Origin of the sequence: Methanolobus vulcani (assembly GCF_006546655.1) — an archaeon.
Taxonomy (GTDB): Archaea; Halobacteriota; Methanosarcinia; order Methanosarcinales; family Methanosarcinaceae; genus Methanolobus; species Methanolobus vulcani_A.
Genome location: NZ_VIAQ01000006.1, coordinates 172795 through 230465, shown reverse-complemented (window position 1 = coordinate 230465; position 57671 = coordinate 172795). Strand labels below are relative to the sequence as shown.

The 57671-nt window shown below is 41.9% G+C and carries 57 protein-coding genes and 3 pseudogenes (2 of these 60 only partly in view); 34 read left to right on the top strand and 26 right to left on the bottom strand.

Annotated features, from left to right (window positions below; translation table 11 throughout):
- From mttB to FKV42_RS01615, 9 genes and pseudogenes are all read left to right on the top strand, one after another.
- Nucleotides 1-1428, top strand: a pseudogene (mttB, locus tag FKV42_RS01650) ([trimethylamine--corrinoid protein] Co-methyltransferase) (it extends 63 nt beyond the left edge of the window).
- A 16-nt stretch (nt 1429-1444) separates the two neighbouring features.
- A complete protein-coding gene (locus FKV42_RS01645) occupies nt 1445-2092 on the top strand; it encodes a cobalamin B12-binding domain-containing protein (RefSeq protein ID WP_154808491.1) in 648 nt (215 codons plus the stop codon).
- A gap of 279 nt (nt 2093-2371) precedes the next feature.
- On the top strand, nt 2372-3418 hold the full coding sequence (locus tag FKV42_RS01640; RefSeq protein ID WP_154808490.1) for a DMT family transporter: 1047 nt from the start codon (nt 2372-2374) through the stop codon (nt 3416-3418).
- Between the two features lies 1 nt (nt 3419).
- Nucleotides 3420-3710, top strand: a complete 291-nt coding sequence (locus FKV42_RS01635; RefSeq protein ID WP_154808489.1) for a hypothetical protein — start codon at nt 3420-3422, stop codon at nt 3708-3710.
- Between the two features lie 14 nt (nt 3711-3724).
- Entirely contained in the window at nt 3725-3874 is a 150-nt protein-coding gene (locus FKV42_RS13960; RefSeq protein ID WP_023845250.1) for a hypothetical protein, read from the top strand.
- 324 nt (nt 3875-4198) lie between these two features.
- Complete coding sequence (mtbC, locus tag FKV42_RS01630) at nt 4199-4843, top strand: dimethylamine corrinoid protein MtbC (protein WP_154808488.1); 645 nt, start codon at nt 4199-4201, stop codon at nt 4841-4843.
- Nucleotides 4844-4856: 13 nt separating this feature from the next.
- A pseudogene (gene mtbB / locus FKV42_RS01625) lies at nt 4857-6260 on the top strand ([dimethylamine--corrinoid protein] Co-methyltransferase).
- 106 nt (nt 6261-6366) lie between these two features.
- A complete protein-coding gene (locus tag FKV42_RS01620) occupies nt 6367-7023 on the top strand; it encodes a methyltransferase cognate corrinoid protein (protein ID WP_154808487.1) in 657 nt (218 codons plus the stop codon).
- A 12-nt stretch (nt 7024-7035) separates the two neighbouring features.
- A pseudogene (locus FKV42_RS01615) lies at nt 7036-8412 on the top strand (monomethylamine:corrinoid methyltransferase).
- A 251-nt stretch (nt 8413-8663) separates the two neighbouring features.
- Here the strand turns inward: FKV42_RS01615 and FKV42_RS01610 are convergent.
- Nucleotides 8664-10037, bottom strand: a complete 1374-nt coding sequence (locus FKV42_RS01610) for a monomethylamine:corrinoid methyltransferase (RefSeq protein ID WP_154808486.1) — start codon at nt 10035-10037, stop codon at nt 8664-8666.
- 628 nt (nt 10038-10665) lie between these two features.
- Here FKV42_RS01610 and mtbA point away from each other — a divergent pair.
- From mtbA to argS, 4 genes are all read left to right on the top strand, one after another.
- A complete protein-coding gene (mtbA, locus tag FKV42_RS01605; protein WP_154808485.1) occupies nt 10666-11685 on the top strand; it encodes a methylcobamide:CoM methyltransferase MtbA in 1020 nt (339 codons plus the stop codon).
- A gap of 177 nt (nt 11686-11862) precedes the next feature.
- The gene (gene twy1, locus FKV42_RS01600) at nt 11863-12825 is read left to right on the top strand and encodes a 4-demethylwyosine synthase TYW1 (protein WP_154808484.1); all 963 of its coding nucleotides are present in this window, start codon (nt 11863-11865) and stop codon (nt 12823-12825) included.
- A gap of 189 nt (nt 12826-13014) precedes the next feature.
- A complete protein-coding gene (gene prf1, locus FKV42_RS01595) occupies nt 13015-14259 on the top strand; it encodes a peptide chain release factor aRF-1 (protein ID WP_154808483.1) in 1245 nt (414 codons plus the stop codon).
- A 26-nt stretch (nt 14260-14285) separates the two neighbouring features.
- The gene (argS, locus tag FKV42_RS01590) at nt 14286-15989 is read left to right on the top strand and encodes an arginine--tRNA ligase (protein WP_154808482.1); all 1704 of its coding nucleotides are present in this window, start codon (nt 14286-14288) and stop codon (nt 15987-15989) included.
- Nucleotides 15990-16034: 45 nt separating this feature from the next.
- Here the strand turns inward: argS and FKV42_RS01585 are convergent, their stop codons facing one another.
- The 7 genes from FKV42_RS01585 to FKV42_RS01555 all read right to left on the bottom strand — a co-directional run bounded on the left by FKV42_RS01585 (nt 16035) and on the right by FKV42_RS01555 (nt 23454).
- Nucleotides 16035-16829, bottom strand: a complete 795-nt coding sequence (locus FKV42_RS01585) for a class I SAM-dependent methyltransferase (RefSeq protein WP_154808481.1) — start codon at nt 16827-16829, stop codon at nt 16035-16037.
- Between the two features lie 59 nt (nt 16830-16888).
- Nucleotides 16889-17503 (bottom strand): ABC transporter permease, encoded by a 615-nt coding sequence (locus FKV42_RS01580; RefSeq protein WP_154808480.1) that lies wholly within the window; start codon nt 17501-17503, stop codon nt 16889-16891.
- Nucleotides 17497-18138: an ABC transporter permease gene (locus tag FKV42_RS01575; protein ID WP_230375394.1), complete on the bottom strand. Its 642-nt coding sequence runs from the start codon at nt 18136-18138 to the stop codon at nt 17497-17499. Before FKV42_RS01575 ends, FKV42_RS01580 begins: the two co-directional genes overlap by 7 nt.
- A 24-nt stretch (nt 18139-18162) precedes the next feature.
- Nucleotides 18163-19290, bottom strand: a complete 1128-nt coding sequence (locus tag FKV42_RS01570) for an ABC transporter ATP-binding protein (RefSeq protein WP_154808479.1) — start codon at nt 19288-19290, stop codon at nt 18163-18165.
- A gap of 44 nt (nt 19291-19334) precedes the next feature.
- Complete coding sequence (locus tag FKV42_RS01565; protein WP_196214008.1) at nt 19335-20285, bottom strand: glycine betaine ABC transporter substrate-binding protein; 951 nt, start codon at nt 20283-20285, stop codon at nt 19335-19337.
- 161 nt (nt 20286-20446) lie between these two features.
- Nucleotides 20447-22084 (bottom strand): acetolactate synthase large subunit, encoded by a 1638-nt coding sequence (locus FKV42_RS01560; RefSeq protein ID WP_154808478.1) that lies wholly within the window; start codon nt 22082-22084, stop codon nt 20447-20449.
- 2 nt (nt 22085-22086) lie between these two features.
- On the bottom strand, nt 22087-23454 hold the full coding sequence (locus tag FKV42_RS01555; protein ID WP_154808477.1) for an NAD-dependent succinate-semialdehyde dehydrogenase: 1368 nt from the start codon (nt 23452-23454) through the stop codon (nt 22087-22089).
- A 118-nt stretch (nt 23455-23572) separates the two neighbouring features.
- Here FKV42_RS01555 and FKV42_RS01550 point away from each other — a divergent pair, with 118 nt between their 5' ends.
- Nucleotides 23573-23707, top strand: a complete 135-nt coding sequence (locus FKV42_RS01550) for a YoaP domain-containing protein (protein WP_154808476.1) — start codon at nt 23573-23575, stop codon at nt 23705-23707.
- Nucleotides 23708-23736: 29 nt separating this feature from the next.
- Here FKV42_RS01550 and FKV42_RS01545 read toward each other — a convergent pair whose 3' ends face one another.
- Nucleotides 23737-25104, bottom strand: a complete 1368-nt coding sequence (locus FKV42_RS01545) for an NAD-dependent succinate-semialdehyde dehydrogenase (RefSeq protein WP_154808475.1) — start codon at nt 25102-25104, stop codon at nt 23737-23739.
- A 96-nt stretch (nt 25105-25200) separates the two neighbouring features.
- Nucleotides 25201-25632, bottom strand: a complete 432-nt coding sequence (locus FKV42_RS01540) for a DUF61 family protein (RefSeq protein WP_154808474.1) — start codon at nt 25630-25632, stop codon at nt 25201-25203.
- Between the two features lie 96 nt (nt 25633-25728).
- On the opposite strand from FKV42_RS01540, the gene FKV42_RS01535 reads away from it, so the two are divergent.
- The 4 genes from FKV42_RS01535 to FKV42_RS01520 are packed head-to-tail and all read left to right on the top strand — an operon-like array spanning nt 25729 to nt 27351.
- Entirely contained in the window at nt 25729-26304 is a 576-nt protein-coding gene (locus FKV42_RS01535) for a hypothetical protein (RefSeq protein WP_154808473.1), read from the top strand.
- Nucleotides 26305-26358: 54 nt separating this feature from the next.
- Nucleotides 26359-26643, top strand: a complete 285-nt coding sequence (locus tag FKV42_RS01530; RefSeq protein WP_154808472.1) for a nucleotidyltransferase family protein — start codon at nt 26359-26361, stop codon at nt 26641-26643.
- Entirely contained in the window at nt 26636-26977 is a 342-nt protein-coding gene (locus FKV42_RS01525; RefSeq protein ID WP_154808471.1) for a nucleotidyltransferase domain-containing protein, read from the top strand. Before FKV42_RS01530 ends, FKV42_RS01525 begins: the two co-directional genes overlap by 8 nt.
- Nucleotides 26944-27351, top strand: coding sequence for an HI0074 family nucleotidyltransferase substrate-binding subunit (locus FKV42_RS01520; protein WP_154808470.1), 408 nt, complete (start codon nt 26944-26946; stop codon nt 27349-27351). Before FKV42_RS01525 ends, FKV42_RS01520 begins: the two co-directional genes overlap by 34 nt.
- A 54-nt stretch (nt 27352-27405) precedes the next feature.
- Here the strand turns inward: FKV42_RS01520 and FKV42_RS01515 are convergent, their stop codons facing one another.
- Nucleotides 27406-28431 (bottom strand): Fic family protein, encoded by a 1026-nt coding sequence (locus tag FKV42_RS01515; protein WP_154808469.1) that lies wholly within the window; start codon nt 28429-28431, stop codon nt 27406-27408.
- A gap of 70 nt (nt 28432-28501) precedes the next feature.
- Between FKV42_RS01515 and FKV42_RS01510 the strand changes: the two genes are divergently transcribed.
- Nucleotides 28502-29431, top strand: a complete 930-nt coding sequence (locus tag FKV42_RS01510; protein ID WP_154808468.1) for a ribose 1,5-bisphosphate isomerase — start codon at nt 28502-28504, stop codon at nt 29429-29431.
- A gap of 39 nt (nt 29432-29470) precedes the next feature.
- Here the strand turns inward: FKV42_RS01510 and FKV42_RS01505 are convergent, their stop codons facing one another.
- The 3 genes from FKV42_RS01505 to FKV42_RS01495 are packed head-to-tail and all read right to left on the bottom strand — an operon-like array spanning nt 29471 to nt 31210.
- Nucleotides 29471-29788 carry a helix-hairpin-helix domain-containing protein gene (locus FKV42_RS01505; RefSeq protein ID WP_230375392.1) on the bottom strand — a complete coding sequence of 106 codons (318 nt, stop codon included), beginning with the start codon at nt 29786-29788 and terminating at the stop codon, nt 29471-29473.
- Nucleotides 29785-30519, bottom strand: coding sequence for a SagB/ThcOx family dehydrogenase (locus FKV42_RS01500; RefSeq protein ID WP_230375390.1), 735 nt, complete (start codon nt 30517-30519; stop codon nt 29785-29787). Before FKV42_RS01500 ends, FKV42_RS01505 begins: the two co-directional genes overlap by 4 nt.
- A gap of 34 nt (nt 30520-30553) precedes the next feature.
- On the bottom strand, nt 30554-31210 hold the full coding sequence (locus FKV42_RS01495) for a class I SAM-dependent methyltransferase (protein WP_154808466.1): 657 nt from the start codon (nt 31208-31210) through the stop codon (nt 30554-30556).
- Nucleotides 31211-31261: 51 nt separating this feature from the next.
- On the opposite strand from FKV42_RS01495, the gene FKV42_RS01490 reads away from it, so the two are divergent.
- Nucleotides 31262-31837: a DNA-3-methyladenine glycosylase I gene (locus tag FKV42_RS01490; protein WP_154808465.1), complete on the top strand. Its 576-nt coding sequence runs from the start codon at nt 31262-31264 to the stop codon at nt 31835-31837.
- A gap of 141 nt (nt 31838-31978) precedes the next feature.
- Here FKV42_RS01490 and FKV42_RS01485 read toward each other — a convergent pair whose 3' ends face one another.
- Nucleotides 31979-32341, bottom strand: a complete 363-nt coding sequence (locus tag FKV42_RS01485) for a hypothetical protein (protein ID WP_154808464.1) — start codon at nt 32339-32341, stop codon at nt 31979-31981.
- A gap of 5 nt (nt 32342-32346) precedes the next feature.
- Nucleotides 32347-33633 carry a signal peptide peptidase SppA gene (gene sppA / locus FKV42_RS01480; protein WP_154808463.1) on the bottom strand — a complete coding sequence of 429 codons (1287 nt, stop codon included), beginning with the start codon at nt 33631-33633 and terminating at the stop codon, nt 32347-32349.
- A gap of 138 nt (nt 33634-33771) precedes the next feature.
- On the opposite strand from sppA, the gene metG reads away from it, so the two are divergent.
- From metG to FKV42_RS01465, 3 genes are all read left to right on the top strand, one after another.
- Complete coding sequence (gene metG / locus FKV42_RS01475) at nt 33772-35811, top strand: methionine--tRNA ligase (protein ID WP_154808462.1); 2040 nt, start codon at nt 33772-33774, stop codon at nt 35809-35811.
- A 205-nt stretch (nt 35812-36016) separates the two neighbouring features.
- A complete protein-coding gene (locus tag FKV42_RS01470; RefSeq protein WP_154808461.1) occupies nt 36017-38122 on the top strand; it encodes an ATP-binding protein in 2106 nt (701 codons plus the stop codon).
- Nucleotides 38123-38289: 167 nt separating this feature from the next.
- Complete coding sequence (locus FKV42_RS01465; RefSeq protein ID WP_154808460.1) at nt 38290-38799, top strand: hypothetical protein; 510 nt, start codon at nt 38290-38292, stop codon at nt 38797-38799.
- A gap of 166 nt (nt 38800-38965) precedes the next feature.
- Here FKV42_RS01465 and cyaB read toward each other — a convergent pair whose 3' ends face one another.
- Genes cyaB through FKV42_RS01440 form a run of 5 tightly spaced genes read right to left on the bottom strand, consistent with a single transcriptional unit; the run spans nt 38966 to nt 42897 of the window.
- Complete coding sequence (cyaB, locus tag FKV42_RS01460) at nt 38966-39487, bottom strand: class IV adenylate cyclase (protein ID WP_154808459.1); 522 nt, start codon at nt 39485-39487, stop codon at nt 38966-38968.
- Nucleotides 39481-39885, bottom strand: coding sequence for a Zn-ribbon domain-containing OB-fold protein (locus tag FKV42_RS01455; RefSeq protein WP_196214007.1), 405 nt, complete (start codon nt 39883-39885; stop codon nt 39481-39483). The genes cyaB and FKV42_RS01455 overlap by 7 nt, the downstream gene beginning before the upstream one ends.
- Before the next feature lie 5 nt (nt 39886-39890).
- On the bottom strand, nt 39891-41063 hold the full coding sequence (locus FKV42_RS01450; RefSeq protein ID WP_154808458.1) for an acetyl-CoA acetyltransferase: 1173 nt from the start codon (nt 41061-41063) through the stop codon (nt 39891-39893).
- Nucleotides 41064-41073: 10 nt separating this feature from the next.
- Nucleotides 41074-42123: a hydroxymethylglutaryl-CoA synthase gene (locus FKV42_RS01445; protein WP_154808457.1), complete on the bottom strand. Its 1050-nt coding sequence runs from the start codon at nt 42121-42123 to the stop codon at nt 41074-41076.
- Between the two features lie 33 nt (nt 42124-42156).
- Nucleotides 42157-42897, bottom strand: coding sequence for a helix-turn-helix domain-containing protein (locus FKV42_RS01440; protein WP_154808456.1), 741 nt, complete (start codon nt 42895-42897; stop codon nt 42157-42159).
- 123 nt (nt 42898-43020) lie between these two features.
- Between FKV42_RS01440 and FKV42_RS01435 the strand changes: the two genes are divergently transcribed.
- Nucleotides 43021-43848, top strand: coding sequence for a Dna2/Cas4 domain-containing protein (locus tag FKV42_RS01435; protein WP_196214006.1), 828 nt, complete (start codon nt 43021-43023; stop codon nt 43846-43848).
- 167 nt (nt 43849-44015) lie between these two features.
- Here the strand turns inward: FKV42_RS01435 and FKV42_RS01430 are convergent, their stop codons facing one another.
- Nucleotides 44016-44492 carry a DUF3592 domain-containing protein gene (locus tag FKV42_RS01430; RefSeq protein WP_154808454.1) on the bottom strand — a complete coding sequence of 159 codons (477 nt, stop codon included), beginning with the start codon at nt 44490-44492 and terminating at the stop codon, nt 44016-44018.
- Nucleotides 44493-44679: 187 nt separating this feature from the next.
- Between FKV42_RS01430 and FKV42_RS01425 the strand changes: the two genes are divergently transcribed.
- From FKV42_RS01425 to FKV42_RS01415, 3 genes are all read left to right on the top strand, one after another.
- Nucleotides 44680-46584, top strand: coding sequence for a phosphoadenosine phosphosulfate reductase domain-containing protein (locus FKV42_RS01425; RefSeq protein WP_154808453.1), 1905 nt, complete (start codon nt 44680-44682; stop codon nt 46582-46584).
- Between the two features lie 52 nt (nt 46585-46636).
- The gene (gene purH, locus FKV42_RS01420) at nt 46637-48253 is read left to right on the top strand and encodes a bifunctional phosphoribosylaminoimidazolecarboxamide formyltransferase/IMP cyclohydrolase (protein ID WP_154808452.1); all 1617 of its coding nucleotides are present in this window, start codon (nt 46637-46639) and stop codon (nt 48251-48253) included.
- Nucleotides 48254-48503: 250 nt separating this feature from the next.
- Nucleotides 48504-49289, top strand: a complete 786-nt coding sequence (locus FKV42_RS01415) for a helix-turn-helix transcriptional regulator (RefSeq protein WP_154808451.1) — start codon at nt 48504-48506, stop codon at nt 49287-49289.
- An 87-nt stretch (nt 49290-49376) separates the two neighbouring features.
- Here the strand turns inward: FKV42_RS01415 and FKV42_RS01410 are convergent, their stop codons facing one another.
- Complete coding sequence (locus FKV42_RS01410; protein ID WP_154808450.1) at nt 49377-49862, bottom strand: hypothetical protein; 486 nt, start codon at nt 49860-49862, stop codon at nt 49377-49379.
- 55 nt (nt 49863-49917) lie between these two features.
- Between FKV42_RS01410 and FKV42_RS01405 the strand changes: the two genes are divergently transcribed.
- The 6 genes from FKV42_RS01405 to FKV42_RS01380 all read left to right on the top strand — a co-directional run bounded on the left by FKV42_RS01405 (nt 49918) and on the right by FKV42_RS01380 (nt 54417).
- A complete protein-coding gene (locus FKV42_RS01405; RefSeq protein WP_328287502.1) occupies nt 49918-50973 on the top strand; it encodes a PhoU domain-containing protein in 1056 nt (351 codons plus the stop codon).
- Between the two features lie 134 nt (nt 50974-51107).
- Nucleotides 51108-51743: an Era-like GTP-binding protein gene (locus FKV42_RS01400; protein WP_154808448.1), complete on the top strand. Its 636-nt coding sequence runs from the start codon at nt 51108-51110 to the stop codon at nt 51741-51743.
- A 5-nt stretch (nt 51744-51748) separates the two neighbouring features.
- Nucleotides 51749-52111, top strand: a complete 363-nt coding sequence (locus FKV42_RS01395; RefSeq protein WP_154808613.1) for a DUF2073 domain-containing protein — start codon at nt 51749-51751, stop codon at nt 52109-52111.
- A 17-nt stretch (nt 52112-52128) separates the two neighbouring features.
- Nucleotides 52129-52653 carry a hypothetical protein gene (locus FKV42_RS01390; RefSeq protein ID WP_154808447.1) on the top strand — a complete coding sequence of 175 codons (525 nt, stop codon included), beginning with the start codon at nt 52129-52131 and terminating at the stop codon, nt 52651-52653.
- 17 nt (nt 52654-52670) lie between these two features.
- Nucleotides 52671-53279: a 6-phospho-3-hexuloisomerase gene (gene hxlB, locus FKV42_RS01385; protein ID WP_154808446.1), complete on the top strand. Its 609-nt coding sequence runs from the start codon at nt 52671-52673 to the stop codon at nt 53277-53279.
- A gap of 16 nt (nt 53280-53295) precedes the next feature.
- Nucleotides 53296-54417 carry a pyridoxal phosphate-dependent aminotransferase gene (locus FKV42_RS01380; protein WP_154808445.1) on the top strand — a complete coding sequence of 374 codons (1122 nt, stop codon included), beginning with the start codon at nt 53296-53298 and terminating at the stop codon, nt 54415-54417.
- A 5-nt stretch (nt 54418-54422) separates the two neighbouring features.
- On the opposite strand, the gene FKV42_RS01375 is transcribed toward FKV42_RS01380, so the two are convergent.
- Nucleotides 54423-55427, bottom strand: coding sequence for an NOG1 family protein (locus FKV42_RS01375; protein ID WP_154808444.1), 1005 nt, complete (start codon nt 55425-55427; stop codon nt 54423-54425).
- 173 nt (nt 55428-55600) lie between these two features.
- Here FKV42_RS01375 and FKV42_RS01370 point away from each other — a divergent pair, with 173 nt between their 5' ends.
- Nucleotides 55601-56476: a CBS domain-containing protein gene (locus tag FKV42_RS01370; RefSeq protein WP_154808443.1), complete on the top strand. Its 876-nt coding sequence runs from the start codon at nt 55601-55603 to the stop codon at nt 56474-56476.
- Between the two features lie 36 nt (nt 56477-56512).
- Here FKV42_RS01370 and hisE read toward each other — a convergent pair whose 3' ends face one another.
- Nucleotides 56513-56812, bottom strand: a complete 300-nt coding sequence (gene hisE, locus FKV42_RS01365) for a phosphoribosyl-ATP diphosphatase (protein WP_154808442.1) — start codon at nt 56810-56812, stop codon at nt 56513-56515.
- 243 nt (nt 56813-57055) lie between these two features.
- On the bottom strand, nt 57056-57671 hold the final stretch of the coding sequence (locus FKV42_RS01360; protein WP_196214005.1) for a 3-isopropylmalate dehydratase large subunit. 665 nt of this gene lie beyond the right edge of the window; only the last 616 of its 1281 coding nucleotides appear in the window; its start codon lies off the right edge, out of view; it ends in the stop codon at nt 57056-57058.

Genomic DNA, 57671 nt, shown 5'->3' with positions numbered 1-57671 from the left:
GAAGATGATCTCAGAGCTCTTCACTACGCTACAATGGATGTCTTCATCAACACTGGTATCCAGGTATCAGATGCTGAAGCAAGGGCTATCTTTAAAGAAGGTGGCTGTTTAGTCGACGAGAAAACACAGGTAGTCAGGATACCTGAGTTCGTAGTAAACAGAGCACTTCGTGACTGCCCATCCAAGTTTGTCCTCTGGGGACGTGACAAGAAGAACAATGTCAAGCAGGAACACAAAGGAAAAGTACACTGGACCTGTTTCGGTACTGGTGTCAAGATGTGCAACTATCAGGCACCTGGCAAGTACGTAACCGTTGACTCAACAGAACAGGATCTTGCAGACACAGCAAAGATCTGTGACTGGGCAGAGAACATCAACTACTATTCACTTGCAGTTTCCGCAAGGGACTGGGCAGGAAAGGGTGCACAGGACGTACACGAGACCCTGACACCTCTGATGAACACAACAAAGCACTTCCACCACATCGATCCTGTAGGCGAGAACGTAGACTACTACCAGCAGATCGCAACAGCATACTATGGTGGCGACGATGAGGAAGCACGCAAGAAGCCAATTTTCTCAACACTGCTCTGTCCAACAAGCCCACTTGAGCTTAGTGTCAACGCATGTCAGGTCATCATAAAGGGTGCAAGGTTCGGAACACCTGTAAACGTACTCAGTATGGCAATGGCAGGAGGATCATCACCAGTACACCTTGCTGGTACACTCGTTACACACAACGCAGAGGTACTTTCCGGTATCGTACTCGCACAGCTTGTCAAGCCAGGCGCACCGGTATGGTATGGTAGCTCCACCACAACATTCGATCTTAAGAAGGGTACTGCTCCTGTAGGTTCCCCAGAACTTGGTCTTATCAGTGCAGCTGTTGCAAAACTCGGTCAGTACTATGGTCTTCCTACATTTGTAGCAGGATCGTAGGCAGATGCCAAGATACCTGATGGCCAGGCTGGCCATGAGAAGACAATGACTACTCTTTTCCCCGCATTGGCTGGTGCAAACACCCTTTACGGTGCAGGTATGCTTGAGCTCGGTATGACATTCTCACTCGAACAACTCGTTCTTGATAATGACATTATCTCCATGACAAAGAAGGCAATGCAGGGAATCCCTGTAACCGAGGAGACCATGGCAGTTGAATCCATTGACCAGGTTGGTATTGGAAACAACTTCCTTGCACACAAGACAACAAGGCAGAACATCAACCTCCCATCCAGTCCAATGATCATTGACAGGCTCATGTTCGGAGACTGGGAAATGGCAGGTTCAAAGGACATCGCAACGGTTGCTCATGAAAAAGTCGTTGACATCATGAAGAACCACGAAGTTGATCCAATAGACGCTGACCTTCTTAAGGATATGAAGGCAGTTGTAGAGAATGCTGACAAGGCATTCAGAGCCAGCATGTAAAACAGGAGGTTTAGAAATGGTAACAAAAGAAGAAATTATTGCAAAAGCAAAAGCAGCAATATTAGACTTTGACGAGGATGCAGCAGCAGAAGCAGCTCAGGAAGGTCTTGATGCAGATGTAGATCCAGTAGATCTTATCCAGGACGGTTTCACAGCAGGTATGAACGAAGTTGGTGACCAGTTTGAAGCAGGTACTGTCTTCCTTCCACACGTCATTGCAGCATCAGAAGCAATGAGTGCAGGAGTGGCTGTACTTACACCAGCTCTTGAAGCAAAGGGTGCAGAAACAGCAAGCAAGGGAACAGTTGTCATCGGTACCATCGAGGGAGATATTCACTCAATTGGTAAGGACATTGTTGCAACCATGCTTAAGATCGCAGGTTTCAAGGTTGTAGACCTTGGAAGAGACGTTGCAATCAGCAAGTATGTAGAAGCTGTGAAAGCAAACAATGCTGATGTAGTTGGTTCATCTGCTCTTATGACCACCACCATGGTTAGCCAGATACAGGTCGAAGAACAACTCAAAGAAGCAGGAGTTCGCGATTCTGTCAAGACAATGGTTGGCGGTGCACCTGTAACACAGGACTGGGCAACAAAGATCGGAGCAGACATCTACGGCGAAAATGCAACTGACGTTGTAACAAAACTGAATGCACTCTTCTAAGACGAAGGGACATTTAGAGAAGATAAGTTGTGAGGATGCATCCTGAGATACGTCCTCTCAACCGGAAGACAATTTTTGAGCTTATTGTCTTCCTTTAATTGGTGCTATCGGAATATCACTTTTCCGTTTAGCACCCTCAAAAGAAGATGAGGACTGCCAGCTTGATCGGGGCTGTCTGTTTTCTATCTTTTTTGAGCATTTTCCGGAAATTTCCGGAATATCAATAGGTCATAAAATGGCCATTATGTTCATGAAGGTTTGAAATTGGAGGTATTGACTTTGGATTTAAAAGCTTTAAAAAAGCAAGAACACCAGAAGAGAGTTAAGTATGGTTATATGTGGGCTTTCTTCTGCGCAGTTCTCTGGGGTATGTGGTATATTCCCGGTACAACTGTATGGGTATTGAATCCATTCGATGAGATGTACGGTGAGATTGCTGCAGGAAGCGGCGATGGTATGGCACTGGTTATAGTTGCCGTGCTGATCACAGCATTTAATGCATTAACAGTTATTCTAGCTCTTACTGTCTGGAATGGTGTTCTTGGCAAGTTCGGTGAAATGAAGAGAACAGTGAAGGAATTCCATCCCTGTTCAAAATGGTTCTTCCTGGCATCTATTTTCGGTGGTCCAATGGCCATCTTGGGTTCTTTTATCGCAATGGGTTTCGTTGGAGGTGCCTTTGCAGCGGTTGCAGCACTTATGTATCCTGTTATAGGTTCTATTCTTGCCCAGAAATGGTATGGTGAGAAGATCTCAAAGAGAGCTTATCTTGGTATTGCTTTCATTATTGCAGGTGGTATCACCATATTCGGTGGTGGACTGCTTACTGAACTTGGAAGCGGAAACGTTGCATGGATTGGCTACCTTGGTGGTCTCATGGCAGCAGCCGGTTGGGGTATAGAAGGTGCAATCGCAGGAAAGGGTCTTGATATTGCAGAACCTGATGTTGGTCTGACACTGAGGTTCCTCGGTGAGAACATTATCTGGTGGATTATTATAGTTCCTATACTGGCAATTATTGGTTTCCCAATGTTCAAGTATGCATTCATGGCATTCGAACCACTCACTCTTCTAGTACTGGTATTTGCAGGTATTACTTTTGGTTTCTGTTACGTTACATGGTATAAGTCCTTCCCGCTTATTGGTGTTGGAAGGGGCCAGGGTATCGGTAACCTGTACGGTCTGTTCGCTGTAATATTCATCTTCCTCTTCTTCGGAGATGTTCCTTCATGGACTATCCTTCTGGGAGGTGCACTCTGTCTTGGAGGCAGTTCAATCATGTTCTCTGAAGACACTGGTGAAATGGAATCTTTGAGAGGTGACTGAAATGGCAGGAAATCGCCCTATAAAATTCAGAATACTTGAGCTGTGCAACGGTGGTAAATGGAACTACGAGATCGTGTCCCAGATACAGAAAGAGTATGGCCTTAAAGGTGGCTTCCATAGGGATTCCATTAATTTCGATATCATTGAACTCGCATCAGGCGGAATGTTGAAAGATGTCGAAGTAAAGGTCGATGAAGAAGGTGTTTATAAGAAAGGTTTCCTTCTTCACAAGTATGAATTGACCGACTTTGGAAAAGTAAGGGCTGCAGATGCCTGTTTGATGTATGTATAAGGAGTGAAAAGAAAATGGTACAAACACAAGCTGCAATGGAAGCTTACAATGCTTACTGGGTGAATTCGCCCCTGCCTGCTGCTGATGTTTTGTGGATGGTTGCCATCCTTATAGTAGCATTAGTGGCACTCTGGCAAGCAAGAACATTCGTTTCACAGTTCTGAGGAGGAACTTGAAAAATCTTTGAGTTAGTTGAGTAGACAGATGCAGTGAAGTTACTGGCTGTTATCCCATGGTCATGAATGTAATGGATCTGCTTCTGTTATATCTATTTAGTCTTTAATCTGGAGGTTCTGCGAACAAATATAATGGAAAAATATATATACTTGATACCATGGGAATGCATGAGTAACATTTATATATGGTATTCCAAGACAACATATATATCTATCGTTGTAGTATGCAGCTTTACCTTCAGGTTATACCCCAATTCAAACCAAACTATAGTAAAATTATCGAAATCAATAACAAAATAATGAGGTGTACTAATGAGCAATGAAGAAATGTTCAAAGAACTCGCAGACGCTGTAGTCACATGCAAGAAGGATGTCGTCACAGCAGCTGTAGAGAAAGCAAGAAGCGAAGGTATCCCTGCACCCGAGATCATAGAGAAGGGTCTTGCAGCAGGAATGAACGAAGTAGGTGTTCTTTTTGAAAGAGGAAAGTTATTCCTTCCTCACGTAATGATGGCAGCAGGCGCAATGGAAGAAGGTGTCAAGCTCCTTGAAGCAGACATGCCAAAAGATGCTGTCACCAAGAAACTCGGTGTGATTGTCAATGGTACCGTTGAAGGTGACGTACACGACATCGGAAAGGCAATTGTATCAACCATGCTCCAGTCAGCTGGCTTTGAAGTTCACGACATCGGAAGAGATGTTCCACTCCAGAATTTCATTGACAAGATTAAAGAGACAAACGCAGACATGGTCGGTCTCTCAGCACTTATGACAACCACCCTCCAGGGTCAGAAAGATGTCATTGAGATGCTCAAAGAAAATGGCATGAGAGATAACGTAAAGGTCATGGTCGGCGGTGCTCCTGCAACCCAGGCATGGGCTGAGAAGATCGGTGCAGACTGCTATGCAGAGAATGCAAGTGAAGCCGTTGTAAAGGCAAAGGAACTCCTGCTTTAAGCGAGGTGTAATCATGGCAACAGAATATAAATTGAGAATGGGTGACGGAAAGCGCATTTTCATGACAAAGGAGCAGATCGTTGCTGACCTTAAGGAAGGTATGGCAGATGCAGCAGATCTTGGAAGCATTCCAGACCTTAGTGAAGATGAACTCGACAAGCTCGTAGACATTATCACCATGCCTTCAAGGATGGTTGGTGTCGAGCAGGGCAAGGAAGTTCCTGTAACTCATGATATCGGTACTATCAGGATAGATGGTGACCAGGGTAACAGTGGTGTAGGAATTCCATCCAGCAGACTTGTCGGTGCAATGATGCACGAGAGAGCATTCGGTGCTGACACAATGGAACTTGGTCACATTGACTACAGTTACAAACCAGCAAAACCTGTAATCGCACAGGAAATGCAGACAATGGAAATCTGCCAGCAGAACATGATCGTTCCAATGCTCTACGGTGCAATGCCAAACATGGGACTTTACTACACACCAGATGGTCCATTTGAGAACCCTGGTGACCTCATGAAAGCATTCAAGATCGAGGAGGCAAGACAGTCCATGGAACACTCTGCAGAACATCTCACAAGGGATATTGTATGGATCATGCAGAGGATGATGGCATCAGGTTCCGACGGTGTCAACTTCGATACTGTCGGTGCTGCAGGTGACGGTGACATGTATGCATCACTCCACGCAATCGAAGCACTGAGAAAGCAGTTCCCTGATATCTACATTGAAGCAGGTATGGCAGGAGAACTTATGCTTGGAATGCACGGTGAGCTTGAGTACGATGGCACAACCCTTGCAGGTCTCTGGCCACATGAGCAGGCCCCACTTGTTGCAAAGGCAGGAGCAAATGTTTTTGGACCTGTATGTAACACAAATACCAGCAAGAGTGCAGCATGGAACCTTGGAAGAGCTGTTACATTCATCAAGGCAGCTGTTAAGGCTTCACCAATACCATGTCATGTAAACATGGGAATGGGTGTCGGCGGTATTCCAATGCTTGAAACTCCTACAATTGATGCTGTATCAAGAGCCAGCAAGGCGATGGTCGAAATTGCCGGCGTGGATGGTATATAGATAGGGGTCGGCGACCCGATGGGTATGCCGATCTCCCACATAATGACCTCCGGAATGAGCGGAATCAGAGCTGCCGGTGACCTTGTTGCAAGAATGGAATTAGCAAAGGGAATGAGAATTGGAGAAGCAAAGGATTACGTTGCAAAGAAACTTGACGTAACCACAGATGACCTCAGTGACGAGTATGTAATGAGAGAACTGAGAGAAGAACTTGGTATAGGGGTTATCACTTCAGTAGCAGGTGCTCCAAAGGGAATTGCAGCTAAGATGAACATCGAGAAGCTTCTCGATCTTAAGATCAACAGCTGTGAAAAATTCAGGGGACAGTTGAAGTAAGTATTTTGGTAATTTGATATGAGTTCTGCTGTTAGTGGAACTCATTTTCTTTTGATTACCATCTTTCACAAAATAAAAAACAGAAATAGATTTTGGAGGCTAATATATGTCAAATCAGGAAATGTTAGACAAACTCAGGGACACAATTGTCACTCAGAACATTAATGGCTGTGCCGAAGCAACTCAGGAAGCTCTGGATGCAGGTATGACAGCAGTTGAGATCATTAATGACGGTCTTTCAGTAGGTATGAAGATCATTGGAGACAAGTTTGAAGCAGCAGAGGTCTATCTCCCACAGATCATGATGTCTGCAAAGGCAATGAATGCAGCAATGGAAATTCTTGTACCTATTCTTGCAGAAGAAAAAGGTGCAGATGACGAAGGTGTAGGTCTTGCTATCACCTACGTGCAGGAAGGAGACATTCACGATATCGGTCACCGCCTTGTAACAACCATGCTTGAAGCAAATGGTTTCAAGATCGTTGATATGGGTGTAGACGTACCAAACGACAAGATCTCAGAAGAAGTTGCAAAGAACAAAGGCAAGAAACTCCTGCTCGTCGGTTCAGCACTCATGACAACCTCAATGCTCGGCCAGAAGGACACCGTATCCATGCTTGCAGAAGAGGGCCTTAGAGACTCTGTTAAGATCATGTTTGGTGGAGCACCAGTATCTGACGCATGGATCGCAGAAATAGGAGCAGACGCAACCGCAGAAAACGCAGCAGATGCAGCAAGAGTTGCACTCAGCCTTATGCAGTAAAGAGGTATAATAATGACATTTGCAAGATCACTTGATTGTTTTGAGTTCTATGAGAGGGCAAAGAAGGGAGAGAAGATGACCCAGGATGACTGGGACCTTATGACAATCCCAATGAAGGCAATGGAACTCAAACAGAAATACAACCTTGATTTCAAGAACGAGTTTGTACCAACTGACAAGGACATGATGGAGAACCTCTTTAAGGCAGGTTTTGAGATGCTCCTTGACTGTGGTATCTTCTGTACAGACACCAGCCGTGTAGTAAAGTACACAGAAGCTGAGATCTGGGATGCTCTTAACAACGTCCAGAAGGAATTCACACTGGGTACCGGCAGGGACGCTGTAAGGGTCCAGAAGAGAAACGTTGGCGACAAGAGAAAGCCAATAGTACAGGGTGGTCCAACAGGTTCCCCTATTTCCGAAGACATGTTTATGCCAGTTCACATGAGCTATGCTCTTGAGAAGGAAGTCGACACAATTGTCAACGGTGTCATGATGACAGTCCGTGGCAAGCCACCAATTCCAAAGAGTCCATACGAGGTCCTTGCAGCAAAGACCGAAACCAGGCTCATCAAGACCGCAGCAGCAATGGCCGGAAGGCCAGGCATGGGCATATAGGGACCAGAGACTTCCCTGTCCGCTCAGGGAAATATCGCTTCAGACTGCGTCGGTGGCCAGGTCTGCAGTGACAGTCACGAGGTATCTCAGCTCAATGAGCTTAAGATCGACCTTGATGCTATCAGTGTGATGGCACACTATCAGGGTAACAGTGACATCATCATGGATGAGCAGATGCCTATCTTTGGTGGCTATGCCGGAGGCATAGAAGAAACCGCTATCGTAGATATCGCAACCCACATCAATGCATTCGTAATGAGCAATGCAAGCTGGCACCTTGACGGTCCGGTCCACATCCGCTGGGGATCAACCAACACCAGGGAAACCCTCATGATCGCAGGATGGACATGTGCGACTATCTCCGAGTTTACAAACATTATCTCCGGTAACCAGTACTACCCATGTGCAGGTCCATGTACCGAGATGTGTCTTTTGGAAGCATCCGCTCAGTCTATCACTGACACAGCATCCGGCCGTGAGATCCTCTCCGGTGTAGCAGCTGCAAAGGGTGTTGTCCAGGACAAGACAACCGGTATGGAAGCAAGAATGATGGGAGAAGTCGCAAGGGCAACAGCAGGAATGAACATTGATGATGTCAACAAGGTTCTTGACCTTCTTGTAAGCTCTTACGAAGGTAACTATGCAAATGCACCAGAAGGTAAGACCTTCCAGGAATGTTACGACATTGCTACCGTAACACCAACTGACGAGTATATGAAGGTCTACGACGGCGCACGCAAGAAGCTTGAAGAGTTCGGACTTACTTTTTAAGATGAATGAATCCCTGTGATAACGTAGTTTATCACTTCCCTAACGTGGCCAGTGATTTTTTAATCGCTGGCTCACCCAACTTTTTTTGATAGAATTATTTTGTTTGGTATTATATACCAGAGTAATCACTTGTTTTGAAGTCAATCTTAAAAAAGAGTAAATGTACATTTTCTCATGTCATATCATAAATAAATATGAATGATTTTGTACAAATCTATTGTTTAGCAGATTAGAATTAAATTACCTTTTACTTAAACAGGTTCCCCTGGAATATCACCCATAATCTCATAAGAGATCTTCCTGTAGAGTGCCAGGTATTCCTCGGTGGGTTCCATATCGTATTCAGAACGGATGTTGTAGCATTTTTCAAATGGCTTTCCTTCCGGAGGAGACTTGAGACGGTCAGCATATTTAGCATATATTTTAGCTACAAGGGTGTTAGCTTCTGAAAGTGTCAGGTGTGTTGCCATCTGTGCCATTTCTCCCATAAATCTGGATTCAAGGCCAGAGGAATGGTCAGGGACGCTTCCAAGGCGACCGGTTGGTCCAAGAAGCATATTCCTTCCGCAAACAGTATCACCAATTGCCTGTGCGGCAGTTTCGTAGAACATCATATCAGTGCAGATTCCGGCTGAATTCCAGTAATATCTTGCTGTGTAGTAGTTCATGTTTCTGGAAATAGCAAGTGATGACAGGTTGGATGCCCACATTATCTCCCCGGCAGAGGATGATCCTGTATCGGCGTGCACCGCGCCGGATGCATGTATGCTGGAGTGTGCCAGAACTTTGGATTGCAGTGTTTCAGCAACATCTATTATTGCAAGCCCTTCCGGAGAGCCTATACATGGTCCACCGAAGACAGGTACCTGACCAGATATATAGTGGTTGCCATGCTCCTGATGATAGATACATTTTGAAAGTATTTCATAATCTACCTTCAGGTCGTCCATGTATACTTCCTGTGGATCGGCACTTGAATAGAGTTCATCTGATGAAACAAGTAAAGATGATGTAGTAAGTGTTGGGGTGCTTGGTCCCATAAGGGCAAGTCCTTCCCTGCCAGCTATTTTTGTTGCAAGCCTTTCATTTCGGGCTGCTTTCAGGACTGCCAGCATCTCAAGTGGGCTTTTTGGATGGATGTATTCTCCTCCAAACTGTTTCATGGCACCGCTGTAAATTCCCTGAACAACATTTTCCTGAACAGAACTCAGGTTTATGTAAAGGAAGTTCTCCTCAGATACACTTCCTCCCATAGGTCCGCCGATGATTGTAGGCGGGAAAGACACCATGGGATAACGCTGCGGAACAACCACTTTTTCTTTGAGTCTGCCAATCTCAAGGGGATTTGTTATATTGAGTGCTTTGAGGATGTCCTCTTCGTCTATGTCGATGATACGTTGGGTGCTTCTGCAGAATATTCCTACCGAATGCAGGAGTTCAATTCCTGCTTCAAAGGCAGCATCTGCCATTTCAAGGTCATCTGGAACAAAAATTTTGGGATCATATTCTATTCCGTATTTAAGAGCCAGTTCTTCTGATTTTTTGAATACCTTGATGTCATGTTCTCTTTCTGTACGTTTTTCCCCTCCAATGGCATATTTGAGGTACTTGTAGATGTTTTGCATGACGAATCTCCTTCAAAAGAATAGGTTATCAGTAATACAGTTTTTGAAAATCTTTTTTTATTGTTATAAATAAGAATTGGTTCTATTACTTATATTTTTGTATGTTTTATGGAGATATAACGGCTTACAACTAGATATTATGCCAATTGAATCTGATTTATTCGATAGTTTAATGAATTTATGACGAATATTTCAGTAAATATTATATGCGGCAATATTGCAGTAAACAAAACGATTCAATTATTTCTTCTTATATGGGGTATTTTTATGTGTTGTTTTTTACTTTTAACTTGCCCGTTTTTAATAACTATTACTTATATTTTATGCTGAATACGTCCGGTTAAAAAAAGACCTGAATTTAGGGATCACCTAAACTTCTAATGGATGTAATAGCCTTTTTGGTAAGTGGTCGACAAATTCATCTGTTCCAAAAAACAATATTAACAAGCGTTATTTATTATTGATATTCTTTATCTATATTGATCCTTAAAAAGGCTATTAATCTACTATTTATCTCTTTCCAGTCATTTCTCCCTTATTCTACTATATATTCTTACCGACCGGCAATAGAAAAATATATATGTGTATGAGGCGAATTTGGAAATAATCACAATACGGAGATTAATTTATGGCAGAATATACCCCGAAAGAAAGATTATCCCGTGTACTCACTGGCCAGCCAGTTGACAGGATGCCTGCTGTCTGTGTTACCCAGACAGGTACAGTTGAGCAGATGGAAGCCTGCGGAGCCTTCTGGCCTGAGGCAAACTACGATGCCGAAAAAATGGCAACACTTGCAGAAGCAGGTCACACAGTAGTTGGATTTGAAGCAGTACGTGTTCCTTTTGACATCACTGCAGAAGCTGAGTTCTTCGGCTGTGAGATCAAGGACGGTACACAGGAACAGCAGCCATCAGTAATTGGTCATGTTGTAAAGACAATGGAAGATATCGAAAATCTTAAAGGCTATGATCTTAGCAATGGCAGGATAAATGTCGTATGTGATGCAATTAAAATCCTTGCAGACAAGTATGGAGACGAACTCCCTATCATGGGTAGTATGATCGGTCCTTTCTCCCTTGCTCAGCACATCAATGGTGACGAATGGTTCATGGCTATCATGACAAATGAGGAATTCGGTCTTGCACTCATGGAGTTCACAACAGAATTCAACGTTGCTTATGCAAAGAAGATGGTAGAGAACGGTGCCGACACAATGGTCATCATCGATCCAACCGCAAGTGCTCAGCTTATTGGTAATGAATTCTACGAGAAATTTGTCGTACCTTACCACAAGAAGATCTGCGATGCAATGCATGAACTCAATGTACCTGTAGTCCTTCACGTGTGTGGTGACACTACTCTGGGTCTCTCACTCATGGAAACCTGTGGTGTAGACGGTATAAGCGTTGACCAGAATGTGGATGCTGCAACAGCTGTAGGAAATGTAAAGAATGCTGTTATCGTCGGAAACCTCGACCCTGTTAACATGCTCTGGAACCAGACTCCTGAAGCAATAAAGGAACAGTCACAGAAAGTGGTAGATGCAGGAATCGGTCTGCTTGCACCGGGATGCGGTACTGTAAGCAAGACGCCAACAGTCAATCTCCAGGCGATGATTGAAGTGGCAAAGAGCCACAAGTACTAGATGTGTAGTTTTAGTTGAAATGAGCTAACACCTTGTTTCCCCCTCCGTAGCACCGGCCCATTTTAACATTTCTGGGCCGGTGTCTGCTACCCCTTCTCTTTGGATTTTTCCGGATTCTCTGATAAAATCCTTCTTTTCCACAGGTTTATATATACTGAACTTATACTAGACCCAGAGATGTCTCGCAGAAGAAAGAACAAAAATAAAGATTCCAGCGATGACGAATCGGGAATCACAGATTTTAAGAGCCTGTTAAAAAAACAGGGCTACAGTCTTGCAGGCAGGCATAGTGCTGTCAAGACATGCATGTGGCTTCGCAGGTCAATAAAAGATGAAGGCGAATGCTACAAATCCGTATTCTATGGTATTACATCTCATCGCTGTCTTCAGATGACCCCAACCCTTATGTGTAACCAGAAGTGTCTGCACTGCTGGAGACCTACGGAAGTAGACGTTCCCATGCCTGTTGGATGGGACTCTCCAGTGGAAATAGTGGGGTCTTCAATAGAATCCCAGAGAAAGCTCATATCAGGTTTTGGAGGTTCTGCACCCCTTGAACGCTGGAAAGAGGGCAACGATCCAAAGCATGTTGCCATCTCTCTCTCAGGAGAGCCTACTCTTTTCCCTTATCTTGACGAGCTAGTCGATGAGTTCAAGGCACAGGATTTTACCACTTTCGTTGTGAGCAACGGTACTGTTCCTGAAATGATGGCAAAGATAAACCCTGCCCAGTTATACATGAGCCTTGATGCTCCTGACAGGGAAACCTACGAAAAGGTCTGCCAGCCGAAATCTCCTGCTCTCTGGGACAACATTCTCAAATCCCTGGAGATACTCAGGGAAAAGGAAACAAGAACTGTTATACGTATTACACTTGTAAAAGGCGTCAATATGTTTGACCCGCAAGGTTATGCAAAACTCATAAAAATAGCAGAACCTGATTACATTGAGGTCAAAGCCTATATGCATCTTGGTTTTTCACGTAAGAGATTACCACGTGAAGCAATGCCTTCACATGATGAGGTAATGCAATTTTCAGAAAAATTAGCACAGCATCTTGGTTACAAAGTAGCTGATGATGTTGAGGTCAGCAGGGTCGTTTTACTGTCAAAAGATGGTTCAGTTACACATCTTCTTTGACAAAATACATTTTTTCTATAGGAGCCTGGGCCATGTTTAAAGCATTCTACTATTGTATGTCTCATCATACCGGAAATAGTTACTATTACTGTCTGTGTCACAACTTATATTTATAGCAACGGCATAGATAAGCAACCAAAATAATCGAAGATATAGATAATCACTTTACTTAAATGGAGTATTCACACAATGTCAGAACAATCTGCTCATTCAAAATATGAATTTAAAAAATCATTAGAGGAGCTACGTACCAAAAAAGGACGTGGTACCGAACTTATCTCTTTGTATATCCCCCCCACAAAGCAAATATCTGATGTCACATCCCAGCTCAGGACCGAGCACGGACAGGCTGCTAACATCAAGTCCAAAGTTACACGTGACAACGTGCAGGGTGCACTGGAATCCCTGCTTTCAAGGCTCAGATATGTGGAAGTTCCTGAGAACGGTATTGTTTTCTTCACAGGTGCTGTGGATATCGGTGCTAACAAAACCAACATGGAAACACGTATAGTCGAACCTCCCCAGCCAATAGTCACATACAGATATCACTGTGATTCCGCATTCTTCCTTGAACCGCTTGAGGAAATGCTTAAGGATGCAAAGACATACGGTCTTCTGGTTCTTGACAGAAGAGAAGCAACAGTCGGTCTTCTTGTAGGAAAGCGCATAGAAGCTCACAGAAACCTGACATCTACTGTTCCGGGAAAACAGAGAAAAGGAGGTCAGAGTGCTCACAGGTTCCAGCAGCTCAGGCTTATTGCAATTCACGATTTCTACAAGCGAATAGGTGATGCTGCCAGTGATGTTTTCCTGACAATTGATCACAAGGACTTCGAAGGTGTCCTTATCGGAGGTCCTTCTCCCACAAAGGAAGAATTTGAGTCAGGAGAGTTCCTGCATCATGAGATCCAGAAAAAGGTACTTGGTCTTTTTGATGTTGCATACACCGATGAATCCGGTCTTTCTGAACTGGTGAATGCTGCCAGTGAAAGACTTTCAGACCTTGACCTTATGGTTGAGAAAAAGCTCATGCAGCGTTTCTTTGCAGAACTTGTTTCCGATTCCGGCAAGGCTGCATACGGAGAAGCTCAGGTCCGTGAGAACCTGAATATCGGTGCAGTAGAGATCCTTATGATCTCAGAAGGTCTCAGGGCTGAGAGACTCACTCTAAAATGTCCCAACGGAGACTATGAGGGTGGAATTACACGTAATTTCAAACCTGGTGAGGAAGACAATTCCGCTATCCCCTGTCCTGTATGCGGTTCAAACGTAGAAATGATAGAAAGAGTGGACATCGTAGATGAACTTTCAGAACTTGCTGACCAGATGGCAACACAGGTGGAGTTCATATCAACCGACTTTGACGAAGGTTCCCAGCTTCTGAATGCATTTGGTGGAATAGTAGCCATTCTGAGATTCAGTACCGGTGTCTGATCTAATAATTAATGTAGGTGTTATTTTTGTTCCTAGAATTTGAAAGACAGGTTACAGAGGCTCTTGACAATGCTCTGAAGTCCCTTGGATATGAGACAGATGATCTTGGGCTTGAGCCATCACAGCATGCTGATATTGCTTCAAAGGTAGCTTTCAGGCTGGCTGCACAGGCAAAGTGCAATCCAAAAGAGCTTGCTGACAAAATAGTTGCTGCAATTGAATTACCTGAAGGTTCCCTGATAGGTGATATCAAAACAGTTGGTCCATACATCAATATTGATGCAGGCCGCAATTACGTTGACAATACCGTAAAAACCATCCTTGAAGAAAAAGAAAACTTCGGCGGTAATTTCTGTGAAGGAAAGATCCTTCTTGAGCACACTTCTGCTAACCCCAACGGTCCTCTTCACGTAGGCCACATACGCAATTCCATAATCGGCGACACACTTGTCAGAATACTCAAGAAAGCAGGCTATGAAGTTGAGACCCAGTACTATGTCAATGATATGGGCCGCCAGATTGCTATTGTTTCATGGGCTCTTTCACTCTTTGAGTTCGACACATCAAAAAAGCCAGACCATGCAATAGCAGATGTTTACATCAAGGCAAATGTTATCCTCAACGAAGAACCAGACAAGGTTGCAGAAATTGACAAACGCATGCAGCTTGTTGAAAGTGGTGATGAGGAAACCATAAAGAGCTTTGCTGAAGCTGTTGAATTTGCAGTAACAGGTATCAAGCAGACTCTTTTGAGAATGAATGTCAGCCATGACAATTTCCCTCATGAATCAGGTTTTATCCGTTCCGGTGCGGTTTCCAGAATTGTTGAGGAGATCAAAGCAACAGGAAGAACTTCAGATGACAACGGTGCTCTTGTAGTAGACCTTGCAGATTACGGTTTTGAAAAGACTCTTGTCATCCAGCGTACTGATGGAACCTCTCTTTATACAACACGTGACCTTGCCTACCATGAGTGGAAAGGCGAGCGTGCAGACCGTATGATCGATGTTCTGGGTGCAGACCACAAACTCATATCTGGACAGCTTAAAGCAACTCTCAACGCAATAGGCAAGAAAGAGCCTGAAATTGTAATTTTCGAGTTCGTATCACTTCCAGAAGGTTCCATGAGCACCCGCCGAGGAAAGTTCATCTCAGCCGATGACCTGCTTGATCAGATAGAGGAGCGTGCTTATGCTGAGGTCGATAAACGCAGGCCTGAAATGGACGATGAGTTTAAAAAAGAGGTTGCCAGCATGGTTGGAATCGGTGCTGTCAGGTACGATATTGTGAAAGTATCCCCTGAAAAATCCACAGTTTTCAACTGGGAAGAAGCCCTTGATTTCGAGAAACAGGGAGCACCTTTCATTCAGTATTCACATGCAAGGGCATGCAATATACTCAAGAAAGCAGAAGAGGAAGGCAAGTGGAACCCTGCAGAGGAAATTGATCCATCACTTCTCACCGAGGATACCGAGGTTGACCTGATCAAGAAGATGGCATCCTTTGACAGTATAATCAATATCTGTGCAAGGGACTTAAAACCACACACAATAGCAATCTATGCCAGGGAACTTGCAGACGCCTTCAATCAGTTCTACAGGTTCGTGCCTGTTGTAAGTGCTGAGGAGGATGACATTAGAGCAAGCAGGCTGGCTCTTGTAAACTGTGCAAAGATAGTTCTTGCAAATGCTCTTGATACTCTTGGTATCGGTGCACCGGAATCAATGTGAGAAAGTGAGTCTTTCTCATCCATTTTCTTTTTTAAAAACCAAATCTCATTTTTTAAGATCAAATACCCATCTACTTATCCCCGGAGCAACATTGCCACACCTTCGATGGAACAGAACTTCAAATCCCATACCTTCATATCTCTCAATGAGTTCTGGAATAACTTCTTTCGGTTTGAAGGTATAGAAATGGATAAATCCTCCCTCTTTTACCAGCGGAGAAATTGTTTCAAGAAAATGATCCATACCATAGGGTGTAGGGATTATTGCCCTGTCAAACTCAGTTTTTAGTAGATTTGGTATGCTGTTGGCGTCAGCATTAATAATATGGATTTTATCTTCAAGTTTATTGAGTTTGCAGTTCTTTGTAAATGATTTGCATGCAGCACTGTTCATTTCCACTGCAACAAGGCTGGCTGCAGCTGCTGCTGCAGGTATTGCAAATGGTCCGACTCCGCTGAAAGGAACGAGTACTTTTTCTCCTGCTTTCACAAGGGATGCCACTCGTTTTCTCTCGTAAGAGAGCCTGCCGTTGAAAAAAGATTGTCTGAGGTCAATTTTATAAGAGAACCCGAACTCTTTGTGTATGGTTTCAGTGCTGTTTCCTGCAATAATCTCAAAATCCGCAACTCTTTTGTTGCCTTCAAGTTTTGAGACTTTGTTAAGCACATTTTTGATATTCTGCATCCTTCCCATAATGGCACTGGCTATCTCATTTTTGTAATTTGTCAGTTCTTCAGGGATAGATACAACAGCAATGTCCCCTATAATATCGAAATGTTTGGGCAGTTTTTCAAGTTCCTTTTCAGGAATTTTTCCCTTAAGCTCATCCTTCAGGCTCATTTTTCTGTCTTTTTGCTCTAACGCAACGAAAGATTAAAAGTATTGCTTCTTGTCTGTTTTTATTCACTGGAATACTCAGGAGTCACTTTTTTTTCAAGCATTGTGAAAGATACATCTATCAGAATTGCAAGCATAATAGCAGGTATTGCACCTGCAAGTAGAGTGCTTGTATTGTATCCTATAAGTCCCTGGAATATAATCTCACCAAGACCACCACTGCCGATAAAAGCAGTGAGTACAGCAATGCTGTTGGCTAATATTCCTGCAAACTTAATTCCTGCAAACATTGCAGGATATGCATTTGGAAGTCTTATGTGTCTGTGTATCTGCCACTGGCTAAGTCCCACTCCTTCTGCATAGTCGATCAATGCAGGATCAACATTGCTAAGACCGATATATGTATTTTTGATTATTGGAAGCAGAGCACGCAACATTATTGCAACAAGCGCAGGTGTAAAACCGATTCCAAGGAAAGGAACCATGATTGCAACTACAGCAAAGCTTGGAACTGCCTGAACAAGGTTTGCAAACTTCATGATAATGAATTCGAGTTTTTTACTGTACAATGCTCCAAAAGCAAGTGGAATAGAGACAGCTATACTTACAAAAAGTGTTGTATAGACAAGGACAATGTGTTCCCATGTTGCATCAAGTACAGTTTCAAGAACTACCATGTTCCATACCTCTCATGGAGTTTTTTCTCGATTAAACCAGCAAAAGCATCAAGCAAAACAGCAAGCAATCCGGTCCAGAGTCCCGCAACAAGGATTGCATCCTTCTGGTAAAGCTGTATTCCGTTCTGCAGTACAGTTCCAAGTCCTCCCGCTGCAACAAGCCCTCCAAGAGTTACAACACCCATGCAGAACACCAGTGCAATCCTTATTCCTCCTGCAATAAGGGGAAGTGACATTGGAATCCTCACTTTCAGCAATGCTTCCTTTGGGGAGAGTCCGATTGCCTGTGCAACATATGTGTATTGCTCATCCACATTTTTCAGCCCAGTGTAGGTATTTCTTGCAATCGGAAGTATGGAATAGAGCACACATGCAGCAATGGTGGGTCCTGCTCCGAGTTTAACTATTGGCAGAAGAAGCACGATTAGTGCAAGGTCTGGTATCGTTTCTACAATATTCAGAAAATTGAGTACAGGATTTGCAGTTTTTGGTTTCATATAAATGAAAATACCAACGGAAACTCCAATTATTATCGACAGTATCAGGGCTATGCTGAACATATGTAGATGCTCAATTGTTCGCATTGTCATCAGGTTTCTTTCCCAGACATCCGCTATAATCTGTATTGAAAACATAACCTGTTCCCCATTTTCACTTCATCAGATAAGTTTCAGCAAAACCTCATCGGATACAAGGATACCAACCGGTTTTTTTGAATTCATAACAATTGCAAGGTATTTTCCACTGTTTTTCATCTCAGATAATGCAAATGCAACCGAATCCGTTGGTTGGAATGACTTGATGGGTTTTGCAAGTTCACTCAGTTTCTCTTCTCTGTCCCTGCATTTCATAAGGTCCACAATCTCCACCTGTCCGAGAAGTTCATCCCCATCAAAAACAAAAGCAGTTTCAAGGTCCCTGTTTGTCATTTCATCAACAGCATCACAGGCTTGCGTTTTCAAATCGAGAATATATTTCTCCTCAAAGGGTGACATCAAATCCTTCACTTTAAGAGTATCCATGTGCTTAAATTTACGCTGGTTATCAACGATATCAGCAACAAGCTCATTTTCAGGATTAAAAATGAGTTCTTCAGGAGGTCCCACCTGTACGAGTTTTCCCTGGTCCATAATGGCAATCCTGTCACCGAGTACAAGAGCTTCCTCAATATCATGGGTCACAAAAACGATTGTACGGTTGATCTCATTTTTTATTTTCAGGAATTCCTTCTGGAGCTGTTTTCTTAATATGGGATCCAGTGCACCAAATGGTTCGTCCATCAAAAAAAGAGGTGGGTCCATAGCCATGGCCCTTGCAAGCCCGACTCTCTGCTGCTGACCGCCACTAAGTTGTTTAGGATAGCGGTTCATGAACATTTCAGGTGGAAGTGATACAAATTCAAGCAGTGTTTTCACTCTTTCTTCAATATCGTTTTTGCTTTGTTTTTCAAGTTTAGGAACAAGCCCTATGTTCTCCCCGATTGTCATATGGGGAAACAGGCCGATATTCTGTATCACATAACCAATATTACGTCGAAGACGCACAGGATCGACATTTTTTGTATCAATCTCATTAATAGTAACCGAACCTTCATCCTGTTCTATCATGCGGTTTATCATACGCAGAGTTGTTGTTTTCCCTGAACCACTGGGTCCGATAAGAATCAGGAGTTCTCCACCTATAATTTCCAGATCAAGGTCTTTTACCGCAAAACCTTCTCCATATTTCTTTGTGATTCCCCTGAACTGGATAGAATCAATTCTGTCAAACAGCCTTTGTGTTTGCATGTCAATACCCGGAGATTAGATATTATTCCTAAAAAGTGAGGGATTTATTCTCCCTCAATAATTCCTTCATCGACAAGGAACTGATAAGCAATGTCTCTTGGTTCCTTTTGTTCTATATCGAACTGATAGTTCAACTGTCTCATGGTGTCAGTATCAATTGCACCATCAAGTTTCTGCATTGCAGCAATTGCATCAGGGTTTTCTTCTGCAAATTCCTCTGTTACTATAAGGATTGCATCATAAGGTGGCAGTGCATTCTTATCATCTTCAAGAACACGAAGTTCAAATACTTCATTTCTTGTATCTGTGGTGTAAGCAGAGATTGCATTAACCTCGTCACTTTTGATGGCTTCATACATTACAGTAGCAACAGCCTGTTTATAGTCCATGAATTCAAAGCCGTATACTTCAGTTATACGTGGCAATCCATCTTCACGTGTGGCAAACTCAGGATCAGTGCCGATTGTCATTTCTGCTGCATAAGGTTCAAGGTCGCTTATCTTTGTGACATTGTTCTCAGCAGCCCAGTCTTCCTGAACAGCTATGGCATATGCATCCTCAAAACCAAGGTTGCTTACTATCATTACTCTGTCCTGTTCCATGAGACCTTCTTCGGTCATGTTGTAAACTACCTGCCTGTCCCAGTCATCGAGTTGTTCAAGGCTGAGTATCTGGCTGTAAGCAGTACCGGTATATTCGGCATATGTGTGTATCTGGCCTGCCTTCAGGGCTTCGTAATTAACAAAAGTGCCACCAAGTCCCTGTTTGACATCGGTATCATATCCTGCATCTTCAAGGACAAGAGCGGTCATATGAGCAAGAATATAGGATTCCTGGAAAAGTTTTGAGCCTATAACAATGGTGCCTTTTTCCATCTGGGAATCGCCTCCATCATCCATACCCGTGTCTTCCTGCATTTCATTCGTTTCTTCAGCGCAGCCGGCCACAAAAAGAGCCATAATTACAACTAAAAGTATCAAAATCTTCTTCTTCACTGTTTAACACCCCGAAAATCGCTTGTTATCCGTAATTGTAATTCGATAACGACTTCCCAATAAGAAAGATGAAGTGGATTTTTTATAAATGTAACTGATTTTCAAGGAGTTAAACTTCAAATGTCTTTAAGTTCGATACTTAACACTTAAAAATTGAAAATTTAAAGTTCACAGAAATTGTGCTTAAGTTTCTCTGTAAGCTTGATATTCTCTGAATAATCCACCGGAACATCCAAAAGCCAGACACCGCCTGCTTCAAGTGCATCAGTAAGCCTTGGTTTTAACTCTTCAGCAGTTTCAAGCCTTACTCCTTTTGCACCAAAACTTTCAGCAAGTTTCACAAAATCAGGGTTTGTGAAATCAATTCCCATGGTTTCATTGAAGGCTTTCCTTTCATGCCATTCGATGAGTCCGTACTTTGAATCATCAAAAATAACAACAACAAAATTACAGCCAAGTCTGACAGCAGTTTCAAGATCCTGTAGATTCATAAGGAAACCACCATCTCCTGCAATTGCAACGACCTTCTTTTCAGGTTTAATTATACTTGCTGCAATGGCACTGGGGAGTGCAAATCCCATGGTTGCAAGTCCGTTGGAAATAAAAACTGTATTTGGTTCGCATGCAGGGAAAAGCCTTCCGATCCACAATTTATGAGCACCGACATCACTGATGAGAATATCTCCCCTATCCATTGTTTCCCGTACATCTGAGAGTATCTTTTGGGGTTTCATGGGGAAAGACATGTCTTCAGCGTAGTCCTCAATTTCGGCCATCATTCTGGCACGGACCTTCTGGAATCTTTCATGCATTTCCTTTTTAAAATCACAATATTGTCTGAGATTGAAAAGTGTCTGTTTGATGCTTCCGACAAGAAGAATATCAGGAATATATGTTTCATCAATTTCCGGATGGTCTGTGTGAATGTGAATTATCTTCTTTGATTTGTCAGGGTTCCAGAATTTTGGTGTGTATTCAACATAATCAAAGCCAACACATATTACAAGGTCAGCCATCTCAAAACCACACATTATGTGGTCGTGGTCCTTGATACCCATTGAACCAAGGTAATGAGTATTATCAGCAGGTATTGCACCTTTTCCCATGAAAGTTGAAACAACGGGAAGACCTGTAGACTGAACGAGTTTTCTGAGTTCACCAGCTGCATCTTCCCTGAACACTCCATTACCTGCAAGGATTATTGGCATTGAACTGCTCTTTATCATCTCTGCAGCTCTTTTAAGTTCACTTTCGTCCAGGAGTCTGATATGCGGATAGTCCTTCTTTAATATCGGTTCTTTTGATGTTTCTTCTTTAGCCACATCTTCCGGAAGCTCAATATGGGTAGCTCCGGGTCTGTCTGCTGCAATATCAAAAGCCTTGTGAACTATCTCAGGAATAAAATCGGCTCTTGTGACCTTTGAGTTCCATGTTGTGAATTGTTTGAAAGCCGTTACAATATCGATATACTGATGCGAATCCTTATGTGTTTTTTCAAGGGCAGACTGGCCTGTGATTGCCACAAGAGGTGCTCTGTCAAGCTGTGCGTCTGCAATTCCGGTTATAAGATTTGTGGCTCCCGGTCCCAGTGTTGCAAGACAGACTCCTGGCTTGTGTGTGAGCCTCCCATACATGTCTGCCATAAAAGCAGCACTCTGCTCATGTCTTGTGGGGATGAATTTGATATTTGATTTCCTGAGTGATTCGGTAAGGTCGATGGTTTCCTCTCCCGGAACTCCGAATATGTATTCTACGCCCTCATTTTCAAGGCATTTCACAAAAAGATCGCTAGCTTTCATTTTTAATACACCTTCATGGATTTCACGTTCATGAATTCCAGCATTCCATGGCGGTACATCTCCCTGCCGATTCCGCTCTTTTTCATTCCCCCAAAAGGAAGTCTTGGATCAGATGATACAATGTTGTTGACAGTTATTACACCGGCTTCGATGTGTCGTGTCATCCTCATGGCTCTATGCTTATCCCTGCTCCAGATGCTGGCTCCAAGCCCGAATTCAGTATTGTTAGCAATTTTAATAGCGTCTTCCTCATTATTGAAAGTTATTATGGGTGCAACAGGACCAAACGTTTCTTCCGTTACAACAGGAGCCATTTTGTCTACATTGCTGAGAACAACAGGTTTGTAAAAATATCCTTCTTCATCTGTCCTGCCACCTTCCAGAATTGTTTTTGCTCCTGATTTCATGCTCAGTCTTATCTGCTCTTCCAGACATTTTATTTGTATTTCACCTGCCATCGGTCCTATATCAGTAGCAGGATCCATTGGATCTCCTATTTTGAGGTCTTTTACGTGTTCTGTGAATTTCTCGGTGAAATCTCCGGCAATTTTCTCATCAACCAGTAAACGTTTGGCTGCAATACAGCTTTGTCCGCAGTTCTGAAATCTCGCTATAACTGCTGCTTTAGCAACTTTCTCGACATCTGCATCTTCCAGCACTATCAGAGGATCGCTGCCTCCAAGTTCAAGGATGAATTTCTTAATGCTTTTTCCAGCGGCTTCTGCTACCATTTCTCCTCCTGGACGACTGCCTGCAAAAGAAACAGCGTTTATTTCATCTCTTGAAATCACTGAGGATGCAGTGTTGCCATCTACAAGAAGTGTCTGGTACACACCCTCTGGAAATCCAGCCTCAATGAATATATTCTCAATTTCAAGAGCACACATAGGAACATTACTGGCATGTTTCAGTAACACAGTATTTCCACCAGCAACAGCCGGAATACCAAATCTTAATGCCTGCCAGAATGGAAAATCCCAGGGCATTATACTGAGTATAACACCAGTCGGTTCATAAACATATCCAGAGGTTTCAGCATCGGTTTCCACAAATTCAGATGCCAGAAAACTTTCAGCATTGTTTGCAAAGTAATCACATGTCCATGCGCACTTTTCAATTTCCGACAGTGACTCCTTGATAGGTTTGCCCATTTCTTTTGTAATGAGCTCTGCTAGCTCTTCTTTTCTGTTTCTCAGAACCTCACCCACACATTCGATGGAGAAAGTTCTTTCACAGAGTGGTTCGTTTTTCCATTGAGCAAATGCTTTTCGGGAATCTCCTATCTTCTGATTCACAACTTGCTGAGAATAGAGGTCAAATTCTCCGTTCAATTCTTTTGTTGCAGGATTAACAGACTTAATTTTCCCCAATTGGAATTCCTCTCACTTGTTATTGGAATAAGGGCTTTTAAAATCCAGATTCCTTCTTTTATATAATAGTTGATGTGATATATAATTGCTTAGCAAGCCTTTCATATTTTAAGAGGAATTGGATTATGATACTGTTCTGGATTCTGAATGTATCTTTGGAACTTTTTGCATCATTTACGATGGAGGGATCATAAGTCATCATCCGATTAGTAATAAGCAATTCATGAATATCATGAATAAAAAGAGAAAATGAGACTAAAAGTCTATTTGAATTAATTTCATTCACATCAGCTTTAAAGACTTGATATTCATAAACTCGAGGAACCCATGTCTTGAAAGCTCCCTGCCCATTCCGCTTTTCTTAACTCCGCCAAATGGCAGGCATGCCTGCGGTGTGCAGAATGAGTTTACACCTACCATTCCTGTTTCAAGCTCAGATGCAACTCTCATAGCCCTGTCACGTTCCTGGCTCCAGACACTGGCACCCAGCCCAAACTCTGAATCGTTTGCAAGTTCAATGGCTTCATCCTCGGTTTTCACAGTAATTATCGGTGCCACAGGTCCGAAAGTTTCCTCTGTCATGACCTTCATGTCCCTTGTAACTCCGGTGAGAACAGTAGGAGAATACATGTACCCCTGACTTGCCATTCTTCCACCGGGGACAAGAGGGTTTGCACCTTTTGATATTGCATCTTTTACCTGATCTTCAAGCACAAGCATTTGCTCATTCCTGACCATTGGTCCAATGTCTGTTTCAGGGTCCATTGGATCTCCTACCTTCAGATTGAGCGTTTCTTCCACAAACTTTTCCGTGAACTCTTCAGCAACCTCCTCCATGACTATGAAACGCTTGGCTGCAATGCAAGTCTGTCCGGTATTGATAAAACGGCTTGGAACTCCTACCTTTGCAGCCATCTCAACATTGGCATCATCAAGGATTATGAACGGGTCACTTCCGCCAAGTTCCAGCACGAATTTCTTCATGTTATGGGCGGCAAGCTCGGCAACTTTCTGTCCTGCATCGTATCCTCCTGTGAATGATACTGCTTTCACTTCCTTCCGTGAAATAAGTGAGGATGCAGTCTTTCCATCAACAATCATTGTCTGGAAGACACCTTCAGGAAATCCGGCTTCAAGGAAAATGTTCTCAATCTCAAGGGCACACAGGGGAACGTAACTCGAATGCTTGAGTAGCATGACATTTCCACCAGCCAGTACGTGTGCTGCTGCACTGAGGACCTGCCAGAACGGGTAATTCCAGGGCTTAATCGCAAGCACAGTTCCCATTGGTTCGTAATGGATCATCTGGTCGCATGCACCCTCTTCCGCAGGCTCAGGTTCAAGCAGCTTTTCGGCATTATCAGCAAAATAATCAAACATTGTCGCACATTTTGCAACCTCAGGAACAGCCTGCTTCATGACCTTTCCCATCTCTGTAGTGATGAGTTTTCCATATTCTCCCTTGTTTTTCCGTAACAGCTCAGCAAATTTCTTCAGAAGCTCATTACGCTCAGAAATATCAGTTCTTTTCCATTCCCTGAACGTTTCAGCAGATTTCTTGAGCATCCGGCTCACCTGTTCGTCGGTGTGCATTTCAACTTCGCTGATAACTTTTCCTGTTGTGGGGTTAATGGATGAGATTTTTGCCATGATAAATCCTCTGATAGCAATATAATTGAAATCTTACATATTTGCTATTGTTGAATGTAGTTAAAAGTGAGAGTATTAATGATTATCTTTAATAGTTTACATCATTGCTATCTGCACAACACTCGGATACTTCTTCATAATCGTATAAGCTATGGACCTGCCAATCCATAATTTTCCCTGCTGCATCCTTCTCATTTTACTCATTTCTCCTAATATCTGTAAAGCTTCAAGAGCCACGGGTTCATTGAGATAACAACTGTCAGGAACCCTGTTATCTGAAAAAAAGATAATGGGTATTTTCAGTTTCCTGTGCAGGTCGGTTGGCAGTTTATTTCCCAGTTCTTCCAGTATGTCCTTATCAAAGACATGTTCGTTTCCTGCTTTTGTTCTGGATACAGGTCTTTCTTCCGTTAGTAGCTGGGCAAGAGTCTTACGTTCAGAAACAAGTCCCTCGTTAATTTTTCCTACTTCAATTCTCATCCAGCGCATAAGGACGGAGTCATCGGAAACTGGAATTCTGCCAGACATAATCTTCAACAATCCTATGTGACTTTTTATTGAAATTGGTTTTGAAAGCCACAAGCAAAATTAATTTATGCAACATTGCAATTATATTATGCATCTATGGCTATAGGAACAATTATTCTGGCACTGGTTGGAATTTATTTGCTGGTGATCTACAACAGTAGATTTGAAGATCAAAATCTAATAAACCGAACGATAGCTATATTGTTCTTTCTGGGCCTGATAATATCAGCCTCGGTAATTCTTGGTTTTTTCATAGAATCAATAGCTGGCTTAGTCATGTATCCTTATGTAGCATTTTTTGTAATTCCTGCAATGATAGCCACGCTATTATACCGCAGATTCTCTGCAATGAAGGACATTGAGATTGTGTCATTGTTCATCTGGGGAATTCTATCATTATTAGCAGGCAGTTTCATCGGATTTTTCATGACAATGGACAATCCCTCATTGACATATCTTGATATCACTGAATTTAGTCGAAATAGCTGGATGCTTCATGTGACCCTGAAAAATATGGGCATTTATCTGTTGAATACGTTGATGGTTTCCATTCCTTATGCAATGCATTCCAGAACAGACAACAGGATATATTCCGTAATATGGAGCCTGATTATTGTCTTTTTAGCTCTCATTTATGCTTATGTTATGACTTACCTGTTGTATGGTCTGTAATTTTCAAATAAATTTCAAGGATAATCATTTAAACTTTGTGAACAAGTATTGATTATGGGTGCTTTAAAGCTTCTGAAGGAACATGAAAACGTTATTAAAGAACGGTTTTGTGTTGAAAAAATAGGTATTTTTGGTTCATTTGCCAGAGGTGAAGCACTGGATAAAAGTGATGTGGACGTACTTGTAGAGTTTACCGAAGGCAAAAAGACATTTGATAATTTTATGGAACTAAAATTCTATCTTGAAGAGCTTTTTGGAAGAGATGTGGATCTGGTAATTGAAACAGCTATTAAACCCAAATTGAAGGGTTACATCATGAGGGAAGCTGTTTATGCCTGAATCTTGTGAAGTGCCATCTGTTTTTGAAACATCCATTAAAAAAGTCAAGACCGCTGTTCTTCAGGCTTTTGAAAATGAAAATGTTAAAATATTCCTCTTCGGTTCAAGGGCAAAAGGAAATGCTCACAGCACATCTGATATTGATGTTGGAATCCTGCCATCCGGCTGTTTTGACAGAAAAAAGATAACTGCCTTGAGAGCAGAATTAGAGGAGATGAACATTCCCTATACTGTGGACCTTGTAGACCTTTCCATAGTTTCAGAGGAATTCAGGCAGCAGGTGTTCAAGGAGGGAGAAATATGGAAAGGGAAAGGCAGTACAAACTCGAAATGAACGCAAAGGTTGCAAAAAGAGCCCTTGATACTCTTCAGGAAATAATGGATGAAAAATATTCCGTAATAATCAGGGACGCAGCTATCCAGCGTTTTGAGTACACCTTTGAAGCCATCTGGAAACTTGTAAAAGAATATCTCTTGGAAAGAGAAGGTGTGATATGCAATTCTCCTAAATCATGCTTCCGTGAAGCTTTCAAAATGCACCTCATAAATGAGGATGAGAGCATGCAGGCTCTGTACATGACCGACGACAGGAACATGACAACTCACACATATCACGAGGATGTTGCAGAAGAGATATACAAAGAACTTTCAGGATACTACGCCCTCATGAATAAAATATACACAAGAATAGTCAAAGAATGCCTGTAATCAAAATCTTGTTTTTTCCTGTTTTGTCCCAGTTTTCAAACTTCAGACTAATATTCATATGAGTTCATCAAGATGGTCAAACCTGAGTTTATAATAGGTTCCTCTTCCTGTTCTTCCTACCTGCACGAGAATCTTTTTCTGAACCAGGTCTTGCAGATCACGTTTTGAGGTTGAAACACTCAGATCACATAATTTTTGGTGTTCTTTATTGGTTATCCTTCCCATCTCACGAGCAAACCTGATAGCTTCCAGCTGGCGATCTTTCAATCCGGTCTGGATGTATTTACCAATGGTTCCATAGTCTCGACTGATATTCAATACCGCGTTCTCAACCCTTGAAACCTTAAGGGCAAGCCCATACAGGTAATATTCCAGCCATTCATTGATGTCAGGTTTACTGTTGCCCCTTCCATCAAGTTTTTCAAAATAGTCTCTTTTTCTCTGGTTGAAGAACTCTTCTATGGTGAACAATTTCTTTGCTTCCTTGAAATTCTGTGAAAGCATGTAGGATGAAATAATTGTGGCAATAGTAATGCTTCCTTTTTCAAATGGATGCATTCGATAAAGCTCAAAAAGAACAATACCAGCTTTCAGTGTTGGAAGTAGATCTTCTGATTCTTCTCCGTATGCCCACTCCAGCAGGTCCCTGATGCAATATCTCACTCTCTCCGGTTCCATAAAGCCTTCTGCTACGGCGGTGCGGTATTTTCCAATTTCATCTTCAGGGACCATATCCTTCATGGCTATCCTGTGAAGTGTGAATATCGTATCCTCAGTAATTTCCTCATTTTCCATTTCCTGCAGGTATTGATTTAGTTCCAGGAAGTTCAGCACCTGTTTCTTGTCAGTCTCATCTCCAAAAATATCCTGGCCGTTTACAAGTTTTGTGACCTGCCTGATTGAAAGGCTGTTCTCTTCCAGACTGGTAGCATGATATGCAAGTCTGAAAAGATTGTTGATCTGAAGCCTTCTTTCCCATGAAGGCGGCACGTGTGTATTGAGAATTATCTCTCTTGCTGCATGTATTCGTGCTAGTAGTCGCACTATTCTGTCGTTGTACTGGAAGTCCGGCTGGTACATGCTTCATGTCTCCGTTTTTTACCATTATTTGACTGGCTAAATATAAATTCTTTAACTACGACTTATAATTATGGATGCTAAGGAAGACCTGAATACTACAGCAGAGAAGATAAAGACTATGGAAATAAGAGGTGCCGGAAGAATTGCAGTTGCAGCTTCCGCAGCACTCAGGGATTATGTAATGACACTGAAATCACTGCCAATGAGTGAGTTCAACGTCAAACTTGAAGAAGCTGCAAAAATACTTGTGGATACCAGACCAACAGCAGTCTCTCTTCCAAATGCGGTTGCCCTTACAAAAAGGCACAGTGCAAACAATGTCTATGACGCAATCGATGAGATTGCAAAGAACGCAGAGAAGTTCATAACAAACGCAGAGCAGGCACTTGGTAAGATCGGAAAGATAGGTGCTGAACGCATCCATGATGGCGATGTCATCATGACACACTGCAATTCCCACGCAGCACTCTCAATTATCAAAACTGCTTTTGACCAGGGAAAGGATATATCAGTAATTGCCACAGAATCCAGACCCCGAAGACAGGGTTTCATCACTATCAGGGAATTGAATGACTATGGAATTCCTACAACTCTTATCGTTGATTCGGCTGTGAGACTGACCATGAAAGAAGTTGACCTTGTTGTAGTTGGCGCAGATTCAATTACTGTCAACGGCGCACTCATAAATAAGATTGGTACTTCCCAACTTGCAATGGCAGCCCAGGAAGCCCGCAAAAATGTAATTGTTGCTGCAGAGACCTATAAATTCAGTCCTCGCACTCTTCTTGGAGAAATGGTAGAGATCGAGGATCGTTCAAGTGATGAGGTTATAGATGCTGATATTCTCAAAGAGCTTCCGAATGTAAAAGTAAGAAATCCGGCTTTCGATGTAACTCCGGCAGAATACATTGACCTCATCATCACTGAAGTCGGTGCTTTCCCGCCTGCAATGGCTTTCACAATTCTCAGGGATTATCTGGGTCTTGAAATTGAAGTTTGAATAACAAAAATAAATTAACGAATTGTTTTTTGGAAAGTCTCAGTCTTTCCAGTTCCACCATTTTAGAAGTTCAGGGTCATGCTCATCGTTGGATGCAAAATAAACCGCTTCCCTGAAAACATAGAGCATGCACCTGTCCACATGCATCCCCTGAAAATCACATAATTGCTGATAAAGAACTTCAGGGTCTCTGTCCTGAAGGTCTGAAACACTTCTAATTCCAAGATTCCAGAGATCATCAGCAATCTTTTTTCCAACACCGGGGATAATCATGAGTTCTTTAATAACGGCTTTATATTCCTCATTTTCAGAATTGGGTTTTGTGTCTTTTGATTTCATGGCATCCTCAAATCTCACTTTTTCCCCACGGTTGCAACATAAATAACAAACTCATTCTCACCATCAATTCCCATTGCAGGATTGATCTCTTCATCAAGGAATGCTGCAATGGCACAAACACCACAGCCCACGGATTCTGCACTGAGATAGAGGTTCTGGCAAACGTGTCCGGCATCAAGATGCAGGTACCTGTAACCTCTCTGTTCGTATCTCCATGTCATTCTGTAGGGAACCGCTGTCCAGATGAACGTAGCGGCACTGCTGGTGACAAAAGACTGGTCGAGGCATCCATGTCTGATATTTATTGCAATATCTTTTTCAGTGTTTATTTCCACAAGCTTGTGCTCGATGGGAAGAAATCTATAGAGGCCCTTTTCAAGTCCTTTGACATTGTTTGCGAGAATATATGTTTCCAGAGCATGTCTTGCTCCTGCTGATGGTACTGTCCTGAAAGTTGCAGCGTTCCTGACTACTTCCTTTACTCCCTGAGTACTCCAGAGCAGGTAGGAAAGTTCTTCCAACAAAAGCGGCTCAGAACTGTAATTCCTGACACTTGTTCTCTTTTCGATAGCTTTTCTGAGGTCAATGTTGTCAACTTTAATGTCCTCTGGTGAGGGGAGATCGATTACCCTCTTGCCTTCCTCTGCGCCAAGTTCCAGATCAGGATTAGGATATCCAATTGACTGGTCAGACCTGTCAAGATACCGATACTGTGTCTTTTCCATGAATTCTTTCCCAAATTCTCCCAAGATATTATCCTCCCACCATCTTCTTAAAATGAGTTTATTCGTTCTTTATACATCTTGCTTTTATAACTATAAAGGAACCTCTTCCAAATCCTTTCTCTGCCTCTTCTGGTCGATGAATAAGATTCAGGGGTTTGAAAAGTGTCTGCATGACAGTTATATCACCGAAACCGTGTTCTTCCAATAATGATACTATATCTTCTGTAGTACGAAAAACAATATTTCTGTAGAATCTGCTTTTTGGTGCTTTTTTACGGTACTTCTTACCGAGAATACTGTTCTTTTCGACAAAAGCGATGATAAAGTGTCCTTCTGGAGTTAGTATCCGATGCAATTCTTGAAGTGTCAGGTCTGCATCCATTAAACAAAAACTTGTAACTATCAGGGCAAGTTCCATAGACGAGCTTTTGACAGGAAGTGCTTCTGAAACTCCTTTTATACATCTGACTCCTCTGCATGCTGCAATCTCCAGCATACTGACAGAAGGATCAATTCCGCAGTTGATATCCAGTTTCGATGCAAACCTACCTGTTCCCACTCCAATCTCTATGCTGTTCTTTCCAGTATCCGAGGGCATCAGTTTTCGGATGGCTTCTATTTCAGAAGCATAGACTACCGGATTCCTGTCGTACCAGCTATCATAGTCCTTAGCATGTTTGTCATAAACAGTTTTCTTCATACCAATCATTCCCATACAGAAATCTCTGAAAGAAACTATAAAAGCTTTGATGCTTCTCTAAATTATATGGTAGTTAGATGTGAGTGGGCTGAAACAAACGAACATGAAATTGATTATCATGAAACAGAATGGGGAGTTCCTGAACATGATGACAGGAAACTCTTTGAGTTCCTGGTACTTGAAGGAGCACAGGCAGGACTTAGCTGGGATACTATCCTGAAAAGAAGGGAGAATTACAGGAAAGCCTTTGATGATTTTGATTTCGAGAAAGTAGCTGCTTATGATGAATCAAAAATTGACGAACTTTTGCAGGATTCCGGAATTATCAGGAACAAACTGAAAGTGTGTTCTGCTGTCAATAATGCAAAAGCTTACATTAAAATTAGAGATGAGTTCGGTTCTTTTGATGCTTATCTCAGGACATTCCTGCCTGATGGCAAACCAATACAGAATTCATGGAAAACAATGGATGAAATTCCTGCAAAAACTGAGCTTTCTGAAAAGATAAGTAAGGACATGAAAAAGAGAGGCTTTTCTTTTGTGGGTCCCACGATAATCTATGCTTTCATGCAGGCTGTGGGAATGGTTAATGACCATGTTGTGGATTGCTTCAGGCATGAAGAATGCCGGAAAATGCGGTGAATAGTATTATTTTTGATTTTTTGTATTTCTTTTCCAGCACCTGTAAATGAATATAGAAATTGCAGGTATGAACGAAAGTGCACAGAACATATAGATTGTCAAGGGACCAATTGTCCATAGTAGCGGATTATCCGAAATTGGCTAGAATGGAGAAATATCTGTATAGAGAGGTGCGTCCAGAAGTACATGACTCCAGGTTCCGATAATTGAACCGAGTATGATTGAATTTAATGAGTAACTCTGCTCTATCCTCAGTTTATTGGTAATTTTCTGCAACCACTTCCTTTGAGAAAAAATGAGCCATGCAATTAGTAGTCCTACAATGGTTGCAGCCAGGAAAGTATGAAGTGGTCCGTGCAAAGGCCGACAGCCTGCAAATAAACAATAGGTTGCGCGCACATCGATTATAATACTTCCAATTAAAATAGAAAAAAGATTGACCTTTTTCTCGAAGAGTTCTCCGAGAAGAAAGGCGGGTCCTAAATGAAAAGGTGTGAAGGGCATTTACATCAGGTCAGATACCCGAATGGGCTGTCCTCATAGTAATATACCAGTTCAGCAGTTGCATCTGCGTCAGCCTCTGAGCCAAAAAGCAGGCTTGAAAGGGTTGGTTTGTTCATGTAAACTATTGTTGGGTCATCCACTCCTGCAAGGTCTGCTGCCATGTCAATGGCATCATAGAAATTACCCAGTTCATCCACAAGTCCAAGTTCCTTTGCTTCTCTTCCTGTGTAGATTCTACCGTCTGCAAGGCTCTTGACTTCACTGACACTCATGTCCCTGCTTTCTGCTACATCCGCAACGAAGTTGCTGTAAACTTCCGCTACAACCTTGTTGGCATATTCCTTCTCATCATCGGAAAGTCCTCTGGCAGCATTGCCCATGTCCTTGAATTCACCGGATTTAACAATATAGTATTCCACGCCTTCTTTGTCATAGTATTCCGACAGGTTCTGGAATTGCCATATGGTACCTATGCTTCCGGTCATTGTTGACGGGTTAGCAACAATAAGGTCTGCTGGCGATGAGAGGTGGTAGGCTGCACTTGCTGCTGTGCTTCCCATTGAGACAACTACAGGTACACCGCTTTCACTTGCTTTTTTAACTTCTTCATATGCTTCTTCGCCAGCTGTTGAAGATCCTCCGCCACTGTTGATCCTCAATACTATGGCTTTGACATCATCATCATTCAGGGCTTTTCTGATGTTGTCAGATATCTCTTCAGAGCTTGCATAGCCAAGTCCACCAGGTACACTGCTTGTAACCATGGTTCCTTCTATGTAAATTACAGCAATCTTATCGTTTGAAGAGTAAAGATCGCCATTAAATGACTGGTAAATAGCTGCAAAACCTATGCCGATGACGAACAGGAGAAACAGGACAATGGCAACATACTGCCATTTACGGCTTTTTTTCTTCTTAACGACAGGAGTTTCCCGGGATGGTTCGTAATAACCTGTTCCTGTTTGTGGTGCGGGTTCTGCTACTTCCTCTTTTACAGGAGTTTCAGGGGCAGCATTTACAGGTTCACCGCTCACAATGTCGTTTGAAGTCTCTTCTTCAACCTGGGTTTCAACCTCTTCCTTAACAGGTTCGGATGTTTCAACTATAACAGGTGAATCATCTTCAGTAATCTCATCACTTGTTTCTATTTCAGCATCTTCGGATACACCGCTGGTCTGGATCTCGTCGCTTTCGGTTTGAGTGTCATCACTCTTGTTTTTATCAATACTATACGGGTAAAGATGATATTCGCTATCATCCTCTGTGTTTTTATCTGAATTATCTCCGTTCATCTATTTAATCCATCCCACGTATGAAATGTATTTGCACATTCAAAAACCTTCCCTTGTGGCTAGCGAGCGAAATATATTTTATAATTGCACGCAATGCAACACAATATATATTGATCATATTTTTAGTGGAGATAATAAATGTCAAATATTCCTTCTGATAAACCCGTGCTTGTCACATGTGGTCTTCCTTATGCAAATGGAAAGGCGCATGTGGGGCACCTTAGAACATACATTCCCGCAGATATTTTTGTGAGATCTCTCCAGAAGAACTCACAGGAAACAACATTTGTCTGTGGTTCCGATACCCACGGTACTCCTATTGTGGTAAATGCCGAGGAACTTGGCACAACACCCAAGGAACTTGTGCAGCAGTACCATACTCATTTTGATGAAGTCTTCAAGAAGATGGGTGTGGAGTTTGATGCATTCGGAACAACCGATGATGAAGAGAACCACAACCGTACAACTGAGATCGTTGACAAACTTATTGAAAAGGGATATGTTTATCCAAAGGTAATCGAGATCGCTTACTGCCCACAGTGTGACCGTTTCCTTCCTGACAGGTATGTTGCAGGTACATGTCCGCATTGTGGCGAAAAAGCACGTGGAGATGAGTGTGACCAGGGTTGTGGAAAACATCTGGAACCCGGGGAGCTTAATGAACCAATTTGTACAATATGTAAAGGTCCTGCCGAATATAAGGAACAGGAACACTTTTTCTTCAAGCTTTCAGAATTCAAGGATTTCCTCATGGAACACCTTGAGAACCTTGGTGGCACATTAAATGCACGTAACTATGCAATGGGCTGGATCAAGCAGGAGCTTACTGACTGGTGTATCACCAGAAACCTTGAATGGGGTGTAAGATTCCCCGGACATGATGAACTTGTAGTTTACGTATGGGTTGATGCACCTATCGGTTATATGGCTTTCACAGAAGAATGGGCAGAAGCAACCGGTGGAGACTGGGAGAAGTTCTGGAAAGGAGATTGTCCGATTGTCCACTTCATTGGTGGGGACATAATTTATCACCACTGTATTTTTTGGCCTGCAATGCTCAAAGGAGCAGACTACAGCCAGCCGTCAGCAGTTGTTGCATCAGGTATGCTGAAAATTGAGGATAAGACTTTCTCCAAGAGTCGCGGATATGTTGTATGGGTTGAGGAAGATTACCTTGACCATGGGTTCCATCCTGACCTTCTCAGGTATTATCTTGTAAGTTACACTTCACACACCAAGGAAGTCAATTTCTCATGGAAGATATTCCAGGATAAGATAAACACCGAACTTGTTGGTGTATTGGGCAATTTCCTGTACAGGAACCTGCTCTTTTCTTTCAAGAACTTCGGTGAGATCCCAGAGGGAGATATCGACCCTGAGGTCATAGAGAAGATCAATTCAACCATTGAAGAGGTTGTTAGGGCAAACTCGGAGTATGAGTTCAAGAAAGCTGCTGACACTGCAATGGCTCTTGCATCATACGGAAATTCATACTTCCAGTCAAACGAACCCTGGAAGCTCATTAAGGAAGATAAGGACGCCTGTGGAAAGGTTGTTAAGAACTGTATACAGCTTGCCAAGGCACTTATCCTGCTGTTCGAACCAATGACACCCGGCAGCATGGAAGTTGCGTGGAAGCAGATTGGTATGGATTCTGATGTTCATGAAGTTACATATGAAGAAGCAACTGTTCCTGTTGTAAGCGGAACAAAACTCGCAAAGCCTGGAATTCTCTTCACCAAGTTAGAAGATGATAAGATCAATGAGATGGAAGCAATATCGTCAAAGCGCGTAAAGGCAGCAATGGCAAAGGAAGCAGGCATTGAGGAAGTAGAAATTATGGAATACAAAGATGAAATAGAATATGATGATTTTGCAAAGCTTGATATCAGGGTTGGTAAGATCGTAACCGCTGAGAAGATCAAGAAATCAAAGAAACTCCTTCGTCTTGAGGTTGATATCGGAGATGAAGAACCAAGACAGGTTGTTGCAGGTCTTGCAGAGTACTACCAGCCTGAGGAAATGGTCGGCAAGACTGTCAATGTGCTTGTAAACCTGAAACCTGTAAAGCTCTGTGGTGTTGAATCACAGGGAATGCTTCTGGCAGCAGATGCCGGCGAGCAGGTGTCTCTGCTGACAACTGACAAGGATATGGATGCAGGTTCCTGCATCAGATGATTTTGTTTTATCGAAGGGTGCATTACTGCACCCTGTTGACTTTTTTCTCATTTTGATTCCCTTTTCAATTTACTCTATGTTGTTTTTTGCGATGATACTTTTATTTATGAATATTTTATATATTACTACCGTTATTAGGGATCACTTACAAAGTTGCTTATTTTGCTTCTTATTGTGTTCTTATTGATTAACTGAGGCCATCAAAATGGAAATGGAAAAAAGGGATCTTTTTCTGCATACAATTCTTTTTGTGTCTGCGGTATTTTTGATGATAATTTTCAGTTATCTTCTCTTTTCATCCAGTTTTGATACTTTAGAAGAAAGGTATGCTATACACAATACTCATATGTTAGTTGATGAGATAGAAGATGATGAAGTAAATGTTATAAGTTCCACTGCTTCAAATCTGGCATTATATGCACAATATGAAATAATAGGTCCATTTAATGATAAGCTGGAGGAGAAACTCTCAGATGATGAACTGCTTATCAGTCATGATGTTGAATCCCTTTTAGTCTATAATACATCAACAACATCCCTTGTTTTTAAGCACACAATAGATGGCAGCCCTTCTTCTGCAGGTCTTGAATCTTATTTTGTATCTAATCCTGAAGCATTTTCAAGATGTATGGATACAGGCTCTCTTTCAGGTCTTGTTTTTCTTCCGGAAAGAACGCTTGTAGTTGCAATGGAATGTTTTGGCAGAGCAGGTGAAACAAATGGTAGTGAAATGGTAATTGTTATTTCACGTACAATTGACCTTAATGAAATAGCTATTACTCAGGACGGTACTATTTCTATTTCTCTGGAAGAGATTAAACCTCCTTTTGAGATAAATGGAGAGGTACCAGGTCAGATAGCAGGCGATGTTTCAGTTGGTAAATTTGAAGAAGGAACTCCTGCCGGAACGCTTCCTCTATATGATATTATGGGGCGTCCTGCAAAGCTCTTAAAAGTTGGAACGATGGGGCACACTGAAGCTGAAGGAATCCAATTGCTATCCCTTCTTGCTTTAACATTAATAGCTATAAGTTCTATTGAACTGTTCATCCATATCCATCTTGCAAAGAATATGAACTATGCTAAATTCAGCCAGCTTGTTCATGGACTTGGTAAAATTCAGAAAAGCGGTGATCTTACATCCAGAATAGAAATAGCAGGCGATGATGAGGTAAACTGGCTGGCTGACAATGTAAATAATATGTTGGATTCTCTTGAAGAAAATGAAGGGAAATATCATTCTCTTTTTGAAGAGTTAAATGATGCCATTATTATTTTTGGTCCGGGTGCTTCGCTGGTGGATGCAAATAGCAAGACATCTGAATTGCTTGAATATGAGCAGCCTGAGCTTTTTGCGATGGATCTCACTTTATTGTCCCCGGAAGGATATTCTCCTGATCTGGCAGATATTTATGAGAAAACAATCAGGGATGGTTCTGTCAGGTCAGAGATTAAGCTGAAACTTTCCAGTGGAAGAGAAATTCATGCAGGTATCAGTTCTTCAGTAATTGATAAAAAGCAAGGTACAGTTCAGGTGATCATCCGTGATATCACTGAAAAGAAACTCTATGAAGAAGCTCTATTGAACGCAAAGATCGAAGCTGATGCAGCTAACCGTGCAAAGAGCCAGTTCCTTGCCAATATGAGTCATGAACTGCGTACTCCTTTGAATTCCATTATCGGCTTTTCAGATATGTTGCTTTTAAGATCATTTGGTGATATCAATGATAAGCAGGAACATTACCTGAATAATGTTTCTAACAGTGGAAAACACCTTTTGAATGTTATTAATGATATTCTTGATCTGTCTAAGATAGAGGCAGGTATGATGGAACTGAATCTTGATGACGTTAATGTTTTCGAACTAACAGATGATGTTATGGGAACTATTTCCTCAATAGCAGTTAGAAAGAATATCAATCTGGAATCCAGAATTGACGAAGAACTCACTACTATCAAAGCTGACAGAATGAAAATCAGACAAACTCTTCTTAATCTCCTGAGCAATGCGGTGAAGTTCACTCCTGAAAATGGAAACATTACTCTGGGTATTAAAATACAAGGCAGATACGCTCAATTCTCAGTAAAGGATACAGGTATCGGTATCTCTAAACATGACCAAGAATCTCTCTTCCAGGAATTTACTCAGGTGGATTCTGCTCATAATCGCAAGTATGAAGGAACCGGACTTGGACTTGCCCTCGTGAAAAAGTTTGCAGAAATGCATAATGGCAGAGTCTGGGTGGAAAGTAAATTGGGTGAAGGTTCTTGCTTCTATTTTGAGATTCCTGTTGATGGGACGCAGCAGTGATCTTTGCAACATATATTGGCAAATCTCATTTTTAGTAGGATTTTTCATTTGTCTATCTTATTAGTTTGATTTTGTGAGTCATCCGACAACAATTCAATTTTTAATGCCAAATTGTAAATATATTTTATACATAAACTGAAATAATTATGTGTAAATAATTAGAGTTAATGGTAGATAGTAGTAATGAAGAGATGTTTTCTAATGAATGGATAAGAAAATGGACTTGGCGTGATACTCTTGATAGAATTCAGTACATTGATACAATCATTGCTCAGATAGTAAAAGATACAATTCTTTTAAATACTGTATTTTTTGCAATCTACGGTTCTTTGTTTTATTCATATTGTTCATTGAATTCATCTAGCTCTTCACAAAACATGCTATTACTAGGAATGGTAATAATTTCTATGGCAATGATACTTCTAAATGGAATGAGTTCTTTTAATCTTGCACTTCAAGAAAATGCTCGACAATGGTATTTCCATATTTTCCCAGTAAGTTTTCCTCTTTTTGATCCTCCAAAATGGCTTGATAAAGATGTAGATGATATATACAAAATGGATCCTAGAATATCTAATATTGAAAAAATAATCAACCATCCTATAATAATTGACAAAAAGAAAAATGAAGAATATGGATACTCTGTAACACCCAAAAAGCTTGAAATTGATAATTAAACTCTTAGAATTTGTAAATATGGGAAATGGTTTGATTATTGTAAATCCTGGCTAATTATTTTTATGATGATTTTTATGATTGGAATTGTATTTTTTGGAATCCCTTTTTACCTATTTTTACATATTTCATCTTGAAGTATAACTACATCAAAAAGCTAAATCATAATTACTGCTTCTCCAAAACCATCTCAAGATAAGATGTCCTGATGGAATCCTCTTCTCCAATTCCAAATTTCTCCAAAAATAAGAATATCTGTTTTCGGTGACCTTCTATATCAGATTCAGCACCTATCTCAACTTCCATGAATTCACCGAGTCCTTCAACTTTGTCAAGACAGATGGTCATATTCTCGTACTTGTAGACCTCTCTTGTTTTTCTGACAATACCTGATTCATAGAATCCAAGTGCAAGCAGGATGCTTCGAGTAGTTCCACCGTCGACTTCGGTCTCAAATTCTTCTCTTGTTTTGGAAAGAGTATCCAGCTTTTTGCCTTTGTAGGTCATAACAGACCTGCCATTCACGGAGCGTATCCTAAGTGCTTCATCCGTGGTTGCAAAATCCCTGTGTGGGGCATTAAAATAGGTGTCGCAGTGGTGCTGGACACCTACAAAAACAGCACCCATGACCGATAACTGCTCCTTTAGCTGGAGATGGTCGGCACGGGCCTTAACTTCTATTTCTAACATTTATCTGTAGATTCAGGTACGAATTTTGTTCCGTAATAGATCATACCACGTTCTCCGTCCTGTCCAAGTTTCCTGAACACAGGTTTGACCTTCATACCTATCTTTACATTCTCAGCATCACAGATGATCTGGCTTGTGAGGCTTGGTCCTTCTTCCAGTTTGATAATTCCAAGAACATAAGGTGTTTGTCCCTCAAAACCTTCGGCAGCAGTGTGAATAACAGTATACGTCACAACCTCTCCTTTGCCGGAGAATTTGTACTCCTCTATCTCACCATCACGCCTGCACTTTGGACACATATTACGTGGTGGGTAGAACTTCTCTCCGCATTTCTTGCACTGTGTACCCACAAGGTTGTACCTGGCTATCTGTTTTCTCCAAAATCTTGGTACTGACATGATAATCACCTGTCCCTCGAGAAAATGTGTACAACAGCAGTCGCACCGGAACCTCCCACGTTGTGGGTCATTCCAATCTCTGCTCCGTCAACCTGGCGCTTTCCTGCTTCGCCACGAAGCTGCTCTACTATCTCAACAGCCTGCTTAACGCCGGTAGCTCCTACAGGGTGTCCGCATGACTTCAGTCCACCTGAGGTATTAACAGGTATCTTTCCTCCAATTGCGGTCTCACCATTCTGGGTCAGGATTCCGCCTTCACCTTTCTTAGCAAAACCAAGGTCTTCAATGGCACATATTTCAGCAATGGTGAAACAGTCATGGACTTCAACAAGGTCAATGTCCTTTGGCTGCACCTTTGCCATTTCGTAGGCTCTCTTTCCTGCTGCTACACTGGCATCCAGAGTTGTAATATCCCTGCGGTCGTGCAGTGCAATGGTATCTGATGCCTGTGCGGTTGCCTTCACATAAATTGGAGTATCAGTGTACTCATGTGCAATATCTGCAGGTGCAAGCACCACGGCAGATGCACCGTCTGTGATTGGTGAGCAGTCGAATATGTGTAGTGGATCTGCCACCATAATGGATTTTAAGACCGAATCAACGGTAATTTTGGATTTGTACTGGGCAATCGGGTTGTGCTGACCATTCTGATGGTTCTTCACAGCAACCTGTGCCAGCTGTTCGCTTGTGGTCCCGTACTTGTGCATGTGCATCCTTGCGATCATTGCATAAAGTCCCGGGAACGTTGCACCCATAATACCTTCCCATTCCCTGTCAGCTGCTGCTGCAAGGGCAGATGATGCCTTTGGTGAAGGTACATCTGTCATCTTTTCTGCACCGGCTGCAATAACAATGTCATCCATTCCTGAAGCCACTGCATAGATTCCCTGCCTGAGTGCAAGTCCGCCTGAAGCACAGGCAGCTTCAACACGTGTTGAAGGCACATGAAGATTCTTTGCAAGACCTGAATAATCAGCAATAAGCGCACCGATATGTTCCTGCTCGACAAACTGTCCACCGCTCATGTTACCGACAAACATTGCATCGATCTTTTCTCCTACAACGCCTGCATCACTTACAGCACCGGCACCTGCTTCAACTACAACATCTCTGAAAGAGCGGTCCCACAATTCGCCGAATTTTGTGTTTTTAACACCTATGATTGCTACATCTCTCATTTTCCACACCTCATGCTATCTTTATTTTGCCCTTATGCTTGGCGTACGTTGCGTAGTCTACATAGATCGGGTCTGCAAGAAGCTCTTCGACTTTCGGTGCATTGTCACGCATCTCATCGATCTTGTCGGTGACTGTTATGCTGAAAGCATCTCCACCGGCACCAGATCCAAAAGCGGTTGCAAATATGCGGTCACCTGGTTTTGCCTGGTCAAGTGTTGCTGCAATTCCCATCATACAGGAACCGGAGTATGTGTTTCCAAGTCTTGTAACTACAAGTCCCGGTGCAATCTGTTCTTTGCTGAATCCAAGCATCTTGGCTGCACGGCTTGGGAATTTTCCATTTGGCTGGTGGAAAACTGCATAATCGTAATCTTCAGGTTTTGCGTCCAGCTTGTTGAGAAGTCCTTTTGCAGCGTTTGTAACGTGCTTGAAGTATCCTGGCTCTCCTGTGAATCTGCCACCATGTTCCGGATATGGCATTCCTTCACGTCTCCAGAAGTCAGGAGTATCAGTTGTAAAAGAATATGTGTCCTCGATAACGGCCACAAGTTCGGATTCCTTATTTCCGATAATGTATGCTACACCACCTGCTGCGGCAGTGTATTCAAGGGCATCTCCGGGAGCTCCCTGTGCTACATCAGCACCGATAGCCATTCCCAGATCGATCATGCCTGAATTAACCAGACCCATACATGCCTGGACGGCTGCGGTTCCTGCCTTACAGGCAAATTCAAAATCAGCCGCAGTCATTACCGGAGTTGCTCCGGTTGCTTCTGCTACGATAGTACTGGTAGGTTTTACAGCATAAGGATGGCTTTCAGAACCGGTGTATACAGCACCTATTCTCTGCGCATCTATGCCTGACCTGTTTACTGCAGCCCTTGCAGCCTCTACTGCAATAGTCGCTGCATCTTCATCAACATCAGGAACTGCTTTTTCATTGACCATCAGTCCTGCCTTGAGAATCTCTGCATCGTCTCCCCATACGCGGGCGATGTCCTCTACTTTTATTCTATATTTTGGTACGTAGGCACCATATGAGACTATCCCTACACTCATCTTAACACCGTTTAAATGTGCATTTAGTGATATTTACTCAATGACGTGATATTCGCTGTATTTCTTTAGCGCTTCTACCATTTCGTCAATATCCATTGTCGTTGCAAGTAGGGGAATCCTGTCAATCTCAGCCATTTTTTTAGCCATCAGATGCACTTCATTTCCTCGCAGGCCATGCATTACAACAGCCCCGGGTTTCAGGTTTGTAACCCTTATGGCGACCATTGGTGATTTTCCAGTCGTGACCTTGGTGAATATCATTGCACGTTCAGTACTCCATCCGTAGAGTTTCTGGAACTCATGGGATGAAAGTTCAAGAATAGCCTTTTTACTGTCAACAACAGTAAAACCGTAAAGCGGTTTCTCTATTCCTTTATTAACGATGTCTGCCTCAATGATACTGGCAAGTTTTGCAACCTGCATGGGAAATGTGTATTCGTAGGTGGCGTAAATGGCCTTAGACGTTTTGTCTGCGAAAAGTATCCCCTCATAAGCATGAATTTTCTGTCCTCCTCTCTGTGCGTCAATCTCGAGAAGCGCATCGACTATTCTGCTCACTATTAGCGTACCCGGAGATTTTCTCCTGCCGCTCTCATAGTCGCTGATGACCGAAGGAGATACACTCAGATAACCAGAAAGGTCGGTCTGTGCGATCTCGAAGTTCAATCGCCATTTTTTCAGGGCCTCGCCAGGCTTCTCTGACAGCGTAATCTCGCCTGCCATCTTTTCTGCAAGACGCTGGCGAACCATATCATGCGATTCGTCTTCACTCATGCTTTACATTCCTAAGGGTAGATTACCATATATATTTAACGAATACAAGTTCGTTTATTGTCGATACGTTTCGATTCAAAACATTTCTTTATTTATAGTATGTTATATATCAACTATAAAAATATGTTTCTTAAAAACGAAAAAATAAAAATAACTGTGTCCGAATTATCCATGTATTTTTCCTGTGCAAGAAAATTATATTATTCATGCCGCGGCCACGAGCAGTTCCATTCTTCCTCTCTTAGCTATATAGAACACCTTGTATTAAAGGAAATGGCTATGAAGTATTCTGATGTGTTGAAGAGCTCTTCGTCAAAAGACGATGTGTTATCCGTGGACTTTGATTCCATGCTTTTGCAGGTGATGGATGACTTGAGTATAATTTATCCTGATGAAGTCTCAGGACTCATGCAAGAAGAAATGACTGAACTTACAGAAAGTGCCCGCTCTTATCTGCCAGAGATTCAGCAGAATCTTGCTGAGCAAATTGAAGACCCGGAAATATCCGAAATATCCATAATTGCAGACATGATATCCTCATTAGATGAAGAACCCTATCTACATTCTGAAAAGTTGAATGTGACAGGCGTTCCTTACAGACTTCTCAGTATGGACGATTCATTTGTTCCTGTTATAATAAAAACATCAAAAGCTCCTGAAAATGGTGTCTGGAACAACGACAGGTTACATGTTACTTGCTTTGCAATGCTTGCGGAAGAAACCCACGGAATTCCTGTGAAATCCTGTCTTGTGATCTATGCAAAGTCAGGCCATTTCAGAAAAGTCAATATTCATTCAAATGACCGCAGGCAGGTCTTAAAAGCGATCAGTCGTGCAAGACAGATCAAGAATGGCAAGATGCCGGATAAAAATGAGAGTGCACTGTGCGCCAGTTGTGAATTTTCAGAGATGTGCAACGTGAAAGCTTCGCTTGCTTCAAAGTTATTATGAGAGGTCATAATAACTGAGTTTTGTTTTTCATATTGCTTCTTAATCCAAAAAATGGGGTGTTTTTCGGTCAAGAGCATTAATATTCGTTCAAGGTAGGAAATGTAACAACAGATTCTCAATGTTTCAATTTCAACTATTAAGAAAACAATTGACGCACATAAATTATTTCAAAAATAGATCTCTTTGATTACGGCTTGTTTTGGATTCTTCGGATCAACCAGCAAAATCACTTCGTCACCCTCTTTAAAAATGTTTACATATTGTGAATCAGTTAATGCATTTCCTCTCCAATAATCTACCCCTTCATATGTATATTTGTATTCAATTCTTTTTCTGGAAAGAACACCTTCAAAAGAGATATATCCTGTAATCTCTACTCCTCGCTTATATAATGTTTTAAACAAATGAATTCTCCAACCAAGCATTGGTATAGCTATAAAAATTACATAATAACCCATATTTTTAAAAAAGGGAGCAGATGATTCGGTTAATGGATCACGTCCATGTTTCAAGTCTGGAAAATATCCAAACTGACTAGTAGCAAAGTATATTGCCCATGGTATAACCATCATTAATATGGCAACCAAAGCACAATAATCATGCGTTAGAATTCTGCCTAATGAGAATGTTCGCTGTTTATCCATGATTTACCAATTATCCATGTTTTATCGTTCTGTTTTTCAAGATATTCTATATACCATTATTAATTTTGTTATGTTGTATTGCAAAATTATTTCTCGATTAAAAAATGAATAACTAGTCAAATTGGTTTTTCGGACAAAGCGCAGTTTGCCAAAAAGCATTTAAGACTTAAATATCTAGGTTGACAGAATGTCCAAACCTCTTTACCTTGGTGAACTGCTCCTTTACTGGTGCCCTTCATGTAACGTTCCTGTACTCGGAAAAGAATGCTCCTGCGGGGCAAAAACCAAACAGGTAACTATCACTCCTCCCGGAGATATCAGGCCTGCTTTTCCGTATGAAATTGAGCTTATCAATAAGATTTCTGTTGAGCAGTTCAATGCACCATTAATCACAGACCAGCGCATGGTTGTATTGAATAAATCTCCCTATGACGACCGTATGGAAGAGGTTATTGTAGACGGTGAGGTCATAGGCAGCATACGTTTTGAGCTTGAACAGCTCAAATGGACTCTTCTTCTGAGAATTAATGGTGCAAGGCGCATATTTGACAATACAGATTACAAGACCCTGAAAAACTGGGTTGTGATTGATGCAGGTGCTGAGAAGTTCATTCTGGGTGGTGCCAGTGTACTAGCTCCAGGTATTAAGGATGCAGATCCTTCTATATTGGAAGCTGAAGAGGTAGTTGTCCTTACCCATGAAGGAAAAGTCCTTGGTGTAGGACGCACCCGCATGACCGGGGAAAAGATGCTCGAAAGAGGAAAGGGTGTTGGCGTAAAAGTGAGGTTCAAGGAAGAACCTGCTGATATCATGGTTCCAGAGGGTGGACAGACCTGGGATGATGTTGTAAAAGCCAACGAGAACTACATGAACGATTTCATTGAGCGTTCCCACAAATTCATCAAAAATGTATCTTCATCAGTAGACCGTCCGGTCACAGTATCCTATTCCGGAGGAAAGGACAGCCTTGCAGTTTTACATCTTGTAAGTGAGTGCCTTGATGAGTACGACCTTCTGTTTTCAGATACAGGCATTGAGTTTCCTGAAACCGTAAAGAATGTACATGATGTCGCAGAGGCCTATGGTAGACCACTGAAGATGATGGACTCAGGAAATGCTTTCTGGGATTCAGTTGACAGTTTCGGTCCTCCAAGTGTTGAGGTCCGCTGGTGCTGTAAAGTCTGTAAACTTGGCCCAATCACCCAGATCATTAATGATAATTTCGAGAACGGATGTCTCACTTTCATCGGCCAGAGGAAATACGAGTCTGACACAAGAGCAAAGAGTGAGCGTGTCTGGAAGAATCCGTGGGTAGGAAACCAGGTGGCTGCTGCTCCTATACAGAACTGGACTGCAATGCATGTGTGGCTCTATATTTTCAAGAATGACCTGCTATACAATCCACTTTACGCTGAAGGTTTTGACAGAATTGGATGCTGGCTATGTCCATCATGTTCCGTTGCAGACCTTTACAGACTCAAGGAAACTCACCCTGAAATGGAGAAAAAGCTCAATGATTACCTGCTTTCCTATGCAGAGCGCATGGGTCTTTCTGAGGACTGGGTAAAGCACGGTTTCTGGAGATGGAAGGACCTGCCTGCCCCGTTAAAAGAGATTGCAAAGAAAAAGGGAATTAACCTTATTCCCCAGAGTAAGAATGAGTACAGTCTCAATTTCACTGTTACTACTGGTTATCGTCCATGCAAGCAGGGTGGAATATCCGCAGAAGGTGGTTTTGATGGTCCTGTGGACATCAACAGGCTGGAACTGACAGGAATGCTGGAGGCAGTTGGAAATACCTCATACATGGAAGGCGTTGCAATGGTGACCGAAGATGAGGACCGTGCCCAGGTCTTTGCTTCAGGTAGTGTGACTGCCAGAAGTGATTCAGACAAGTCCGCCCGCAGGCTCATGAGAAGAGTGGAACTTTCAGTCAGAAGGGCGCTTCTTTGCAGTGGCTGCGGTGTCTGTGTTGGAAAATGTCCATCAGGTGCCATAAAAATCAAAAAGGGACTGGCTATCATCAATGATAAATGTACACACTGTGGTCAGTGCATAAGCGTTTGTCCTGTTGTCAAATTCAATTCCTGATTTTGACCAGAAACCTTTTAGTATATATTCGCCAATCCTATACGGTGATTTTTTGGTAAAAAGAGCACTGCTCAGCGTTTCTGATAAAACCGGAATTGTAGATTTTGCTCGTGGACTCGAATCATTGGATATACAGATTATCTCTACCGGCGGCACTGCCCGTATACTTCGTGACTCAGGTATTGAGGTCATGGACGTTTCAGACGTTACGGGTTTTCCTGAAATGATGGGCGGCAGGGTTAAGACTCTACATCCAAGGATCCATGGTGGAATTCTCAGCATAAGAGATGACCATGACCATATGGGAGAGGCCCAGAAAGCAGAAGTAGAAATGATAGACCTTGTAGTGGTCAACCTTTATCCTTTTGAGATCACAGTTTCAAAAGAAGGCGTATTGCTTGATGAAGCTATTGAAAACATTGACATCGGCGGACCTGCAATGCTCAGGTCGGCAGCTAAGAATTATCGTTATGTAAGTGTTGTATGCGATCCTGATGATTATGGTCATATCTTAAAAGAGATTCGTTCCACAGGAGTCGTATCCCCGAAGACAAGAGAAGTGCTTGCTGTAAAGGCTTTCAGGCACACAGCTGATTACGATGCTACCATAGACACATATCTTAGTAAGGAACTTCTTGGTGAGGAAGTACTGCGTCTTAGTTACAAGGACGGCGTAACCCTCAGATATGGTGAGAACTGGCACCAGGCTGCTAAGTTCTATAAAGAAGATGACGTAACCGGCCCTTCACTTGCAAATGCAACCCAACTTCATGGAAAAGAACTTTCTTATAACAATTACATTGATGCTGACAATGCCCTCCAGACCGTTAAGGAATTATCCTGTTCCAATGCGGCAGTGGCAATTGTAAAGCACAACAACCCATGCGGTCTTGCAACCGGTGACACTCTTTTGCAGGCACTCGGTGCAGCATGGGACGGCGATCCAATATCCGCATACGGAAGCATAATATGCACAAACACTGTTTTTGATCTTCAGGCAGCAGAGTTCCTCAATGGTAAGTTCATTGAGATCATCCTCGCTCCTGGATTTGAGCCAGATGCTCTTGAATATCTCAAGAACAAGAGTGCAAATCTCCGTCTGCTTGAATTGCCTGAACTGAACGAACCATTCGAGGTTGAGAATACCTACAAGTTCGTTATCGGCGGCATACTGGAGCAGTCCCGCAACGTTGGTATCTATGACAAATGGGATTGTGTAACAGAAACTCCATATCCGGAAGACCTCCGCGCAGTTTCTGAGTTTGCCATGCATGCATGCAAATGTGTGAAATCAAACGCAGTTACCCTTGCATTTGAGTATGCTGACGGCTGCTACATGATGCTTTCAATGGGTGCAGGCCAGCCAAACAGGGTTGATTCCATCAGGAAACTTGCTGCTACAAAGGCACGTGAGAACCTCAAGGTCATGTACGACCGTGAGATCACTGACATGTCATACGAGGAATACTGCAATGAAGTGTTCGCAAAATGCGTAATGGCTTCAGACGCTTTCTTCCCATTCGATGACAGTGTTGTGCACGCAGAAGAAAATGGTATAATGTATATTCTTTCACCGGGTGGTTCCATCAGGGATCAGGAAGTCATTGATACAGCTAACAGATTGGGTGTATCATTGGTATTCACCGGAATGAGACACTTCTTGCATTGAAGTGTTTCTTTATTTTTTATTTATTTTTTGAAGGTGTTCTTTCATTTCTCATTAGATTTGTTTTCTATTTTCTATTCCTCTTAAATTTCGCACAGTATCTCTTAAAATTTAGCTTTATTATGTAATACTTATTTTCTGCTACTTTTTGCGCAAAAAAGTTATAAATCATTAGCTAATTTTTATAATAATTGTTTATGTTTCATTTACTGTTTGGTTGGATACATTACTCTACATAAATTGAGGTGGAAAATTGAAGTCTAAGGGACTTTTGAGTATATTGACATTTTCTGAAAAGAGGAAAGATATATTATTCCTGCTGGAAGAAAAATCATGTACATTATCCGACATCAAAGATTATTTTGACGTATCCTCTCCGGAAATTTCCCCACGAATAAAGGAAATGCTGGAGCACAACCTGATAGAAAAAACAGACAAGCATTATCATATAACTCCTATTGGAAAAGCTATAATCCACCATTTCAGGCCTTTTCTGGATATTATTGAAACAATAGAGAAAAACAAGTCTTTCTGGGATGAACATTATCTTGATGACATTCCTCAGCATTTGCTTAACGATCTTATAGCTTTGAAAGAATGCGATGTTGTGTCAGGTAGTATAGAGAATATCTATGAATCACATAAGATATTTGTGGAAAATCTCCTCAAATCAACGACTATCAAAGGATTAACCTCTATTTTCATACCAACACACCCTGATTTTGTAGTGGAACTTGCAAATAAGGATGTTCCAACTTCTTTGATACTGACTGAAAATATATTTCAAAAAGTAAGGGATGAGCACCGTGAAAAACTGGAGTTCTATCTGAATTCTCCACAAACCGAGCTTCATGTAATAGATGATGCAAAGCTTGCTTTTGTGGTTACTGATGTATTCTTCTCTATGTCCTTGTTCTTTAATCCTGACACTTATGATCCAAGAGATGATCTTGTAGGGTATGATCCGGCTGCATTAAAATGGGGAAGTGACCTTTTCGATTATTACCTGGGCAAATCCCGCAAGGTAACATCTATCTGATGAATTCAGAAAATAAGAAAATACTCATTTTTCCCTGCAACTATATAGTTGATGTTCTGTAGTAGGTATATCTGTTTGACAGGTTTTTTATTCCTCATTTTCTTCCCCTGCATTCTGCAATAGAATGTATCCGAATACTCCAAAAAACAGAGGAGCAACAGGAAGAGTCTTGAAACTGCTGTTCCAGACTGCAAGAGAGCTTGCGAGTGATAGGATAGCGCATGCCATGAGTATGTAACCTGCGGTCTTTGTATTGATCTCCTTCTCTATATTCTCTTTTAAGAGTTCATAGGCAGCAAGTCCTATGCAGATAAAGGATGCAAGACCCCATCCAAGTGTTCTTACAGATGGCAGGAATCCTCCCATGGAAAGCATGGTCATCTGCTTGAAAATGCTGACAAATAGCGTTCCATAAATGATGTCAAAATTAGCGTAGAATACAGAGAATTTGATTCCCCACCCTTGGGAATATGCAGAATAGAAGTAAATTTCCCAGGGTATAACCAGACATATAAGTGGCATTATTTTTCTCAAAAGCTTCATATCATCCGGTTTTATTCTCCAATTTGTCATAGTTGCTTATTGTATAAGTTGATATATATATTTTTATCTAAAGGGAAGTGCCTATATATTACATTGTGTTCTATATATTCAAGTAATCTATAAACATAAACGAGGGATTTCAATAGAAACCAGAAAAGTTCAGCAAACAGGTGGTTCCACTTATATTATTTCTCTTCCAAAAACCTGGGCCGACAAAGTTGGTATAAAGACGGGCAGCAGAGTTTCATTACAACCTCAGCCTGATGGGAAACTGGTAATAGATCCCATACACGATGCTCCTCCTACAAGAAAGATACAGATAGATGTTACCGGAAGCATGGGGGATGCGCTGATCAGGGATATGATAGCTGCTTATCTTGCAGGTTCTGATATAATAGAGGTAAAAGCAGACAGGATACTGGCGGAACAAAAGAACATCATCCGCAGCATGTGTTACAAGCTTATAGGACCTGAGATCATCGAGGAAACTGCAAAGAAGGTGGTTATCCAGGATCTTTTAAACCCTGATGAAATATCCATCAAAAAGAGTGTAAGGAGAATGTATCTAATATCCAATTCCATGCACATTGATGCTATAAAAGCCATCAAGACACGTGATGCAGATCTTGCACTTGACGTGGACCAGAGGGATGATGATGTTGACAGGCTGTTCTTATTGATCTCAAAACAGTTCCGTTCAATATTGCGCGGTGCAAGGCTGCCTGATGCGGCTGAAACCTCAATTGATGAATATCATGATCTCAGGATGGCAGCCGGTCCTATTGAACGTATAGCAGACCATGCGCGTAAGATAGCAAAGGTCACAACTACCCTAAATGAATCAATTCCTGATGATATTATGGAAATGATCGAGTCAACATCTGAGATGTCAAGAAAAATTGTTGAGGACGCAATTGATGCCCTTTACAATTCTGATGTCGAACTTGCAAACCAGGTTATTGACAGGGTTGCCCGTATGTCTTCTATGGTTAACAAACTAAATGCTGCTACTCTCAAGATAAAGTCATACGGAGCTGTGGTTGCCCTTGGAACAGTTGTTGACAGTATTGACAGGACAGCTGATTACGGTTCAAATATAGCTGAAATTGCTATAAATTCTGCAATGTCAAGAAATGTATGAGGCGAAAACATATGCTTAATATGCTGAAAATAGGAAATTTGCAGAATCGGATAATAAAAATTATATGCCAATGAGTGTTTATACTACTAAAATTATCCATAATAAAATATAATGCTACTTCACGGAGGGAATGAATGGGCGTAATCACATCGTTCAAAAGGAATTTTTCAGACTTATTTAAAAAACTGTTTAAAAAACAGAATGCCCGAATTGGAATATACGGTCCGCCAAATGCGGGAAAGACCACTCTTGCTAACAGGATACTGAGAGACTGGACCGGTGATGCAATGGGTTCTGTATCTCATGTTGCTCATGAAACAAGAAGGGCAAGGCGCAGGGAAGGTGTGACTATCAAGACCAATGGTAGTTCTATTACACTTGATATAATTGATACCCCCGGACTTGCTACTAAGATAGATTTCCATGAGTTTATGGAACAGGGCATGGATGAAGCAGAGTCCAAGAGGCGTGCAAAGGAAGCCACAGAAGGTGTCATTGAAGCTGTAAAATGGCTTGAGAACCTTGATGGTGTAATTCTTGTAATGGACGCAACTGAGGATCCATTCACCCAGGTCAATGTAACAGTTATTGGTAATATGGAAGCAAGGAGCCTTCCTCTTTTGATTGTCGCTAACAAGGTGGACCTTCCGGAAGCTTCTCCTTCAACCATCAGGGATGCTTTCCCACAACATCCAATGGTTTCAATATCTGCCCTGGAAGGTAAGAATGTAGAGACCTTCTACGAAGAACTTGCAAAGAGGTTCGGGTGATCGCAATGCAGGGCTTCCAGATGGATCTTGTATCAGAGCACAGATTATCACAAATGTCGCCTGTGGAAAAGGTCAGGTTTATTATTGATGAGGTAAAAAGCGGAAAGATACTGGTCCTTGAAAAAGGTCTGAGTCCTGAAGAGGAGGCACACCTTATCGAGATGACAATGACTCTTATTGAGCCAGACGGTTTTTCAGGTATTGAGATGGAAAGTTACCCATCAGAAGTGGACACATCTTTTTTGGGAAAGATCCTCAAAAAGAATGCTCTTAAGACGCGTCTGACTGTTATCGGACCTGCTGATCAGTTAAAGACCCTGAAAAAGGATCGCAATATGATCAGTGCACTCATTTCCACAAACAAGTAATTTGCGTGAAGCAATAAATGGGTCAGAAATCAAGTAAAGAATACGAAATATCGCAATATCTCTCCCTTTCTTCCTTTGAGATGGGGAGGGATGATGTGAACGTAGTTTGTACCTACGGTAAAATCTCCATATGGTTTGGAAGGCAGGCGCCGGATATAGTCATAGGGAAGGTACTTTTAGGTATATCCAATATAGACCATTCGGCCGTTCATGAACTTGAACTCATATGTGATTTTGACGAAATAATGGAATATGAAAGTCATGGCTATGTTCTCGTGTCGTATGCAAAGTCAAAAGGCGGCTACAGAACAACTTTCAATGTTCCTTTTTCCAGTAAAAAAGCTCTTTTTCACCTTGCAGGTTCTATAACCGAAGAACTTAAAGACAAGGACACAGTCTTAGACTGCTATTGGACCGGAGATGACTCTGACATCATGCGTTTGTATGAAGAGTTGAGTAATATCGAAGGTTGGAAACTTAAAAGCATCAATTATAAGGATGATGCAAAAGAAAAACAAAGTGATCTTACAATTTCTGATTGACTTATTGAGGAACTCTGATGAAAGATATCCAATTGTCTGAATGTAAATACTTAACTTCTTCTATTTTATTGATGGCTGAGCACCTTGAAAATGTGGCAAATAAACTTGAAATGGATTCTGTCAGGCAGATGCTTATGGACATTATGGGTGCAAAGCGTATCTTTGTTATGGGGGCAGGACGCTCCGGTCTTGTAGGAAGGGCATTCGCCATGAGGCTTATGCACCTTGGATTCATATCACATGTTGTCGGTGAATCCACAACTCCTGCTGTCAGCAAAGACGATGTAGTAATTGCAATTTCCGGTTCAGGTCAGACTCGCTCCATTGCAAATCTGGGAAAAGTTACCAAAGAGATCGGTGCTAAACTTATCACTATCACATCAAACAAGGAATCCGTACTTGGTGAATTATCCGACACAACCATAGCCCTTCCAGGAAGATCAAAAGACGATGCAGGTGGCTATGTAGAACGTCACATGCGTGGTGAATACACTTATCTTACTCCTCTTGGTACTTCTTTTGAAACATCTTCAAGCGTTTTCCTTGATGCTGTTGTTGCAGAGCTCATCTTCATAACAGGGGCTTCTGAAGAAGATCTCAAATCAAGACACACAAATATTGAATAAAGCTTAAAGTGATAACATGCCTGATTCGAAGTTTGCACAGAGGGTACTGGGTATTGATATTTCCGGGATAAGAAAGATGTTTGAGGGCGCAGGCCCAAATTCTATTAATCTTGGTCTCGGACAGCCGGATTATGATACTCCGCAGCACATCAAGCAGGCTGCTATAGATGCTATTAATGAAGGTTTTACCGGCTACACCCAAGGTCCGGGTATTCCTGAACTTTTACAGGCCCTGAGTTCCAAATTCAAAGATCAGAACAATTTTGAAGTCTCACCAAATGAGATCATTGTTACATCCGGTGCTTCAGAAGCCCTTGAGCTTGCAATGGCATCCCTGGTAGATCCTGGAGATGATGTGCTCATAGCAAATCCGGGTTTTGTGTCCTATAATTCTCTGGTAAATATCATGGGTGGAAGAGTTACACCTCTGCCTCTTGCCGAAGACCTTACAATTAGTCCGGATGTTGTAATGGAAAATATTGGTCCGAAAACAAAGGCAATTATTATCAATTCCCCTGCAAACCCAACCGGTGCTGTGCAGAGTAAGGGGGATATGAAAGCATTTGCAGAGATTGCAGATGACCATAATATAACAATAATCTCCGATGAAGTGTACGAGCATTTCATCTATGAAGGTGAGCATGTCAGTCCTGCACAGTTTTCAGACAATGTAATTACTATTAACGCAGTATCCAAGACATTCTCAATGACAGGATGGAGAATTGGTTATGTTGCTGCAAGGAAGGAATATACCGAGCAGATGATCAAGGTCCACCAGTATGTACAGGCATGTGCAAATTCCATTGCCCAGAAGGCTGCATACGCTGCACTCTCAGGTCCGATGGATTCTGTTTATGCAATGCGTGATGAGTTCAAGGCTCGCAGGGATATGCTTGTTGAAGGTCTTAACTCCATAGGGCTTAAATGTGAATCTCCAAAAGGTGCGTTCTACGCTTTCCCTGAAGTTCCTGAGGGAACTACATCAGAAGAAATCGCTTCAAAATTAATATCTAACGGAGTAATTGTTGTTCCGGGTACTGCCTTTGGTGACCGCGGAGAAGGACACATACGCCTTTCCTACGCTTCATCCATGGACAACTTAAAACAAGCTCTTGATATAATGGAAAAAGTATTGTGATGACTTTAATAGTCATCCATTATTTCATTTTCTTCAACTACTTCTTTTTCTGCGATAGCTTTTTTGACCATCTCTATAAGAGTTGAAGTAACTTCTTCGATGCCTTCTCCGGTGGCAGTTGACATTTTCATGTTCACAAATTCAAGGTCTCTGAACTGTGGCAGGTCTGCCTTGTTAGCTACTACAAGAACCGGCAACTTAAATTCAGTGCGAACTTCTTCAAGCATGCGTTTCTGGTCATCAATCTCATATCCGCATGTTTCTGTTGCATCAATTATGAAAAGAACAACAGCATCGAGATTCTTCAGTGCAGTAATAGCCTGGAGCTCGATTTCGTTACGTTCAGACATTGGTCTGTCAAGAAGTCCTGGTGTATCCATTACCTGATACCTGTCATTACCAACAAAGAAATGTCCGATTGAAACTCCTTTTGTGGTAAATGGATAGGATGCAATTTCAGGTGTAGCTCCCGTGACCTTTGTGACAAAACTGGATTTTCCAATGTTTGGGTATCCTGCAACAACAATGGTTGGCTCATCATTAACCGAAGGCAGTTTTCTGAGCTTATTACGTGACTCGTTAAGGAATATAAGGTCTTTGTCAATTGAACGCATGATGGATGATAATCTTCCAAAACACTGTTTTCTGACAGGCAGCGGGTCTCTTGCTTTCCTTATCTTGCCAACATGGTCCCTTGTAACCTCATGTATCTTTGCACTGGCCCAGTCAAGCCTGCTCAGGGATTTTCTCATATCGTCAACGCCTACCATGACATCTGCCAGTTCGTAGTAGAAAGGTGGCAGATTCTCAAAAGTAGGGAATCTTCTAACGATGTTTTTCAGGTTATCCGTGAGTATGTTACCAGCAGTCAGCATCATTGACTCATTTGCTTCAATTGCCGTCTTTCTTCCAGTGATGTTTTTTCCGGACATGGCTCTGGTTGCTCTTCTAAACGCCTTGTCCAGTAATTCTTCGGATGTTTGGACTGTATTAATTTTCTCAAAGATCATGTTTCTTCCTGTCGTGGCTTCAAATCACTTCAACATATAAATCCCTATTCCTATAAATACAATCTTTCAAAAATCTCTTATTTTGAGTCCACATGCAGAGATACTATACTATGGTTTATATATCTCCTTAGAGTATCTATAACTATATTTGAGTTTATGGACCCGGTGATTTTGTGGAACTGACTCCCATACAGAAAGATATTCTTATTGCATTGATTAATCTCCAGAGAGAAAAGGATCGAGCTGTTAAAGGCGAAGAAATTGCAGAGCTCATTAGCAGGAATCCAGGTACAGTCCGGAACCAGATGCAATCTCTGAAAGTCCTTGAGCTCGTAGAAGGCGTGCCCGGTCCAAAAGGTGGTTATAAAGCAACAGGTGAAGCCTATGAAGCTTTAAGCATAACTGCAATGGACCATGAGGCAAGTGTTCCTATTTTCAGGAATGATCAGTTAGTGGATGGGGCAACAGTAGCTGAGATCAGCTTTACCACCGTCAGGCATCCGGATCTTTGTCATGGTATGTTAAAAGTACTTGGTAACATAAAAGGATTTGAACAGGGTGACATTGTTCAGGCAGGCCCGACTCCTGTGAACAAACTGGTTGTTCGCGGTGAAATAGTGGGAAGGGATGATACCCAGAATACTCTTGTTTTCTCAATTAATGAGATGATATCCCTGCCAAAAAAGCCTGTCAAGAATTACGCTCGTACTAACATGATATCAATAAGTGGAAATGCTTCTATTCAGGAAACAGCACGTATGCTTGTTGATAACGGCATACACGGAGCTCCGGTACTGGATGATGGTGTTATTATTGGTGTTGTCACCTTCACGGATATCGGTGATGCAGTAGGTAGTGGAAAAATGACTGCAAAGGTAAAGGACATAATGACACGTGACCTTATTACCATTGATGCGGAAACATCTCTTTATGATGCTGTGAAAATGTTTGATTCACACAATATTGGTTACTTAATAGTATCTTTCGATGGAGTACTAAAAGGACTTCTATCTAAGAAAGATGTATTCCGCGAGCTTGTAGTTTATTAAAAAAGTAGTTTATGAAATTGAAATAGTTCAAAAGAACTATTTTCTTCTTTTCTTAAGTTCAGTGGCAATCTCATCAAGGGTTATTCCTTTAGCCACAAACATAACCATAAGGTGGAACAAAAGGTCAGATGATTCGTATATAATCTCTTCTTTGTCCTCGCTCTTTACGGCAAGGATTGTTTCTATGGATTCCTCGCCAACCTTTTCCAGTATTTTGTTAATACCTTTTCTGTGATTGAGTAAAGAACATACATAAGAGTCTTCAGAAGGATTCTCTTTTCTTTCTGTAATTATGTCGTAAAGCTCGTTAAATATTGAGAGATCAGTTTCAGGCATGATTTATCCTTTCCTGATAGAAGGTAATCATATTACATCTTTATGGTGCACAGCTCAAACGGGCAACCTTATAGGTAAGTTTTGAAGGTAAACAGCTTAAAAACAGTTATAGTGACGTTGGTTGTAATCCACACACAATATGACGGGATAGTGTTGGTTATACCAACGTCTGGAACTATCATTAAATTTGTTTAATATATCTCTTGTGGTCGCACAGTTGAAAAAAGAAATAATAGGGAAAAATCAGATCTTTCTGGGATCTGTAATTTCTCCTGTGAGTGCAGATGCTGCAGCGGTTGCAGGTGAACTCAGGTATACAAAGGACTGTGGGCTTCCTTCTCGTCCCTTGAAGTTACGGTTGGACGTTGCAAGTCCTACCTCACCGTCACCGAGAAGTCCGAAAGAACCTCCCATACATGGACCACAGCATGGTGCTTCCACAATTGCGCCTGCTTCCATGAACTGTTCAATGTAACCTGCTTTGAGTACCTTCATGTATTCAGTCCTTGATGCAGGGATGATAAGGAGCCTTACGCCCTTTGCAACAGGCTCGTCACCCATCATCTTTGCGACAACTTCGATATCCTCGAATCTTCCGTTTGTGCAGGAACCCACAAAGATCTGATCAAGCTTTGTGCCCTCAACTTCTGTAACCGGCTTAACGTTATCTACGTTGTGTGGGCATGCGACCTGTGGCTCAAGGTTACTGATGTCATACTTGTGAAGCTCACGTTCTGCACCTTCGTCAGACTTCCAGTATGGATCAAACTCATAGTCTGGTATTCTTTCCTTAAGGTATGCTTCTGTAACTGCGTCAGCCTCAATTATACCAGCCTTGCCGCCCATTTCGATAGCCATG

What these genes read in the sequence shown, in the direction of transcription:
- FKV42_RS01470 (WP_154808461.1), top strand. Translation starts at nt 36,017, where the DNA reads ATGGAAATGGAAAAAAGGGATCTTTTTCTGCATACAATTCTTTTTGTG.
- FKV42_RS01435 (WP_196214006.1), top strand. Translation starts at nt 43,021, where the DNA reads ATGTTTCTTAAAAACGAAAAAATAAAAATAACTGTGTCCGAATTATCC.
- FKV42_RS01400 (WP_154808448.1), top strand. Translation starts at nt 51,108, where the DNA reads ATGGGCGTAATCACATCGTTCAAAAGGAATTTTTCAGACTTATTTAAA.
- FKV42_RS01570 (WP_154808479.1), bottom strand. Translation starts at nt 19,290, where the DNA reads ATGCAAACACAAAGGCTGTTTGACAGAATTGATTCTATCCAGTTCAGG.
- FKV42_RS01520 (WP_154808470.1), top strand. Translation starts at nt 26,944, where the DNA reads ATGGAAAGGGAAAGGCAGTACAAACTCGAAATGAACGCAAAGGTTGCA.
- FKV42_RS01395 (WP_154808613.1), top strand. Translation starts at nt 51,749, where the DNA reads ATGCAGGGCTTCCAGATGGATCTTGTATCAGAGCACAGATTATCACAA.
- FKV42_RS01535 (WP_154808473.1), top strand. Translation starts at nt 25,729, where the DNA reads ATGGCTATAGGAACAATTATTCTGGCACTGGTTGGAATTTATTTGCTG.
- FKV42_RS01515 (WP_154808469.1), bottom strand. Translation starts at nt 28,431, where the DNA reads ATGTACCAGCCGGACTTCCAGTACAACGACAGAATAGTGCGACTACTA.
- FKV42_RS01575 (WP_230375394.1), bottom strand. Translation starts at nt 18,138, where the DNA reads ATGTTTTCAATACAGATTATAGCGGATGTCTGGGAAAGAAACCTGATG.
- FKV42_RS01485 (WP_154808464.1), bottom strand. Translation starts at nt 32,341, where the DNA reads ATGCCCTTCACACCTTTTCATTTAGGACCCGCCTTTCTTCTCGGAGAA.
- FKV42_RS01450 (WP_154808458.1), bottom strand. Translation starts at nt 41,063, where the DNA reads ATGAGAGATGTAGCAATCATAGGTGTTAAAAACACAAAATTCGGCGAA.
- FKV42_RS01645 (WP_154808491.1), top strand. Translation starts at nt 1,445, where the DNA reads ATGGTAACAAAAGAAGAAATTATTGCAAAAGCAAAAGCAGCAATATTA.
- FKV42_RS01375 (WP_154808444.1), bottom strand. Translation starts at nt 55,427, where the DNA reads ATGATCTTTGAGAAAATTAATACAGTCCAAACATCCGAAGAATTACTG.
- FKV42_RS01525 (WP_154808471.1), top strand. Translation starts at nt 26,636, where the DNA reads ATGCCTGAATCTTGTGAAGTGCCATCTGTTTTTGAAACATCCATTAAA.
- hxlB (WP_154808446.1), top strand. Translation starts at nt 52,671, where the DNA reads ATGAAAGATATCCAATTGTCTGAATGTAAATACTTAACTTCTTCTATT.
- FKV42_RS01510 (WP_154808468.1), top strand. Translation starts at nt 28,502, where the DNA reads ATGGATGCTAAGGAAGACCTGAATACTACAGCAGAGAAGATAAAGACT.
- FKV42_RS01560 (WP_154808478.1), bottom strand. Translation starts at nt 22,084, where the DNA reads ATGAAAGCTAGCGATCTTTTTGTGAAATGCCTTGAAAATGAGGGCGTA.
- FKV42_RS01610 (WP_154808486.1), bottom strand. Translation starts at nt 10,037, where the DNA reads ATGCAAAACATCTACAAGTACCTCAAATATGCCATTGGAGGGGAAAAA.
- mtbC (WP_154808488.1), top strand. Translation starts at nt 4,199, where the DNA reads ATGAGCAATGAAGAAATGTTCAAAGAACTCGCAGACGCTGTAGTCACA.
- twy1 (WP_154808484.1), top strand. Translation starts at nt 11,863, where the DNA reads ATGTCTCGCAGAAGAAAGAACAAAAATAAAGATTCCAGCGATGACGAA.
- FKV42_RS13960 (WP_023845250.1), top strand. Translation starts at nt 3,725, where the DNA reads ATGGTACAAACACAAGCTGCAATGGAAGCTTACAATGCTTACTGGGTG.
- FKV42_RS01440 (WP_154808456.1), bottom strand. Translation starts at nt 42,897, where the DNA reads ATGAGTGAAGACGAATCGCATGATATGGTTCGCCAGCGTCTTGCAGAA.
- FKV42_RS01530 (WP_154808472.1), top strand. Translation starts at nt 26,359, where the DNA reads ATGGGTGCTTTAAAGCTTCTGAAGGAACATGAAAACGTTATTAAAGAA.
- FKV42_RS01545 (WP_154808475.1), bottom strand. Translation starts at nt 25,104, where the DNA reads ATGGCAAAAATCTCATCCATTAACCCCACAACAGGAAAAGTTATCAGC.
- FKV42_RS01490 (WP_154808465.1), top strand. Translation starts at nt 31,262, where the DNA reads ATGGTAGTTAGATGTGAGTGGGCTGAAACAAACGAACATGAAATTGAT.
- hisE (WP_154808442.1), bottom strand. Translation starts at nt 56,812, where the DNA reads ATGCCTGAAACTGATCTCTCAATATTTAACGAGCTTTACGACATAATT.
- metG (WP_154808462.1), top strand. Translation starts at nt 33,772, where the DNA reads ATGTCAAATATTCCTTCTGATAAACCCGTGCTTGTCACATGTGGTCTT.
- FKV42_RS01425 (WP_154808453.1), top strand. Translation starts at nt 44,680, where the DNA reads ATGTCCAAACCTCTTTACCTTGGTGAACTGCTCCTTTACTGGTGCCCT.
- FKV42_RS01455 (WP_196214007.1), bottom strand. Translation starts at nt 39,885, where the DNA reads ATGTCAGTACCAAGATTTTGGAGAAAACAGATAGCCAGGTACAACCTT.
- FKV42_RS01540 (WP_154808474.1), bottom strand. Translation starts at nt 25,632, where the DNA reads ATGTCTGGCAGAATTCCAGTTTCCGATGACTCCGTCCTTATGCGCTGG.
- FKV42_RS01465 (WP_154808460.1), top strand. Translation starts at nt 38,290, where the DNA reads ATGGTAGATAGTAGTAATGAAGAGATGTTTTCTAATGAATGGATAAGA.
- FKV42_RS01635 (WP_154808489.1), top strand. Translation starts at nt 3,420, where the DNA reads ATGGCAGGAAATCGCCCTATAAAATTCAGAATACTTGAGCTGTGCAAC.
- FKV42_RS01585 (WP_154808481.1), bottom strand. Translation starts at nt 16,829, where the DNA reads ATGAGCCTGAAGGATGAGCTTAAGGGAAAAATTCCTGAAAAGGAACTT.
- FKV42_RS01410 (WP_154808450.1), bottom strand. Translation starts at nt 49,862, where the DNA reads ATGACAAATTGGAGAATAAAACCGGATGATATGAAGCTTTTGAGAAAA.
- mtbA (WP_154808485.1), top strand. Translation starts at nt 10,666, where the DNA reads ATGGCAGAATATACCCCGAAAGAAAGATTATCCCGTGTACTCACTGGC.
- FKV42_RS01495 (WP_154808466.1), bottom strand. Translation starts at nt 31,210, where the DNA reads ATGGGAATGATTGGTATGAAGAAAACTGTTTATGACAAACATGCTAAG.
- cyaB (WP_154808459.1), bottom strand. Translation starts at nt 39,487, where the DNA reads ATGTTAGAAATAGAAGTTAAGGCCCGTGCCGACCATCTCCAGCTAAAG.
- FKV42_RS01580 (WP_154808480.1), bottom strand. Translation starts at nt 17,503, where the DNA reads ATGGTAGTTCTTGAAACTGTACTTGATGCAACATGGGAACACATTGTC.
- FKV42_RS01390 (WP_154808447.1), top strand. Translation starts at nt 52,129, where the DNA reads ATGGGTCAGAAATCAAGTAAAGAATACGAAATATCGCAATATCTCTCC.
- FKV42_RS01620 (WP_154808487.1), top strand. Translation starts at nt 6,367, where the DNA reads ATGTCAAATCAGGAAATGTTAGACAAACTCAGGGACACAATTGTCACT.
- prf1 (WP_154808483.1), top strand. Translation starts at nt 13,015, where the DNA reads ATGTCAGAACAATCTGCTCATTCAAAATATGAATTTAAAAAATCATTA.
- FKV42_RS01430 (WP_154808454.1), bottom strand. Translation starts at nt 44,492, where the DNA reads ATGGATAAACAGCGAACATTCTCATTAGGCAGAATTCTAACGCATGAT.
- FKV42_RS01380 (WP_154808445.1), top strand. Translation starts at nt 53,296, where the DNA reads ATGCCTGATTCGAAGTTTGCACAGAGGGTACTGGGTATTGATATTTCC.
- sppA (WP_154808463.1), bottom strand. Translation starts at nt 33,633, where the DNA reads ATGAACGGAGATAATTCAGATAAAAACACAGAGGATGATAGCGAATAT.
- FKV42_RS01445 (WP_154808457.1), bottom strand. Translation starts at nt 42,123, where the DNA reads ATGAGTGTAGGGATAGTCTCATATGGTGCCTACGTACCAAAATATAGA.